This is a genomic window from Stakelama flava (assembly GCF_019351405.1).
Taxonomy (GTDB): domain Bacteria; phylum Pseudomonadota; class Alphaproteobacteria; order Sphingomonadales; family Sphingomonadaceae; genus Sphingomonas; species Sphingomonas flava_A.
Genome location: NZ_JAHWZX010000012.1, coordinates 56,249 through 96,816, shown reverse-complemented (window position 1 = coordinate 96,816; position 40,568 = coordinate 56,249). Strand labels below are relative to the sequence as shown.

General features: G+C 62.2%; 47 protein-coding genes and 1 pseudogene (1 of these 48 cut by a window edge). 26 read left to right on the top strand and 22 right to left on the bottom strand.

What is annotated here, in order from left to right:
- The coding region (locus tag KY084_RS12860; RefSeq protein WP_246587118.1) for an FAD-dependent oxidoreductase at nucleotides 1–131 on the bottom strand (131 nt) is incomplete at its 3' end.
- Nucleotides 132–198: 67 nt separating this feature from the next.
- On the opposite strand from KY084_RS12860, the gene KY084_RS12855 reads away from it, so the two are divergent.
- Nucleotides 199–651, top strand: coding sequence for a MarR family winged helix-turn-helix transcriptional regulator (locus KY084_RS12855; RefSeq protein ID WP_219238870.1), 453 nt, complete (start codon nucleotides 199–201; stop codon nucleotides 649–651).
- Between the two features lie 18 nt (nucleotides 652–669).
- Here the strand turns inward: KY084_RS12855 and KY084_RS12850 are convergent, their stop codons facing one another.
- Nucleotides 670–1,320 (bottom strand): TetR/AcrR family transcriptional regulator, encoded by a 651-nt coding sequence (locus KY084_RS12850; protein WP_219238869.1) that lies wholly within the window; start codon nucleotides 1,318–1,320, stop codon nucleotides 670–672.
- Between the two features lie 97 nt (nucleotides 1,321–1,417).
- Here KY084_RS12850 and KY084_RS12845 point away from each other — a divergent pair, with 97 nt between their 5' ends.
- From KY084_RS12845 to KY084_RS12815, 7 genes and pseudogenes are all read left to right on the top strand, one after another.
- Nucleotides 1,418–2,083 (top strand): O-methyltransferase, encoded by a 666-nt coding sequence (locus tag KY084_RS12845; RefSeq protein WP_219238868.1) that lies wholly within the window; start codon nucleotides 1,418–1,420, stop codon nucleotides 2,081–2,083.
- A gap of 185 nt (nucleotides 2,084–2,268) precedes the next feature.
- A complete protein-coding gene (locus tag KY084_RS12840) occupies nucleotides 2,269–2,706 on the top strand; it encodes a MarR family winged helix-turn-helix transcriptional regulator (RefSeq protein WP_219238867.1) in 438 nt (145 codons plus the stop codon).
- Nucleotides 2,707–2,778: 72 nt separating this feature from the next.
- Nucleotides 2,779–3,288 (top strand): (2Fe-2S)-binding protein, encoded by a 510-nt coding sequence (locus KY084_RS12835; protein WP_219238866.1) that lies wholly within the window; start codon nucleotides 2,779–2,781, stop codon nucleotides 3,286–3,288.
- Nucleotides 3,285–4,274: an FAD binding domain-containing protein gene (locus KY084_RS12830; RefSeq protein ID WP_219238865.1), complete on the top strand. Its 990-nt coding sequence runs from the start codon at nucleotides 3,285–3,287 to the stop codon at nucleotides 4,272–4,274. Before KY084_RS12835 ends, KY084_RS12830 begins: the two co-directional genes overlap by 4 nt.
- Nucleotides 4,271–6,590, top strand: a pseudogene (locus KY084_RS12825) (xanthine dehydrogenase family protein molybdopterin-binding subunit). Before KY084_RS12830 ends, KY084_RS12825 begins: the two are co-directional and overlap by 4 nt.
- A gap of 97 nt (nucleotides 6,591–6,687) precedes the next feature.
- Nucleotides 6,688–7,239 (top strand): helix-turn-helix domain-containing protein, encoded by a 552-nt coding sequence (locus KY084_RS12820; RefSeq protein ID WP_219238864.1) that lies wholly within the window; start codon nucleotides 6,688–6,690, stop codon nucleotides 7,237–7,239.
- 98 nt (nucleotides 7,240–7,337) lie between these two features.
- Nucleotides 7,338–7,595, top strand: coding sequence for a DUF427 domain-containing protein (locus tag KY084_RS12815; protein WP_219238863.1), 258 nt, complete (start codon nucleotides 7,338–7,340; stop codon nucleotides 7,593–7,595).
- A 305-nt stretch (nucleotides 7,596–7,900) separates the two neighbouring features.
- On the opposite strand, the gene KY084_RS12810 is transcribed toward KY084_RS12815, so the two are convergent.
- Together KY084_RS12810 and KY084_RS12805 are read right to left on the bottom strand one after the other, a co-directional pair.
- Nucleotides 7,901–8,707, bottom strand: coding sequence for a glucose 1-dehydrogenase (locus KY084_RS12810; protein ID WP_219238862.1), 807 nt, complete (start codon nucleotides 8,705–8,707; stop codon nucleotides 7,901–7,903).
- Between the two features lie 57 nt (nucleotides 8,708–8,764).
- Entirely contained in the window at nucleotides 8,765–9,856 is a 1,092-nt protein-coding gene (locus KY084_RS12805) for a GNAT family N-acetyltransferase (RefSeq protein WP_219238861.1), read from the bottom strand.
- 446 nt (nucleotides 9,857–10,302) lie between these two features.
- Between KY084_RS12805 and KY084_RS12800 the strand changes: the two genes are divergently transcribed.
- Nucleotides 10,303–10,725: a DUF4345 domain-containing protein gene (locus tag KY084_RS12800; RefSeq protein ID WP_219238860.1), complete on the top strand. Its 423-nt coding sequence runs from the start codon at nucleotides 10,303–10,305 to the stop codon at nucleotides 10,723–10,725.
- Between the two features lie 16 nt (nucleotides 10,726–10,741).
- Here KY084_RS12800 and KY084_RS12795 read toward each other — a convergent pair whose 3' ends face one another.
- Nucleotides 10,742–12,352 carry an amidase gene (locus KY084_RS12795; RefSeq protein ID WP_219238859.1) on the bottom strand — a complete coding sequence of 537 codons (1,611 nt, stop codon included), beginning with the start codon at nucleotides 12,350–12,352 and terminating at the stop codon, nucleotides 10,742–10,744.
- A 501-nt stretch (nucleotides 12,353–12,853) separates the two neighbouring features.
- Between KY084_RS12795 and KY084_RS12790 the strand changes: the two genes are divergently transcribed.
- Nucleotides 12,854–14,749 carry a ribonucleoside-diphosphate reductase subunit alpha gene (locus KY084_RS12790; RefSeq protein WP_219238858.1) on the top strand — a complete coding sequence of 632 codons (1,896 nt, stop codon included), beginning with the start codon at nucleotides 12,854–12,856 and terminating at the stop codon, nucleotides 14,747–14,749.
- Between the two features lie 208 nt (nucleotides 14,750–14,957).
- Here KY084_RS12790 and KY084_RS12785 read toward each other — a convergent pair whose 3' ends face one another.
- Together KY084_RS12785 and KY084_RS12780 are read right to left on the bottom strand one after the other, a co-directional pair.
- Entirely contained in the window at nucleotides 14,958–15,209 is a 252-nt protein-coding gene (locus KY084_RS12785) for a DUF2171 domain-containing protein (RefSeq protein WP_219238857.1), read from the bottom strand.
- Nucleotides 15,210–15,377: 168 nt separating this feature from the next.
- On the bottom strand, nucleotides 15,378–15,602 hold the full coding sequence (locus KY084_RS12780) for a DUF2171 domain-containing protein (RefSeq protein ID WP_219238856.1): 225 nt from the start codon (nucleotides 15,600–15,602) through the stop codon (nucleotides 15,378–15,380).
- A 138-nt stretch (nucleotides 15,603–15,740) separates the two neighbouring features.
- Here KY084_RS12780 and KY084_RS16375 point away from each other — a divergent pair, with 138 nt between their 5' ends.
- The 4 genes from KY084_RS16375 (at nucleotide 15,741) to KY084_RS12760 (ending at nucleotide 18,064) form a co-directional block, all read left to right on the top strand.
- Nucleotides 15,741–15,899: a hypothetical protein gene (locus KY084_RS16375; protein WP_246587110.1), complete on the top strand. Its 159-nt coding sequence runs from the start codon at nucleotides 15,741–15,743 to the stop codon at nucleotides 15,897–15,899.
- 137 nt (nucleotides 15,900–16,036) lie between these two features.
- Nucleotides 16,037–17,092 (top strand): ribonucleotide-diphosphate reductase subunit beta, encoded by a 1,056-nt coding sequence (locus KY084_RS12770; RefSeq protein WP_219238855.1) that lies wholly within the window; start codon nucleotides 16,037–16,039, stop codon nucleotides 17,090–17,092.
- A gap of 72 nt (nucleotides 17,093–17,164) precedes the next feature.
- Nucleotides 17,165–17,560, top strand: a complete 396-nt coding sequence (locus KY084_RS12765) for a globin domain-containing protein (protein ID WP_219238854.1) — start codon at nucleotides 17,165–17,167, stop codon at nucleotides 17,558–17,560.
- Nucleotides 17,561–17,722: 162 nt separating this feature from the next.
- The gene (locus KY084_RS12760; RefSeq protein ID WP_219238853.1) at nucleotides 17,723–18,064 is read left to right on the top strand and encodes a hypothetical protein; all 342 of its coding nucleotides are present in this window, start codon (nucleotides 17,723–17,725) and stop codon (nucleotides 18,062–18,064) included.
- 55 nt (nucleotides 18,065–18,119) lie between these two features.
- On the opposite strand, the gene KY084_RS12755 is transcribed toward KY084_RS12760, so the two are convergent.
- Complete coding sequence (locus tag KY084_RS12755; protein WP_219238852.1) at nucleotides 18,120–18,827, bottom strand: Crp/Fnr family transcriptional regulator; 708 nt, start codon at nucleotides 18,825–18,827, stop codon at nucleotides 18,120–18,122.
- An 80-nt stretch (nucleotides 18,828–18,907) separates the two neighbouring features.
- Here KY084_RS12755 and KY084_RS12750 point away from each other — a divergent pair, with 80 nt between their 5' ends.
- The 3 genes from KY084_RS12750 to KY084_RS12740 all read left to right on the top strand — a co-directional run bounded on the left by KY084_RS12750 (nucleotide 18,908) and on the right by KY084_RS12740 (nucleotide 20,144).
- The gene (locus KY084_RS12750; protein WP_219238851.1) at nucleotides 18,908–19,081 is read left to right on the top strand and encodes a hypothetical protein; all 174 of its coding nucleotides are present in this window, start codon (nucleotides 18,908–18,910) and stop codon (nucleotides 19,079–19,081) included.
- Between the two features lie 99 nt (nucleotides 19,082–19,180).
- Nucleotides 19,181–19,720: a glycoside hydrolase family 108 protein gene (locus tag KY084_RS12745; RefSeq protein WP_219238850.1), complete on the top strand. Its 540-nt coding sequence runs from the start codon at nucleotides 19,181–19,183 to the stop codon at nucleotides 19,718–19,720.
- Between the two features lie 10 nt (nucleotides 19,721–19,730).
- Nucleotides 19,731–20,144 (top strand): holin family protein, encoded by a 414-nt coding sequence (locus tag KY084_RS12740; protein ID WP_219238849.1) that lies wholly within the window; start codon nucleotides 19,731–19,733, stop codon nucleotides 20,142–20,144.
- Between the two features lie 4 nt (nucleotides 20,145–20,148).
- On the opposite strand, the gene KY084_RS12735 is transcribed toward KY084_RS12740, so the two are convergent.
- A complete protein-coding gene (locus tag KY084_RS12735; RefSeq protein ID WP_219238848.1) occupies nucleotides 20,149–20,334 on the bottom strand; it encodes a hypothetical protein in 186 nt (61 codons plus the stop codon).
- 110 nt (nucleotides 20,335–20,444) lie between these two features.
- Between KY084_RS12735 and hslV the strand changes: the two genes are divergently transcribed.
- The 3 genes from hslV to hslU all read left to right on the top strand — a co-directional run bounded on the left by hslV (nucleotide 20,445) and on the right by hslU (nucleotide 23,500).
- Nucleotides 20,445–20,999 carry an ATP-dependent protease subunit HslV gene (gene hslV, locus KY084_RS12730; RefSeq protein ID WP_219238847.1) on the top strand — a complete coding sequence of 185 codons (555 nt, stop codon included), beginning with the start codon at nucleotides 20,445–20,447 and terminating at the stop codon, nucleotides 20,997–20,999.
- On the top strand, nucleotides 20,989–22,122 hold the full coding sequence (locus KY084_RS12725; protein ID WP_343228015.1) for an FAD-dependent oxidoreductase: 1,134 nt from the start codon (nucleotides 20,989–20,991) through the stop codon (nucleotides 22,120–22,122). Before hslV ends, KY084_RS12725 begins: the two co-directional genes overlap by 11 nt.
- Before the next feature lie 79 nt (nucleotides 22,123–22,201).
- Nucleotides 22,202–23,500 carry an ATP-dependent protease ATPase subunit HslU gene (gene hslU / locus KY084_RS12720; protein ID WP_219238845.1) on the top strand — a complete coding sequence of 433 codons (1,299 nt, stop codon included), beginning with the start codon at nucleotides 22,202–22,204 and terminating at the stop codon, nucleotides 23,498–23,500.
- 4 nt (nucleotides 23,501–23,504) lie between these two features.
- Here the strand turns inward: hslU and KY084_RS12715 are convergent, their stop codons facing one another.
- The 9 genes from KY084_RS12715 to KY084_RS12675 all read right to left on the bottom strand — a co-directional run bounded on the left by KY084_RS12715 (nucleotide 23,505) and on the right by KY084_RS12675 (nucleotide 29,325).
- Nucleotides 23,505–23,912, bottom strand: coding sequence for a hypothetical protein (locus tag KY084_RS12715; protein WP_219238844.1), 408 nt, complete (start codon nucleotides 23,910–23,912; stop codon nucleotides 23,505–23,507).
- Nucleotides 23,913–23,947: 35 nt separating this feature from the next.
- Entirely contained in the window at nucleotides 23,948–24,676 is a 729-nt protein-coding gene (gene gloB / locus KY084_RS12710) for a hydroxyacylglutathione hydrolase (RefSeq protein ID WP_219238883.1), read from the bottom strand.
- Between the two features lie 12 nt (nucleotides 24,677–24,688).
- A complete protein-coding gene (locus KY084_RS12705; RefSeq protein ID WP_219238843.1) occupies nucleotides 24,689–25,105 on the bottom strand; it encodes a VOC family protein in 417 nt (138 codons plus the stop codon).
- Nucleotides 25,106–25,170: 65 nt separating this feature from the next.
- Nucleotides 25,171–25,914 (bottom strand): alpha/beta fold hydrolase, encoded by a 744-nt coding sequence (locus KY084_RS12700; protein ID WP_219238842.1) that lies wholly within the window; start codon nucleotides 25,912–25,914, stop codon nucleotides 25,171–25,173.
- 38 nt (nucleotides 25,915–25,952) lie between these two features.
- Nucleotides 25,953–26,843, bottom strand: a complete 891-nt coding sequence (locus KY084_RS12695) for an alpha/beta fold hydrolase (protein WP_246587108.1) — start codon at nucleotides 26,841–26,843, stop codon at nucleotides 25,953–25,955.
- 14 nt (nucleotides 26,844–26,857) lie between these two features.
- A complete protein-coding gene (locus KY084_RS12690) occupies nucleotides 26,858–27,049 on the bottom strand; it encodes a hypothetical protein (protein WP_219238841.1) in 192 nt (63 codons plus the stop codon).
- Nucleotides 27,046–27,258, bottom strand: coding sequence for a helix-turn-helix transcriptional regulator (locus tag KY084_RS12685; RefSeq protein WP_343228014.1), 213 nt, complete (start codon nucleotides 27,256–27,258; stop codon nucleotides 27,046–27,048). Before KY084_RS12685 ends, KY084_RS12690 begins: the two co-directional genes overlap by 4 nt.
- Nucleotides 27,255–27,845, bottom strand: coding sequence for a hypothetical protein (locus KY084_RS12680; RefSeq protein WP_246587107.1), 591 nt, complete (start codon nucleotides 27,843–27,845; stop codon nucleotides 27,255–27,257). Before KY084_RS12680 ends, KY084_RS12685 begins: the two co-directional genes overlap by 4 nt.
- Nucleotides 27,846–27,927: 82 nt before the next feature.
- On the bottom strand, nucleotides 27,928–29,325 hold the full coding sequence (locus KY084_RS12675) for a UDP-N-acetylmuramate--L-alanine ligase (RefSeq protein WP_219238879.1): 1,398 nt from the start codon (nucleotides 29,323–29,325) through the stop codon (nucleotides 27,928–27,930).
- A gap of 199 nt (nucleotides 29,326–29,524) precedes the next feature.
- Here KY084_RS12675 and KY084_RS12670 point away from each other — a divergent pair, with 199 nt between their 5' ends.
- The gene (locus tag KY084_RS12670; RefSeq protein WP_219238840.1) at nucleotides 29,525–30,346 is read left to right on the top strand and encodes an LD-carboxypeptidase; all 822 of its coding nucleotides are present in this window, start codon (nucleotides 29,525–29,527) and stop codon (nucleotides 30,344–30,346) included.
- Between the two features lie 382 nt (nucleotides 30,347–30,728).
- On the opposite strand, the gene KY084_RS12665 is transcribed toward KY084_RS12670, so the two are convergent.
- Nucleotides 30,729–31,589 (bottom strand): hypothetical protein, encoded by an 861-nt coding sequence (locus KY084_RS12665; protein ID WP_219238839.1) that lies wholly within the window; start codon nucleotides 31,587–31,589, stop codon nucleotides 30,729–30,731.
- A gap of 292 nt (nucleotides 31,590–31,881) precedes the next feature.
- Here KY084_RS12665 and KY084_RS12660 point away from each other — a divergent pair, with 292 nt between their 5' ends.
- From KY084_RS12660 to infC, 3 genes are all read left to right on the top strand, one after another.
- Nucleotides 31,882–32,775, top strand: a complete 894-nt coding sequence (locus KY084_RS12660) for a sulfite exporter TauE/SafE family protein (protein ID WP_219238838.1) — start codon at nucleotides 31,882–31,884, stop codon at nucleotides 32,773–32,775.
- Nucleotides 32,776–32,870: 95 nt separating this feature from the next.
- Entirely contained in the window at nucleotides 32,871–34,871 is a 2,001-nt protein-coding gene (gene thrS / locus KY084_RS12655) for a threonine--tRNA ligase (RefSeq protein WP_219238837.1), read from the top strand.
- 129 nt (nucleotides 34,872–35,000) lie between these two features.
- Entirely contained in the window at nucleotides 35,001–35,534 is a 534-nt protein-coding gene (gene infC / locus KY084_RS12650; protein WP_219238836.1) for a translation initiation factor IF-3, read from the top strand.
- Between the two features lie 128 nt (nucleotides 35,535–35,662).
- Here the strand turns inward: infC and KY084_RS12645 are convergent, their stop codons facing one another.
- Together KY084_RS12645 and KY084_RS12640 are read right to left on the bottom strand one after the other, a co-directional pair.
- Nucleotides 35,663–35,965, bottom strand: a complete 303-nt coding sequence (locus KY084_RS12645; protein WP_219238835.1) for a hypothetical protein — start codon at nucleotides 35,963–35,965, stop codon at nucleotides 35,663–35,665.
- 156 nt (nucleotides 35,966–36,121) lie between these two features.
- Nucleotides 36,122–36,517, bottom strand: a complete 396-nt coding sequence (locus KY084_RS12640; protein WP_219238834.1) for a VOC family protein — start codon at nucleotides 36,515–36,517, stop codon at nucleotides 36,122–36,124.
- Nucleotides 36,518–36,606: 89 nt separating this feature from the next.
- Here KY084_RS12640 and KY084_RS12635 point away from each other — a divergent pair, with 89 nt between their 5' ends.
- On the top strand, nucleotides 36,607–38,526 hold the full coding sequence (locus KY084_RS12635; protein ID WP_219238833.1) for a cation:proton antiporter: 1,920 nt from the start codon (nucleotides 36,607–36,609) through the stop codon (nucleotides 38,524–38,526).
- A gap of 40 nt (nucleotides 38,527–38,566) precedes the next feature.
- The gene (locus KY084_RS12630; RefSeq protein ID WP_219238832.1) at nucleotides 38,567–38,983 is read left to right on the top strand and encodes a hypothetical protein; all 417 of its coding nucleotides are present in this window, start codon (nucleotides 38,567–38,569) and stop codon (nucleotides 38,981–38,983) included.
- Nucleotides 38,984–39,406: 423 nt separating this feature from the next.
- On the opposite strand, the gene KY084_RS12625 is transcribed toward KY084_RS12630, so the two are convergent.
- Nucleotides 39,407–40,568: the final stretch of a [protein-PII] uridylyltransferase gene (locus KY084_RS12625; RefSeq protein WP_219238831.1), read on the bottom strand. Its footprint extends 1,592 nt past the window's final position; the window shows 1,162 of its 2,754 coding nt (coding positions 1,593–2,754); the start codon falls outside the window, past its right edge; its stop codon occupies nucleotides 39,407–39,409.

Here is a 40,568-nt window from a genome sequence, read left to right as displayed (position 1 = left end):
CGCGAACCGCCGAACGGCTGGTCGTTCTGCTCGAGGAGCAGGAACGGCACGCCGCGCCGGGCAAGGTCGATCGCCAGCGCAAGACCGGCGGCACCGGCGCCGCTTATCAGGATGTCAAAATCGAAAGACATTGGCAGCTCCGCGAATCAATGTGTAATATGCACATATTGAGCATAAATGAGTGGGGCAAGAAGAAAGGTGAATAATACACACGATTCCGAAATCCTGCGAGGATTGCACGCCGCCATCATCGATCTGGTCGAGGAGATAAACCGGCCGAGCCGTGATGAGCGGCTGGTGGCCGAAGCCGGCATTCCGCTCGACCGCGCGCTGTTTCCTCTGCTCGCAAGCGTTGCCCGCTACGGCCCGGTCGGCGTGGTCGAGGTTGCGGATCGAACGGGGCGCGACCACACGACGATCAGCCGCCAGATGACGAAGCTGGAGGAACTCGGGCTGATCGAACGCCGCGCCTCGGCCACCGACAAGCGCGTTCGCGAGGCGACCGTTAGCGCGAAGGGACAGAAAATGGTTACAGCGCTCGATGCGGCGCGCGAACGATTGGCCAATCGCATCCTGGTTTCGTGGACCGATGCCGAACTCGACGACTTGCGGAGGCTTCTTCGTCGCTTCGCCGACGACCTCATGCGATAAATGCCTGCTTTGAACAGTCTATCCGAGTGCCGACGGCGCTTGAGTGTTCAGCCGTTCGAGATAGGCGCAGAGCATATCAGCCAGCGCCGCCGACCAGGCAGCAATTTCCTGTTTGGTCCTTGGCGTTTCCGAAAAACTGCTGCCGACCTCGCTCAGCGTCATCTTGATCAGATTGCCAGCAAGCATACGCGCGTCTTCGGATGCGCCCGGCAGCGCCTCGCCCAGAAATGCCCGGAAAATCTCGGCATTGTCCCTCTTCGCTTCGATCGCCTCGGGCGCGTCGCGATAGAGTGGCGCCGCATCACTGAGGGCAGTGCGGATCGCGGCCTCCTCGCATTCCGACCGAATGAAGGCATGGACCAACCGGCGTAACCGGGCGATCGGCAGCGTGGTCGCATCCTCCAGGATGCTCCGCAATAGCGTCGAAGTGCGTTGCCACTCGTCGCTCTGCAGGCGGAACAGGATCGCCGCCTTGTTGGGAAAATACTGGTAGAGGGAGCCCACGCTGACGCCAGCGCGCTCCGCGACTCGTGCGGTGGTGAATCGCTGCGCGCCTTCCTTCGTCAAAACCTGAACAGCAGCCTCGAGCACCGCCTCGACGAGCAGGTTGGAACGCGCTTGTTTTGGCTGCTTTCGCGAGGAAACGCGCGTGTTTCGAGCGGCGGTCATACGGGCGTCCTGCCAATGCGAATAGTCAAACCTGACGAACCAGTCGTATTTTCCGGGACGACAGGCAAGTCCCTCGCCTGTCTATCGGAGAACCCGGATGACGACGCTTTCAAGCGCCCCTGTGGCGCCTCTTCTCACGCGACTGTTTGCCGAGGCTGACGCCAACCCGCCGACGCGAAGCCCGGTCTTTGCCGGCACCACTGGCGACGGGCATCAGTTGATGATGCGCAGCAAGACCGAATATCGCGATTTCTATGCCAAGCTGAAGGATTACGCGCTGGCGGTGTCGCCCGAAGTGGGCGGCCTGCTCTACATGCTTGCACGAGCCACCAATGCACGCGCGGTCGTCGAATTCGGTACATCTTTCGGCCTGTCCACGATCTATCTCGCTGCTGCTCTGCGTGACAACGGCGGTGGGCAACTGATCACCAGCGAGTTCGAACCAGCCAAAATCGCCAGAGCCAAGGCCAACCTAGCCGAGGCCAAGCTGGTCGACCTGGTCGAATTCCGCGAAGGCGATGCGCTAAAAACCCTGGCGGTCGACCTTCCTGAAACAATCGACCTCCTGCTCCTCGATGGCGCGAAGGCCCTCTATTCGGATATTCTTGACCGGGTAGAGGATCGCCTGCGGCCGGGCGCAATCCTGATTGCGGACAATGCCGACTATTGCCCGGAATATCTGGAGCGCGTCGGCGATGTCGCAAATGGCTATATGTCGATGCCTTTCACCGACGACGTGGAGCTATCGATCCGTCTCGGCTGACCTCGGGGTGTCAGCGGCCCGGCTCCGCCAACGGAGCCGGGCACACGTGCGTCAAGATTTAATCGTTCGACCAGCGACGGCCCAGCCACGGAAATCATCTCCGACGCCAGGTCGCTGGCCTGAAAAGGGTCAGAACAGCCATCATCACGCTGGTTTGACGCGCGAACACATGCTTTGTTCTGGCCATGGCGAAACCGACCCAGGAACAGATCGACCAGCTCTCGCTGGCATTCGAACGCTTCACGCGGCGCTTCAAGGTGGCTGAGGCAGCAGCGGCGGCCGAGAACGCGCTGAACGCGCTCGATGCGCAAACGCTCGTCTTCATCAGCGAAAATGCGGGCTGCAACGCCGGCGAAATTGCCAGCTATCTCGACGTCGCCCCAACCACGATGTCGTCGGCGATCGAGCGGCTCGTACGCAAGGGCCTGATCGAGCGACGGCGGCCGGAGGAAAACCGCCGGTCCGTGGCACTGACCGCGACCCTCAAGGGCCTGCAGGCAGTCGACGATCATAAGGCTGGCTATCGCAACGCCTGCGAGGCGATGCTGCGGGCGCTCAATAGCAGGGAACAAACGCAGCTTATCCGACTTACGGAGAAGATCGCCGATACGAAAGTTGAATAATACGAAATTCGTACTATTCTGTCGGCATAGTCGGCACGGATTTTGAGCGCCGGCCTCAGCACGGAGGTGTTTATGCCCATATCGATCAACGGTGCCGACCATCCCCTGCCTGACGATCCCCGCGTCTCACTTCTCGACCTGTTGCGCGAGCGGGAGGGCCTGACCGGCACCAAACTGGGCTGCAACCAGGGCGCGTGCGGTGCCTGCACGGTCCTGCTGGACGGAGAACGCGTCTTGTCCTGCCTGACACTTGCCGTGCAGGCGGAGGGGCGCAAAGTAGTCACGGTCGAGGGTCTGGCGGGGCACGACGGAGGTCTCCACCCGCTGCAACAGGCCTTTATCGACCATGACGGCTTCCAGTGCGGCTATTGTACGCCCGGCCAGATCTGCTCCGCCATCGCCATGGCGCAGGAATTGGGGCGCGGCGACCCCAGCCACGTCACCGCCGACCTGTCGCATGGGCCCGACGGCCCAACGCGCGCGGAAATCCGCGAGCGCATGAGCGGCAATCTGTGCCGCTGCGGTGCGCATAACGGGATCGTTGAGGCGATCGAAGAAATGCTGGCGGGAGAAGCCGCATGACCCCGTTTTCCTATCGCAACGCGTCCGATCGCGCGGAAGCGCTGGCGCTTGGCGCAGCCGGTGATGCCCGCTTTTTGGGCGGAGGGACCAACCTCGTCGATCTGCTACGCCAGAATGTCGAAAGCGCCTCGGAACTGGTCGACGTCAGCCGATTCCCCGGCTCAATCCGTGAAACCGATACTGGCGGCTTGCGCGTCGACGCGTCGGTGAAGAACAGTGCGCTGGCCGCGCATCCGCTGGTCCGCAGCCGCTATCCCATGCTGTCGCGCGCCCTGCTGGCCGGCGCCTCGGCGCAAATCCGCAATATGGCGACGGTGGGCGGCAACATTCTGCAGCGCACCCGCTGCGTCTATTTCTACGATGCCGATGGCGCGCAGTGTAACAAGCGCCGGCCGGGCAGCGGTTGCGATGCGATCGGCGGATTCAACCGTTATCACGCCATTCTCGGCGCATCGGAGGACTGCGTGGCGACGCATCCATCGGACATGTGCGTCGCGCTGGTCGCACTCGACGCGGTCGTACACCTTGCTGCGCCCGATGGTGAGCGCACCGTGCCACTGGCCGATATCCATCGGCTTCCCGGCACACAGCCGGAGATCGAGACCGTGCTGCGGCCGGGTGAACTGATCACGGCCATAGAGCTGCCATCGGCCACTGCGGCCGCGACGAATTCCGAATATCGCAAGGTCCGCGACCGATCGAGCTATGCCTTCGCGCTGATCTCGGTGGCGGGTGGATTGGACGTGGTGGATGGCGCGGTTGCCGAGGCGCGCATCGCGCTTGGCGGCGTCGCTGCGAAGCCGTGGCGCGCCAAGCGCGCCGAAGCCGCCCTACGCGGCTTGCCGGCGACGCACGCAAGCTTTCAGGCCGCGGCAGAGGAAGAGCTGGCCGCCGCCCAGCCCCTGGAAGGCAATGCATTCAAGGTCGGCCTTGCCCAGCGCACCATCGTCGCCGTCCTCCAATCGCTGGCGGGAGACCACGCATGAGCAAGCTGCAAAACGCCTTGGTCGGCGGAATTCGGACCGTGCTCGGGCATGTTCCCGCGGCGTGGCTCCCCGGCGCCTCGCCCGATCAGCTGTCGGAAAAGCGAGTGGCGCTGGGCACCCAACAGCCACGTGTCGACGGCCCCGAAAAGGTGCGCGGCGCAGCCCGCTTCGCCGCCGAAGTGCCGATGGACAATCTGCTCCATGCCGCCTTCGTCCATTCCACGATCGCCCGTGGGAAGATCGCCGCGCTGGACGTTGCAGCGGCAGAAGCCGCGCCCGGCGTGGCGCTGGTGATGACGCACCGCAACGCCCCCAGACTGAAGATTCCACCCGCGATCGGCCTCACAAATCTGAAGGCCGCCGGCAACCACACGCTGCCGGTGATGCAGGATGCGGAAATTCGCTGGAACGGCCAGGTCGTGGCGGTCATCCTGGCCGAAACCCGCGAGCAGGCCGATCATGCGGCAACGTTGGTTCGCGTGCGCTATGACGCCGCTTCGTCCCGCACCCGGTTCGAGGAAGGAAAGGCGGATGCCCGCACGCCGGACTCGATCCTGATCGAGCGCAACCGGCTGGAAAAAGGCAATCCCGGCAAGAAGCTGGCCGAAGCCGCCGTCTCGATCGATGCCACCTACGCCACGCCGTGGGAAAGTCACAATCCGATCGAACCGCATGCTGCGACGATCGCCTGGCAAGGCGAGAAGCTGATCGTGCATGACGCGACGCAGATGATCAACGCAACGGCCGGCTCGCTGGCCAAGGTGTTCGGGATCAAGGAGACAGACGTCTTCGTCAGTTCGCCCTTCGTCGGCGGCGGGTTCGGCGCCAAGGGGCTGTGGGACCATCAGATCCTGGGTGCCGCCGCGGCCAGATTGGCCGGCCGGCCGGTGCGCATCAGGCTGTCGCGCGCGAGCATGCACCGCCTGGTCGGCGGCAGGACGCAGACCGAGCAGCGCGTGGCGCTGGGCGCCGACGCCGATGGCAAGCTCAAGGCACTGCTGCACCACGGTTACGCCACGAAGCCGCTTTATAGCAATTGTGACGAAGGGTTCAGCCTGACCGGCCGGTCGCTCTATGCATCTGAAAGCTTCGACATCGTTCAACACTATGTCGATCTCGACCTGCTGGCCAATTCCTTCATGCGCGGCCCCGGCGAAACGCCGGGCACTTTCGCCATCGAGTGCGCGATGGACGAACTGGCGCATGCGCTGAAGATGGACCCGGTCGAACTGCGTCGCCGCAATGTCGCGACCTCCGACCCCGTTAGCGGCGCGCCGCATTCGCAGAGCGACATGATGGCCGCGTACGACATGGGTGCGCAGCGCATTGGCTGGGACCGGCGCTCAGGCGCGCCGCGAACCCGATCCGATGGCGAATGGCTGATCGGCATGGGCTGCGCGAGCGGTACGTTCCCCTTCACGCGCATGCCCGGAACCTCCGCTCGGATCACGCTCGATTCCAGCGGGCACGCGCATGTCGCCAGCGCGGCGCACGAAATGGGCATGGGAACGGCAACGGTGCAGCGCCAGCACGCCGCCGACCGCCTCGGCCTGCCGCTCGACAGCGTATCGGTGACGATCGGCGATTCGACCCTGCCCTTCGCCAGCTTTGCCGGCGGTTCCTCACAAACCGCCTCTCTCGGCGCGGCGATCAGTGCGGCAAGCGCAAAGCTCGCATCCGAATTGCTGCGCCTCGCCGGCAACGACACCCCGCTGGCTGGTCTCAAGCCGGCCGAGGTGGAATTTGCCGAAGGCGGACTGCGCAAAATCGAGGATCCCTCGCGGCACGAAAGCTTCGCCTCGATTCTCAAGCGTGCGGCGCGCGAGGAAGTGCGCGTCACGGGCGAGAGCGCGGCACCGCTCGAAATGCTCAAATTCTCGATGCACAGCACCTCCGCGATCTTCTGCGAGGTGCGGGGTAAGCGACGTGACCGGCGAGATCCGCGTCGACCGGTTGGTTGGCGCCTTTGATTGCGGCCGAATCCTCAATGCCCGGACCGCCACTAGCCAGTTCAAGGGCGGCATGATCATGGGACTGGGCATGGCGCTGACCGAAGAGACGCTGCTTGACGAGCGCAGCGGTCGGATCATGAGCACTTCGCTCGCCGAATACCACGTGCCGGTCCATCTCGACGTGCCCGACATCGATGTGATGTGGACCGACATCCCCGATCCGCGAACGCCGATGGGCGCGCGCGGTATCGGTGAAATCGGCACCACCGGCGTTGCCGCGGCGGTCGTCAATGCCGTTTTCAACGCCACCGGCATCCGCGTCCGCGACCTGCCGATCACGCTCGACAAGCTGAATTTTGGCTAGCTGACACGAGCGAGATAGAGACTCGGATTAGCAATGCTTATGCGCTCGGCGATTCCCGCCTGAATTGCGGTCGACGAACCAGACCTTTGGTGGGGCATTGGCACATGCATCGGAGAAGGAAAGCCTGCGCGAGGGAAAGCGCCGCGAGACGCGTCGGCGGATTATCGAGACCGGGCTCAAGCTTTTTGTTGAGAATGGCTACGAAGCCACCACGTTCGATATGATCGCGCGGGCGGCGGGCATTTCGCGCCGCACGTTCTTCTCCTACTTCAAATCGAAGGACGATGTGTTGCTCGCGCGGGAGCGCAGCGGCTTTCCGCAAGCGTTGCACACCGCCATGCGGAGCAGTCTGCGGATCAGGCGCCGCTCGATGCCGCCCGGGATTGCTTTCTCAAGCTGGCATCGCGCTATGAGACGAAGGAATCCGCCTCTGTCGATCGCCTGCTGCGTTCGACAGAAGCGTTGCGCGCGCCCTGGAGGAATGGAGGACACAGGACTCCGGCCATTCCCCGCGGCATTATCTGCTCCGAAGCTTTGCGCTGCTGGGAAGCGAGATGACGAACGCGTCACGCTCTGCCTCAACGGAGAGATGATCACCGCTGGCCGCCAGGCATCGGGCGGCTCCCCTCAAGCTGCATCGCTTGCGTAAAAGCCCTCGCGCCGGAAACGTCGGCCCGGATATGTCTAACCGCCCGGCTCCAAGGTTCAACCCGACATCCTATATCTCGATCAGCAAGGAGACGCGCCATGACCGAGAAGACAATCAAAATCCCGGGTCCTGACCATCCGATCACGATCGAACGTAATCCACGGCGCGTCCTCGTCACGGCCGGCGGCAAAGAGTTCGCCAACACGGCTGCCGCGCTGACGCTGCGCGAGGCAAATTATCCGGCCGTCCAGTATATTCCGCGCGAAGATGTGGACATGGCTCATCGGCGGCCGGAAACTTGCCGTCTTTTTCCGAAGAAGCTCAACTTCGACCTACCAGCTCGCAAAGCTGGATAGCCGCCTTATACCAAGATTCAGTGATGAGACCCGTGTGTCCAGGCGCGTATGCCGAGCGACATGATCCGCCAGGGCTGCTCGAGCCTGTTCCAGGAGCAAGCCCCCAAAAATCACGATCTCCGAACCTTGGTATTACAGAAACTCCTGAAGGCATGGAACGAGATTCATGCCCTCACCACCTCAAAACGGCGATTGCCGGAGCAAATTTCGGCTCGAAAAATCCCATAAACCCATGTCATATCAATATGATAATTGAACTGCGGCACAAAATCTGGTATTTCCGCTATATCCGAGCGTGAAGCGGACTATCCATTTCCGCGGAAGCCGGGATAGAGCATCATTCCGCCATCGACGTACAGCGTAGTGCCGCTGACGTAATCGGCGGCATCGGATGCGAGCCAGGCGACCGCTTCCGCAACATCCTCCGGCTCTCCGATCCGGCCATAGGGGATCAGTTCGAGCAGTTTTTTCAGGCTCGCCTCATCGCCCCAGACATCCTTGTTGATCGGGGTGCGAATCGCGCCCGGCGCCACGGCATTGACGCGAATCCCCTCTCCAGCCACTTCCTGCGCAAGCGTTTCGACCAGCATGCGCGCGCCGCCCTTCGCCGCGGCGTAATTGATATGCCCGGCCCAGGGAATCGCGTCGTGGACCGATGTCATCGATACGATCGCCCCCTTTGCGCGAAAGGGACGGCCCGCCTCATCCTGTTCGCGAAACCGGCGCACCGCTTCGCGGCAGCACAGAAACTGGCCGGTCAGGTCAAGGTCGATGACCGTCCGCCACTGATCCAGCGTCATCTCGGCGATGCCCGCATCCTTTTGCGCACCCGAATTGGCGACCAGAATATCGACCCGCCCAAACGCCTGCTGAGTCGCATCGAACAGCTTCGCCACCCCGTCTTCGGAAGAAACGTCCGCGCCCACCGTTATCGCGCGGCCGCCATTATCCCGGATTTCGCCCGCCAGTTCTTCGGCGGGTTCGGGATGCGAATGATAGTTGATGGTGACGGCCGTACCGGCGAGGCCAAGCTTTCTGGCGACCGCCATGCCGATTCCCGAGCTGGCGCCGGTGACGATGGCGACGGGACTGTTGTTTTCTGTCTGGGTCATGCCCTGCGTAGCGTTTCGCGCGGGTGGTCGGTTCCGCGCCTGCCCGTCCTGTGACGTTCAGGCCTGACCGCTGCGCATCCACAGCCCGCCGGCAAGTCCGGCGACCAGCGCCGGAGCACCGGGCCGCACGAACAGCCAGTCACGAATAGCGGGTCCCTTTTCGGCACCGATCGTTCGTTTGTACCCGCTGTCCCCCGCGCCCCAGTCGACGCGCTCGACACCGGCTTCAAGCGCCTGCAGCAGATTGCGATAATATATTAGCTTTCCGGGCGAATGTTTTGCGTATTGCGGATCATAGCTGTTGGCGACGGCGTATTTTAGCCTGCCCGCATCAAGGTCGAACGAAAAGGCGGCGGGCTTTCCGTCGACGCGAAGCACCGCGGCGCGCATCATGTCGGCAATCACCGGGTCGTCGGCGGCGGCGCGCCAGAACGCGCCATGACCGGTGCGGGTGAATTTTGCATCGCCGCCATCGGTCTTCGCCGCGATCCAGCTTGCCTCCTCGATCATGGCCAGATCGTCGAACAGCGCTGCCGTCCAGCCGCGTCCGCCGACAAACGACCATTCAAGCGCGCCATGGCTGGCCAGATGTTTTTCATGATAGCGGTTCTTGCGCAGCGTCGAATTGCGCGGCCAGCTTCCGTCCGCACGCGCCACCGCCATATCCAGCATATAGCTGTCGGCAATGAAGCGGGGTATCGCACGCCAGCGCTGCGATGCAGCGGCGTCGCGAAGTCGCGCGAGTACGGGATCATCGTCATAGACCGGGCCGATGCGCAGCAGGTTGATTTCGCTGCTCAGCGCGGCCAGCAGCGCCGCATAGGCATCCTGCCCGGCATCGTCACGCGCGGGAAAACCGCGAAACGGCCAATAGCAGCCCGGGACTTCGGCAAAACGAAGCATCGTCGGACCGAAGTTCGTCATCGGCAGCGCAAGCACCGGTTCGCCTTCGCGTTTCACCACCGCTGTGCGGGCATTCCCACCATAGGCGCAAAGCGCGGCGGCAAACCATGCATAGCGAAGGAAGCGGCGGCTCTCCGGCCCAGCGGCCGCGACCGGATCGATCGCGCCCGACAACCCCTCGCCCATGGCCACGCTGTGCAGCGGCGGCAGGCGTTTGAAATCGGCAAGGGGCATCGGCTTCGTCATTATACCGGCGCTACCAGCTGTGGGTTACCAAGGAATGGATATGTCCGGGCCGTGCGGTTTTCGCGGCGAGGCGTTCTTGCACGCCAACCCCGCGCCGCCGCATAAGGGCGCGGCGAGCGCCATGACCGGGGCAGCCGGAAAACATCATGAACAAAGGGGGCAATCCTGCCGTTGACAGGGACTGATGCGACCGGTTTTTGCCGCCGCACGCGAACATCGATGAATAAGATGTTGTTCGCCGCGGCGAACATCGTCATGCTGGCCGAAATACTGCGCGTTTCGTCCTGGTATGGCGGAATCGGCACATATCGACGGCGGGGCGAAATCGGCCGCCGCCCGCTTCATCCGTTCGCGCCCGCAGCGGGCCGTACGCTTCTACCGGCCGGCGAGTGCGCATGTGCGAGCGCGTTGCCGGGCCGTGACAGACCCTTCGCACGGAGCCGTACATGACGCTCGATACCGAACGCCGTATCCTGCAACTGCTGATTGCGATGGTCGCCCTGTTTTCGCTGTCGGCGGCGGTGGTCAGCATTTTCCGCGGACCCGGCTGGCTCGGCTATCTGGGCAGCGTTCCGACCGATCTGGACAGCCATTTCCGCTATCTGTCGGGCGAACTGCTGGCGATCGCCATCGGCCTGTTCACCTGCATCCCGCGTATCGAAGCACGCGGATACCGGTTTCGTACGCTGGGATTTATCATCGTCGCGGGCGGTCTGGCGCGGTTCGTGTCGCTCTGGCAGGTCGGCCATCCCTCGCAAGGGCATATGGTCGCGATGGCGGTCGAGCTGATCGTCATGCCGCTGCTGCTGGGCTGGCAGGCTTTTCTCGCCAGCCGCTGGCGCGGGATGCGGATGCCGCTGCTGAGTTGACGATCGGTGGCGGGGCCTATTCCCCCGCGCCCTCAACCCCTGTCCCTTCCTTCAAGGTCGACTTGTATCCGGGCGCAACGCGCGCTTTTGTCGCCTGTTCATAGGCATATCCTGCCGCGAACAGCTTCGCCTCGCTGTATTTTGGGCCGATAAACGACAATCCGACCGGCAACCCCTTTACCAGCCCCATCGGCACGGTGAGGTGCGGATAGCCGGATATCGCGGGCAGATCGGCCGCGCTCGGCCCAGAAAACTGGTCACCATATACCGTGTCGGACAGCCAGGGCATGCCATAGGTCGGTTCTACCAGTATCGTCGCATTCGCCTGCTTCAACATCGTATCGATCGCGTTGGTGGCGAGGCGTTTCGATCTGGTGCGCGCATCGGCATAGGCAGGGTCGTCGATACCGCCGGTCTTGTCCGCCATTTCGAATATTTCCTGCCCGAAATAGGGCATTTCGGCCGCTTCATGCGCGTTATCGAAGGCGATGAGGTCAGCCAGCGTCTTCGCCTTCACCGCAGCGGGCGTATTGGCGAGATAGGCCGCCATGTCGCTTTTCAACTCCATCATCAGCACCTGAAATTCGGCATCGCCCATCCCCTTTGTATCGGGCGCCTTCACTTCGACCAGCGTCGCGCCAGCCGCTTCAAGCAGCTTCAACTGTTCGTGAAACCGCGTCATCAGCGCATCCGGTGCGTCGGGGTGGAGCACCGCGATCCTGACGCCCTTCAGCGCATCCTTCGACAGCCCGGAGGCATAGTCCATGCGATGCGCATCGGCGTCCTTCGTTGTGGGATCACCGGGATCGCTACCCACCATCGCGGTGAACAGCAGCGCGGCATCGCGCACGCTTCGCGCCATCGGCCCTGCCGTGTCCTGACTATGACTGATCGGCACAATATGCGTCCGGCTGACCAGCCCGATCGTCGGTTTAAGGCCCACCAGCCCGTTCATCGAGGAGGGGCAGGTTACCGACCCGTCGGTTTCGGTGCCCAGCCCCGCCGCGGCGAAGCTGGCCGCGACCGCGGCGCCGGTGCCGCTCGACGATCCGCATGCGGTACGATCCAGCGCATAGGGATTTTTCACCAGCCCGCCGACGGCGCTCCACCCCGACATCGCATGGATGGAGCGGATGTTCGCCCATTCCGACAGGTTCGTCTTGGCAAGGATGATCGCGCCCGCCGCCTTCAACCGCGCGACGACCGGCGCGTCGCGATTCGTGACATTGTCCTTCAGCGCAAGGCTGCCCGCCGTGGTGGGAAGCGGCCCGGCCAGTTCGATATTGTCCTTGATAACGATGGGAACGCCATGCAGCGGGCCGCGCACCCTGCCCGCCTTTCGTTCGGCATCGCTGCGCTTCGCATCGGCCAGGGCCTGCGGATTGACCGCGATCACGCTGCGCAGTGCCGGCCCCTTGCGATCCATCGCGTTGATCCGGGCAAGATAGGCGCGCACCAGCTGTTCGCTCGTCACTTCACCCGACGTCAGCGCGGCGGAAAGATCGGCAAGCGAGCGTTCCGCCACCTTTGGCAGCGCGACATCGCGCGGCGCGGCGGCGTGGGCCTGCGCCCCCGATTGCACGGAAAATCCCAGCGCCAGCGCGGCAAGGGCAAAGCGGATGGTCATCGAAAAATCTCCCCTCCGGAAAGGAAAGGGCTATCGTGCCGCACACTGCCGCTCAAGAATTTCCGGCGACGCGCTCGCTTTTCATTTCGACAAGGCGGCTCGCGCGCAAAAAACGCCACAGGCACAAAGGCCCCCTTGCGCGCTCCATGGGAATATTTTTTTGTTCACGCCCCGTTCTCTTGCGTGTCGCGGACCCGTTGGAAATCCACGCGTCGCGCCCTTTCGGCATCCGTGAAACGAGTCTTTTTAGCGATGAACCGAGCCGATGAACCATTATTTACCGGCTTGCGTCGAAGCGCGTTTAGGCACAATCTCTAGTGGTCGTTTGCGGGGGCAGACCCTATCGCTGGTAGCACAGTGACCGTGATGCATATTGCGGGACGTCCCTGCATGCGCGTGCGACGGCGCGATTGATCACTTTTTGTTCTCGCGCGACGCCGCCGGGATGATAGCATCGGGGTCCGCCCTCGATTCGAACGGATTTAAGGAACGGGGCCAGTCATGGATTTCAGGGATACGCAGGACGTGAGCGTGAACGATACCGACACCGTCGAAACCACCGCCGCCGAAGCGCCGCGCGAGCGCAATTCGAAAAGCGTCGACCCCACGCTGTACGCGATTGAGGTCGATCATTCGCGCGATGCGCTGCTGACCGATTTCGGCAAGGAGACGCTGAAGGACCGCTATCTGCTGCCCGGCGAAGGCTATCAGGACCTGTTCGTTCGCGTCGCCAGCGCCTATGCCGACAATGCCGAACATGCGCAGCGGCTATATGATTACATCTCCCGATTGTGGTTCATGCCGGCGACGCCCGTCCTGTCGAACGGCGGCACGGGGCGCGGGCTGCCGATCTCCTGCTACCTCAACTCGGTCCCCGACAGCCTGGACGGCATTGTCGACACCTGGAACGAGAATGTGTGGCTGGCTTCGCGCGGCGGCGGCATCGGCACCTATTGGGGCAATGTGCGCGGCATCGGCGAACCGGTGGGCCTGAACGGCAAGACCAGCGGTATCATTCCGTTCGTCCGGGTGATGGATTCGCTCACCCTTGCGATCAGCCAGGGATCGCTGCGCCGCGGATCGGCCGCCTGCTATCTGGACGTCAGCCATCCGGAGATCGAGGAATTTCTGGAAATCCGTAAACCCAGCGGCGATTTCAACCGCAAGGCGCTGAACCTGCATCACGGCGTGCTGCTGACCGACGAATTCATGGAATGCGTTCGCGACGGCGGCGAATGGGTTTTGCGCAGTCCCAAGGACGGGTCGGAGCGCGGCCGCGTCGATGCGCGCGCGCTGTTCCAGAAGCTGGTCGAAACCCGGCTTGCCACGGGCGAACCGTACATCGTCTTCGCCGATCATGTGAACAACAACATGCCCAAGCATCATCGCGACCTGGGGCTGAAGGTTTCCACGTCCAACCTGTGCAGCGAAATCACGCTGCCCACCGGGTACGATCATCTGGGCAACGACCGCACGGCGGTATGCTGCCTGTCGTCGCTCAACCTGGAAACCTGGGACGAATGGTCGAAGGACAAGGGCTTTATCGAGGACGTCATGCGCTTCCTCGACAATGTGCTAAGCGATTATATCGAACGCGCGCCCGAAGAAATGGCGCGCGCGAAATACAGCGCGATGCGCGAACGGTCGGTCGGGCTGGGCGTCATGGGCTTCCATTCCTTCCTGCAGGCGCGCGGCCTGCCGTTCGAAGGCGCGATGGCGAAATCGTGGAACACGCGCATCTTCAAGCATATCAATGCAGCCGCGAATGAAGCGTCGATGCAGCTTGCGGTCGAACGCGGCCCCTGCCCCGACGCCGCCGATGTCGGCGTGATGGAGCGGTTTTCGTGCAAGATGGCGATCGCGCCGACCGCGTCGATCAGCATTATTTGCGGCGGGACGAGCGCGTGCATCGAACCAATCCCGGCGAATATCTATACCCACAAAACGCTTTCGGGCAGCTTCGTGGTGAAGAATCCGTATCTGGAAAAGCTGCTCGACAAAAAGTCAAAAAATTCGGACGCGATCTGGAATTCGATCCTCGAAAAGACGGGTTCGGTGCAGCATCTCGATTTCCTCAGCCCGGAGGAAAAGGATTGTTACAAGACCAGTTTCGAGATCGACCAGCGCTGGATTCTGGAACTTGCCGGCGACCGGTCGCCCTATATCGATCAGGCGCAGTCGCTGAACCTGTTCATCCCCGCCGATTGCGACAAATGGGATTTGCTGATGCTGCATTTCCGCGCATGGGAACTGGGCATCAAATCGCTTTATTATCTGCGGTCGAAATCGGTACAGCGCGCAGGGTTCGCGGGCGGCGTGGAAGCGGACAACACCTCCGAACTCGCCAAATACGAATTGCCCAGCACCGATTATGACGAGTGTCTGGCCTGCCAGTAAATCGGCGGAAGGGACCCGCGCATAAGGCGCGGCGCGTATTTTTCATTGGCGGGCAAAGCGCCCGCGAAAACAGCAAACAGGCCCCCGCCCCTGCGGGAGCGATGTGGAAGTGATGACTGCTGCGAACGACGCACGACAAAATGAAACCCCGGCCCGCATAGCGCGGACCGGGGCATTCGTACGTGCGTCACATGCTTGGCACGCGGGCTTATTCGCTGGTTTCGAACATATCCTGTGCATTCTGGGCAGTAGCGGTAAGGCGAACATTGTCGCCCTCCACCTCAGCGATCAGGCCCGCGGGAATATAGTGATGCTTCGCGCCCTTCCCGTCCTTGGTTGCCGGGCTGTCAGTCTTGGTGAGCTTGATACGGTCGCCATCGACATGATCGACAGTACCCAGATGCACGCCGTCTGCACCGATGACGTTCATATGCTCTTTGATATTGCTGGTATCGGCCATGATATTCCTCCTTGCTTGAGACAAAGAGGAAAACGCGCGACGCCCGCGAATGATGCATATCCCCGGACCGGGGATGACATACCAAGCCGGGGCGGGGGTCCCGTCCACGCAAAAACCCCCACCGGGCGGGGCCGGGCGGGGGTTTTTAATCAGCGTGTGAAACGCGGGTCAGACTTTCATATCCTGCGCGGTCGGTTCATCGACCTTCAGGTAAATCCGGTTATCCTCGACCCGGTCGACCAGTTCCATTTCGATGTAATGATGGCGGCTGTCGCCACTATCAGTCTTAGTCATCTTGATACGGTCGCCTTCAACCTCATCAACCGTTCCGACATGCTGGCCGTTTTTACCGGCGATTTCCATGTGTTCTTTGATGCGCATCTTGTCAAACATGTGGCTTCTCCTTACTATTTACTTCGTGATACACAGGTTCAACGGTCCAATGCACCATGTGTTCCTGATTTTCCCGTTGCGGGTGCGCAACTATTGGCGAGCGCGGCATGAACGCGATTGTGTGCCTTTGCCGTTCGCGTGGACAACAATCCCATGACGTTCGCAACGCTTTCGCCCGCAATCGCGATTATGTTCGGCGTTGCGTTCTTCGCGGCGCTTTTGGCGGTCTGGTTGCTGCTGCAGCTTCGCCGGCCGATCGGCGAAGCGCGCACCTATGCCTACGCATGGTCGCGGTGATGGCGCTCGCGCTTGCCGCGGTGCTCGCCATGTCGGCGAGCGCGATGTGGTCGTGGAACGCCGAGATCGCAGGCCGCGCCTCCTGATCGGATCGCGCAGCCCTTTCCTTCCTTCCGTTTCGAACCCGGAGTAATCCCATGTCCCTTCTCGAAGCCCGCAAAACCTACAAGCCCTTTGAATATCCTTGGGCCTATGACTTCTGGAAGCGCCAGCAACAGGTGCACTGGCTGCCCGAAGAGGTGCCGCTGGGCGAGGATTGCCGCGACTGGGCGCAGAAGCTGACCGAGCATGAACGCAACCTGCTGACGCAGATTTTCCGCTTCTTCACCCAAGCCGATGTCGAGGTGCAGGATTGCTACCATGAGAAATACGGCCGGGTGTTCAAGCCTACCGAAGTAAAGATGATGCTCGCCGCCTTTTCGAACATGGAGACGATCCATATCGCGGCCTACAGCCATCTGCTCGACACGATCGGCATGCCCGAAAGCGAATATGGCGCATTCCTTGAATATTCCGAACTGAAGGACAAGCACGACTATCTTCAGAAATTCGGTGTCGATTCGGACGAGGACATCGCTCGCACGCTTGCGATGTTCGGCGGCTTTACCGAAGGCGTTCAGCTGTTCGCGAGCTTCGCCATGCTGATGAACTTCCCGCGCTTCAACAAGATGAAGGGCATGGGACAGATTGTCAGCTGGTCTGTGCGCGACGAAAGCCTGCACTGCGAAGGCATCACCAACCTGTTCCACGCATTCGTGAAAGAGCGCGACTGCCTGACCAAATCGGTGAAGGAAGACATTCTGGATCAGTGCAGCACGACGATCCGGCTGGAAGATGCGTTTATCGACCTCGCCTTCGAAATGGGACCGGTGAACGGCATGACGCCGAAGGATATCAAGAAATATATCCGCTACATCGCTGACTGGCGGCTGCAACAGCTTGGCCTGAAACCGATGTACCTGATCGACGAACACCCGCTGCCCTGGCTCACGCCGCTGCTCAACGGCGTCGAGCATGCCAATTTCTTTGAAACGCGCGCGACCGAATATTCGAAAGGAGCGACGCGCGGAAACTGGAACGAGGTCTGGGACAGTTTCGACAAGCGCCAGAAAGCCAAGGCGGGCAATGACGATGCCGCCGAGGAAGACGGCAGCGCGGACATGTTCTCCAGCGGGACGCAAGCGGCGGAGTAAATGCGCGGGGCGGTGAAGCGGATTTGACCGACGTCAAACCCCGCTGCCGCCCCGGCTGCTATCGACGCCGCCATGAGCGAAACCCTTTTCACCATGGTGGGCGGCGCGGACGCGGTTCGCGATCTTTCAAATCGATTTTACGCGCGGATCGATCGCGAACCCAAATATCGCGAATTACGGGCGCTGCACGGGCGGGACCTGGCCGCGATCGCCGACAGCCTGAGCGGGTTTCTGACCGGGTGGCTTGGCGGACCGCGCGACTGGTTCGAAAGCGGCAGGGGCTGCATTTTTTCGTTGCACCGGTCCATCCCCATCGATGAAGAAACCGCAGGCCAATGGGTCGATGCGATGCAACGCACGCTGGCGGAGACGTCCGGGATACCCGATTCGCTATCCACGCGGATGGTGGAGACATTGGACCGGATGGCGCGTGCGATGGCGAAAGCATCCTCCGATCCGGCAGGATAACGCCGCCAAACCCCCTCCATCAGGCCGCAATTCGTCGCAGCTTGGGCACGTCCCGCCCCGCCCTACGCGCGCGAGCGCAAGCCGCCCCCATCGGATCGCAACCCGGTCGGCATTCCGCCCGTTCTTGGCCCCGGTTCTTCAACGATCAGTAGGAGCGTACCCATGTCGAAGACCGTTATTGCTTTTGCCGCGGCTGGTGCCGTGCTGGCCGCGACGCCCGTGATGGCGGGCGAACACCTGACCCGTGCAAATCTGTTCACCGACAGCAATTCGCACTATCTCGATTACAAGACGTCGCTGTCCGAAGCGCGTCGCGAACTTCGCAGCGATCTTGCCCGTGCCCATGACGAACAGGACCGCATCGACGCGAAGAGCGAATATGACCGTGAAGTCGCCGATGCGAAGCATGATTTCCGAAAGGAAATGGCCGAACGCGGATTCTATGTCGCGCCGAATGACCTTCGCGAAGGCCATGTGACCGTTGAGGAAATGGCGGCGCGTTAAAGGTTTGGCGATTACGGGCCGCCGGTCGATTATCGGTGGCCCGCTATCCTTTTCATCAGTCGAGAAACAGATAGCTGGGATCGAATTCGGCAAAGTCGGCCAGTCGGTCGAGGTCATGAATAATCACGCGCCTGTCACGAAAGTCGAGCAGACCGTCGGTACGAAGCTGGCGCAGCATCCTGTTGGTATGGACCGGCGTAAGCCCGGTGGCGTCGGCAAGGTCGATCTGCGTGATCGGCAAATCGAATCCGTTTCGATCAGCCATGCCAATGCGTTCAAGCCGGGCACGAAGTTCGCACATCAGATGTGCGATCCGTTTCGCGGCGGTCCGCACGCCGATCGACACCAGCCATTCGCGATTGATGGCGGCATCGATCAAGGTGCTGCGCCATAGCAGTTCGGTCAGATTTGGCGAAACCGTGGTGAGTTCGCGGATCGCCTGATGCGGGAAAAGCGCGATCTCAACATCCGTTGTCGCCGCGACCGAATGTTCCAGCCGTTTGAGCGGGTAGCTGTGCAGATCGACGAAATCGCCGGGAATGTGCAGCGCGAGGATTTGCCGTCGCCCGTCTTCGGTATCCTTGTAGCGGTGCACAAACCCCTTGGTGAGCAAGGTACACTGGGTGAGCGGCATATTTTCACGCACGATCACCTGCCGCGCGGCGACACGCCGTTTATGCGCAACGGCGTTGTTCAAAGCCTTGCGTTCGGCATCTGTCAGCCGCGGTCGCTGATGCGTCATCAGGAAAAGTTCTGTGGTCATGCTCCCCTCTGTGCCCCGCGAACGCCCGGAACACCCGGCCCCGCGCGACGTTTTAACCCCGATACCTGTCGGAGAACAACATGGCGCCCCATAAGCCCCATGACAAACCGGTAAAGGCGGTGGCGGAGTCGGGCGAAGTATTGCTCGACGGGCCGCAAGGCGTGGCCCTTTCGCTGACCCCCGATGCTGCTCGCAAAACCGCCGAAGCGTTGAATCGTGCGGCGGACGAGGCCGACCAGCACCCCAAATGTTGACGAAAGCGCCCCCATTGCCCGGATTTGTGAAAATATTGCTGTCCTACATGTAACCCATATGGTTATATTCTGGTCGTTTCGGCAACGAAGGGATCGGATATGGGTATCGACGAACTGATCGATGAGGTTATCGAGCGCGAAGGCGGCTATATCGACCATCCTGCGGACACCGGCGGCGCGACCCGGTGGGGAATCACGCAGGCAACCGCACGGGCACAGGGATATCTTGGCGATATGCGCACATTGCCGCGTGAAGAGGCGACGGCGATCTATCGCCGGCTTTATTGGCTGAGACCAGGGTTCGACCGCGTGGCGGCACGCGCACCCGATCTGGCTGCGGAACTGTTCGATACCGGCGTCAATATGGGACCGGCCACCGCGACCGGATTTCTTCAACGCGCGCTCAACGCACTTAATCGCGGACAACGCGATTACCCTGACCTCAGCGTCGATTCTCGGATCGGCCCGGTGACGATCGCCGCGCTCGATGCGTTTCTGGCGACGCGCGGCCAGGCGGGGGAAGCGGTGCTGGTAAAGGCCGCCGATGCATTGCAGGGCGAACGCTATCTTGCCTTGGCCGAGCGTCGTCCCGCGAACGAAGCGTTTCTGTACGGCTGGCTGGCCAACCGGATCGGTTAAGGAGAAGCATATGGGCATCCTTGAAGGAATCATCGCGCCGGTTGCCGGATTGATCGACAAGGTCATTCCCGACCCAGAGGCAAGGGCGCAGGCGAAACTGAAACTGATCGAGCTTCAGAACAGTCAGGAACTTGAGCAGGTAAAGGCGCAGCTTTCAGCGATCGTCGCGGAAGCGCAATCGGCCGATCCGTGGACCAGCCGGGCGCGGCCCAGCTTTCTGTACGTCATGTACGCGCTTTTCCTGTGGGCGATACCGATGGGCCTGATCGGCGCGTTCGATCCGGCGCTGGCAAAGGGGATTGAAGAGGGCATGACCGGATATCTGGCGGCGTTGCCCGAACCGCTCTACACGCTCTTCGGCACCGGCTATCTCGGCTATACCGCCGCGCGCCAGTTCGGAAAGATGAAAGGGTCGGACAAATAAAGGGTCAGCGAAGCGCGACCACCGCGAACAATGCCCAAAACCCCAGCCCGACCGGTAGCGCATACAACAGGCCGCGCAGGCCATCGGCATCGCGTTTGCGGGCTTCGGCCTCCGCTTCAACGATTTCGGCCATATCGCCATAGGTCGGCCGCGCTTCGGGATCGCCCCTGTTCATCCAGTGATAGGACATGGTGTCTCTCCAACCGGCGGGCGCAAACCCGCCTGTTTCCATTTTAGAAGATTCGACGCAGCGCCGGTCGGGATTTGCGCGCGGCGATGGTTCGCCCCATATCCGCGCGCATGACCGACAAGAAAATTGCGTGGCACGGCACGACCATTCTTTCCGTGCGCAAATCGGGCAAGGTGGTGATCGCGGGAGACGGCCAGGTTACGGCCGGCCAGACGATCATGAAGCCCAATGCCAGAAAGGTCCGTCCGCTGGGCGATGGCAAGGTGATCGCCGGTTTCGCCGGTGCGACCGCCGATGCCTTTACCCTGTTCGAACGGCTGGAGGCGAAGCTGGAACGCTATTCGGGACAGTTGCTGCGTGCAGCGGTCGAACTGGCAAAGGATTGGCGCACCGATAAATATCTGCGCAATCTGGAGGCAATGCTGATCGTCGCGGACAAGGACATAACATTGGTCGTCACTGGAAATGGCGACGTGCTGGAACCCGAAGCGGGCATTGCGGCGATCGGTTCGGGCGGCAATTACGCGCTGGCCGCCGCGCGCGCGCTGGTCGATTACGAAAAAGATGCGGAGACGATTTGCCGCCGCGCGATGAAGATCGCGGCGGATGTGTGCGTCTATACCAACGATCAGCTCACCATCGAAACGCTGGACAGTGATAGCTGACGCGCCGCCGGGGGCGGTGGATCGCCGGACACTGGTCGGCGTTGTGGGGGCTTCGCTGCTGGCGGGGTGCGCAGCGACCGGTGCGACGAACCGTCCATTGGCGGGAGGTTCGGCCTGTCTGCCGCCGGTCCGGGCGCGGGAAGACCGGCTGATCCGGCAGGTGGTCGGGCTGCGCCCTTTCCGCCCGTCCGGCTTCGTCGTTCGCGAAGCGTCGTTCGGCGACAAGCGGCTGGTGCATAATTACGGCCATGGCGGCGCGGGGATTACGCTGAGTTGGGGGTCATCGCGGCTCGCCACCAATATCGGGCTTCCCGGCCATCGCGGCGCGGTCGCGGTGATCGGCGCGGGCGTCATGGGGCTAACCACCGCGCGGCTGGTTCAGGAAGCGGGCTATCCGGTCACGCTTTATGCCAAGGCGCTGCCGCCCGAAACCACCTCCAACATCGCGGGCGGGCAATGGTATCCCTCGCTTTTGTACCGCAGGTCCCGGCTGACCCCGGCCTTCACCGCGCAGTTGAAGGCGGCCGCCGCTTACGCCTATCAGCGGTTTCAGATCATGGTGGGCGATGACTATGGCGTTCGCTGGATGACCAATTACCAGCTTTCGGATTCGCCCCCGTCGGAAAGCGCGAAGGACGAGCTGCTCGCGTCGATGCTCCCGGAGAACCGCGCCCTGCCCGCCGGCGCTATGGGGTTCGGCAGTCCCTATGTCAGCCAATGGTCGGGGATGCTGATCGAACCGCCGCGTTTTCTGCGCGCGATGCTGCGCGATATTCGCGTCGCGGGCGGCGAGGTGGAAATACGCGACTTCGCCGATCCTTCGCAAATTGCCGACCTGCCTGAACGGCTTATCTTCAACTGCACCGGCCTTGGCGCGCGCGACCTGTTCGGCGATACCGAGCTTCAGCCGATGCGCGGCCAGCTTGCCGTGCTGATGCCGCAGCCGGAAGTCGATTACGCCTATGAGACGGCAGGCGGCGCGTACATGTTTTCGCGCAGCGACGGCGTCCTGCTGGGCGGGACGGCGGATCTTGGCGACTGGTCGCTCGATCCCGATCCCGAAACCACCCGGCGGCTGATCCGCCTGCATGCGGGAATAGCGAACGCCATGCGCTGCGCTTGATCGCGACCGGCATGGTTCCGATATGCCGGGCCACGCCCGAACACCCCTTCCCCATCTTTTCCCTTTTCTTGAGACTGGAATGAACGACACACTTACCCCAAAGGCGATCGTCGCCGCGCTCGATCATCACATTATCGGTCAAAAGGATGCCAAGCGCGCCGTTGCGGTGGCGCTGCGCAACCGCTGGCGGCGGCAAAAGCTGCCCGCCGATCTGCGCGATGAAGTGACGCCGAAGAACATCCTGATGATCGGCCCAACCGGCTGCGGCAAAACCGAAATTTCGCGGCGCCTCGCCAAGCTGGCCGACGCGCCGTTTGTGAAGGTGGAAGCGACCAAATTCACCGAAGTCGGCTATGTCGGCCGCGACGTCGAACAGATCGCCCGCGACCTTGTCGAGGAAGCGATCCGGCTGGAAAAGGAACGACGCCGCCACGCCGTGCAGGAAAAGGCCGAGCAGGCGGCGTTCGACCGGTTGCTCGACGCGCTGACCGGCAAGGATTCGAGCACGGCGACGCGCGAAAGCTTTCGCAAAAGGATCGAGGAAGGGCATCTCGACGATACCGAAATCGAGATCGAAATGGAGGCGCAGTCCCAAATGCCCTTCGAAATTCCCGGCGGCGCGAATGTCGGGATGATCAATCTGTCGGATATGATGGGCAAGGCGTTCGGCGGCGGCCAGATGAAGCGCCGCAAGATGACCGTGCACAACGCCTTCGACAAGCTGGTCGAAGAGGAGGTCGAAAAGCGGCTGGACCAGGAAGAGGTCAGCCGGGTGGCGCTTCAGGACGCCGAAGCCAATGGCATCGTGTTCCTGGATGAGATCGACAAGATCGCCGTCAGTGAATCGCGCAGCGCCTCGGTCAGTCGCGAAGGCGTTCAGCGCGACCTGCTTCCCCTGATCGAGGGAACAACGGTCGCCACCAAATACGGCCCGATGAAAACAGACCATATCCTGTTCATCGCCAGCGGCGCGTTCCATGTGTCCAAGCCCAGCGACCTGCTTCCCGAACTGCAGGGCCGCCTGCCCATCCGGGTCGAGTTGCAGGCGCTGACGCAGGACGATTTCGTGTCGATCCTGACCGACACCCGTGCCTCATTGCCCGAACAGTATAAGGCGCTGATCGGCACCGAAGGCGTGACGCTGAACTTTACCGAAGACGGCATCAAGGCGGTGGCGCGCATCGCCGCCGAGGTAAATTCCGAGATCGAGAATATCGGCGCGCGCCGCCTGCAAACGGTGATGGAAAAGCTGCTTGAGGAAGTGAGCTTCGATGCCGAGGAACGCGGCGAAACCACGCTCACCATCGATGCATCCTATGTCGAGCAGCAACTCGACAGCATCGCGCGCGACACCGACCTGAGCCGCTACGTTCTGTAGCGGTTCATTCGGCCGGCTGTGCGCGGGTGTATTCTGCGAACCGCCCCAGCGTGCAAAAGCCGCTGGGGCCGCCGATGCGCGACACCCATTTGACCCGGTCGCCCTTGCAATAGCGCCCGGCGAATGGATAGCTGATCAGGATATCGTCGCTGCGCGGGGTGATGCAGGCGGGCGAGATTTCACTGACGTAAATCCTGTGTCCAAGCGTCGATCGATACACGATCCCGCCGCGCACGGTTTCGCTGTATTGCACGCGATCGGGATCGATGCATTGCAGCGTGTCGGTGGGTTCATACCCAGTCAGCAGCTGAGTCAGACGATCCGGCCCCGGCTTTTCCGCCGGGGGTGAAGATGCAGCCGCACAGCCCGACAGCGCGGCGGCGGCAAGTGGAATTAAGATGATGCGCGTCATACACGGCCTCCCGATCGGGCGCGGGCGACTCGCGCCTATCCCGTGAAATTATCCTTTGCCGCACGCCGTTCCGCAAGCTGCTGCGCCGATGTAGCGCGCAAAAAGGGATTGGTCGCCTTTTCCAGGCCAATAACGGTGGGGACCGTCGCTTCCCCGTTGGCGCGGCGGGTGTTCACGTCGATCATCCGCTGCTTCACAGCCAGATTTTCCGGTTCGATGACCATCGCGAAACGGCCGTTCGCCTGCGTATATTCGTGCGCACAATATACCTGCGTTTCGTCAGGCAGGTCGCCCAGCCGCTGCATATTGGCGAACATCTGCTCCGCCGATCCTTCGAACAATCTGCCGCAACCCATCGCGAACAGAACGTCGCCGACGAAAATCATGTGATCCCCGGCGAGATGATAGACGATGTGCCCCGAGGTATGCGCGGGCATTTCCAGAACCGAGGCGCTGTGATCGCCCAGCGTTACCGTATCGCCTTCGCCCACCAGACGATCGGCGGTGGGAATCCGCTCCGCCTCCGCCGCCGGTGCGATGACGGTGCATCCGCTCGCCGCCTTGATCGCTTCGTTGCCGCCGGTGTGATCGGGATGCCAGTGCGTGTTCCAGATCGCCGTGATTCTCCAGCCACGCGCCTTCACCTCTTCCAGCACCGGATCGGCGAGCGCGGGGTCGATCACGACCGTCTCATCCGCCGCCGGATCATGGATCAGCCAGATGTAATTGTCGGCAAGCACCGGCAGGCCGACAATCTGAAGCACGACCGACATCGCCTACCACTCCCCACTATTAGGCATGGAGGCCCAGGGTTCCTGCGGCTCCAGATGCCCGTCCTGAAGCAGTTCGATCGAGATGTTGTCGGGCGTGCGCACGAACGCCATATGCCCGTCGCGCGGCGGCCGGTTGATGATGACCCCTGCATCCATCAGCCGCCGGCAGCTTTCATAGATATCGTCGACCTGAAAGGCGAGATGGCCGAAATTGCGCCCGCCCGAATATTCCTCCGGGTCCCAGTTATGGGTGAGTTCGACCTCTGCGATGCCCTCCTGCCCCGGCGCGGCGAGGAAGATCAGCGTGAAGCGCCCTTTCTCCACCTCGGCACGGCGCACTTCCTCCAGCCCCAGCAGGTTGAAGAACGCAATCGTCGCGTCGGGATCGGTTACGCGCAGCATGGTGTGCAGATATTTCATCGTCGGCAGGCCCCTTCTGTTCGTCCGCCAGATAGGGGTGCGACCGCGCGGTTGAAAGGGCCGGGTCAGGCTACCGCAGCGCAGACATCCGCTACCGCGCGAAACAGCAATGCGATATCGCGTTCGCGTGAAAGCCGGTGGTCGCCGTCCTTGACCAGCCACAATTGCACATCCTGGCTGTCGAGCAAGTCGGTGAGCCGGGCCGTGCGTTCCCATGGCACTTCCTTGTCGCGCTGCCCCTGCAACAGGCGCACCGGGCAGGATATCGCGATCCGGCCAAACGTCATCCGGTTCGCTTCGCCCGACGACCAGAATTTGCGTGTCGTGACCATTACTGAATCGTCATATGCGGAAGGTTCTTCCAACCGCCCTTCGGTCAGGATCGTCATTTTCTGGTCGGGCGTGAACCCCCAGTCGGTGAAATCGGGCGCGGGCGCGATACCGACCAGTCCGACGACGCGATCGGGCCGCTGACGCGCGGCGAGCAGCATCAGCCACCCGCCCATCGACGACCCCACCAGCACCACCGGCCCTTCAGCCAGTTCATCGATCACGCTGAGCACATCGGCCAGCCAGTCGGCGAGTGAGCGATCCTCGAACGCCCCCTCGCTCTTCCCGCATCCCGAATAGTCGAAACGGATATAGCCGCGCCCCTGTTCGCGCGCCCAGTCTTCCAGCGCTGTCGCCTTCGTTCCCTCCATGTCGGAGGCATAGCCGGGCAGGAAAATGACGGTGGGTCCAGCGCCATCGGTCCTGTGAAAGGCAAGCCGCGGCGCATTGTCGGGATCGATCGTATCGGGTTCGGTCATGCGCGCGATGCTATCGCCGCGAACGCATGACCGAAAGCCTATTCGGCGAGGAACGCGTCGAGCGCCTTTGCAAAGGCTTGTGGCCGGTCGAGCATGATGAAGTGCCCGCTATCGGCAACCGGAACATAAGTGACATGGGGCGCATCGGCATATTGCGCGCGATAGAATGGATCGGCCCGTTCGGCTGGCATCCGATCGCTGGTCGGATAGACGAGCGTGATCGGCGTCGTCACCTTTGCCATATCGGGGCGCAGATCGGTCGTAACGTCCTCGTACATCGCCTGCGCCGACACGCGCTGATCGGACGCGGCCATCCAGCCTGCAACCTTTGCCTGCGCTTGCGGTGTCACTGCCATCGTCGCGGCGACCTGTTTAGCCGACGCGGCATCGGCGGTCTGCACCTTCATCTGGTCGCGCATCTGCGCCGCCATCGGTTTCAACGTCTCGACCGTCGCGCCGGGCATGATGATCGGCCCGACAAAGGGCAGCGCGTCGACGATCATCACGCGCCCGGCATCGCCCGGATGCGCCTTTGCCAGCATCAGCGTGACGAGGCCGCCCATCGAATGGCCGACGATCGCGGCATGCTCGATCTTTTTGTCGGCGATATATCGATCGAGGTCGGCAACGATGCCGTCCAATATACCGGGCTGCAAATTACCCCTGGGGTCATCCCCGGCAAAGCCGTTGACCTGCACCAGATAGACGCGGTGACCGGAGGCAAGGTGCGGCGCAACGCCGTCCCATACGCCGCGCGGGCTCGACAGGCCGGGGATCAGGATCACCGGATCGCCGCTGCCCATCGCCTGTACCGAGATATGATCCATCTGCGTTGTGGCGGACGCTTCCTGCCCCGCCGACCGGGCAAATGCCGGACCGGCGGCGGCGCCGAGGACGAGGGCGGTGGCAAACAGGGCTTGTTTCAACATGGTCATGGTTCCTTTCAACGGATCGCGCTGGTGACGAGGTGCGCACGGATGCCGGGCAGCGACAGGTCGAATTCGAAATGATTGGCGGCCTTTGCATCCGGCGCGGGCGCGACGGTTTGTATGTCGCGCTGGTGTGCAGCGCTCATCAGCATGACGATAACAGCCGCCAGGACGGCGATACGCGGCGATTTCTGGCAACGGGTCATGGTGCCTCTTCTTCCTGTGCGGGATTGACGAACACCTGCTCAATGGCGAGGCCGAACAGGTCGGCGATCTTGAACGCGAGCGGCAGCGAGGGGTCGTAGCGTCCCTTTTCGATGGCATTTACGCTCTGGCGCGACACTTCCAGCCGGTCGGCCAGGTCCTGCTGGCTCCATTCGCGTTCGGCGCGGAGCACGCGAAGCCGGTTCTTCACGATTTCAGCTCGTTATACAGCGTGCCCAGCGCCAGTCCGGCACACCAGATAATGAATGCCCAGTAAGCCGGGACATGCGGCACCTGATCGAAACTTTCGAGGAACCCCCAGACCGAGCAGACGCTGAGCATGAATCCGGTCGCGATAAGCATCTGACGCACATGGAGCATGCGCAGATATTCGTCCTTTTCGTCCAGAATCAGCCGCCCGATCACGACGATGATGCCGATCATCGGAATGGCGGGGAGCAGCGCCACGGCCATCGCGGCGGCACCGTCGAGTGCGAAATGGCGGGTCAACCAGTTCGCCAGTATCAACGTCACGAGATACCCGATGGCGAGGCCCAGAACGCGGCGCTGATAAGTTTTATTCCCGCCGCAGGGTGCCGCCCCCCGGATGGCGCGCATCCGGCGTTTCTGAACGATCATCCAGCCGAGCGCGGCGAGCGGCACCGCATATATGGCGACCAGCCACCAGCCATGCACGTCATAGGCCTTATGGATTGCCATCCCGCCCAGCAGGCTGAAGATATATACCGTGATGGCCGGCCCGATGCGCGGCATCCGGACCTCTTCCTCGACAACCATGGCAAGCTCCCTTGTTTAAATGACAAGTGAGCTTTACGCCGATTCGCGACGAGATGTCAACCTAGCTTTCCATAACGACAAGCTATCTGTTCAAATCGTCCAGCATCCTTTTCGCCAACAGGCTGAGCGTGTCGTCGCGCGCGCCCATCACCACGATGCGGTCCCCCGGCTTCGCACTCGCCACCAGATGCGCCGCCGCGGCATCGCGGTCGGGGATGTGGCGCGCATCGATCCCCGCGGGGGCAAGGTCGGCGACGATGTCGGCGCTGGTCACGTCGCGTGTCACCGTGCCGCCCTGATAAACCGGATCGGGCAGAACCAGCATGTCGCCGCGCTTCAGCTTCTGCGCGAATATCGCGACCAGTTCGCGGCGCATGACCTTTAACGGGCCATAGCCGTGCGGCTGGAACAGCAGCAGCAGCCGTCCGGGAAATTCGTGCAGCGTATTGATCGTGGCGGCGATCTTTTCGGGGTTATGACCGAAATCGTCGATCACCGCGACGCCGTTCGCCTCCCCCACCCGTTCGAAGCGACGCCGCAACCCGGTGAATGATTCGAGCGCGGGGACGGCGCGCGGCGGCGGGATGCTGGAAGCGAGCGCTGCCCCCAGCGCGGCAAGCGCGTTTTCGACATTGTGCCGACCCGGCACCGACAGGCGGACGGTCTGGCGAAAATCCCCGGCGATATACAGGTCGAACGAAATCGCGAAGGGTTCGGGTTTCAGGTTGCGCGCGGTAAGGTTCGCGTCGCGATCGACCGCAAAGGTCAGCACCATTTCGCGATCAAGACCGGCGGCGATCGCGGCCGATTCGGGGTCGCCTGTATTGATGACGGCGGCATCGGCGCGGCCGACGAAATCGCCGAACAGCGTGCGCAGCTCCTCCATGCTCTTGTGATCGTGGCTGACATTGTTCAGCACCGCGATGGTAGGATTGTAGAGCGCGATCGACCCGTCGCTTTCATCGACTTCGCTGATAAAGGCATCGCCTTCACCGACCAGCGCGCTGGCAAAGGGCGCCTGCGAATCGGCGAAATTGGTCATCACCGCGCCGTTCATCACCGTGGGATCGCGCCCCGCCCGGTCGAATATCCAGCCGATCATGCCGGTGACGGTGGATTTGCCGCTGGTGCCCGCAACGCCGATCCGCCGCACCGAATCGTTGAACAACCGGCTGAGCAATTCAGGGCGGCTCATGCGCGTCGCGCCGACTTCGCACGCCCGGACCATGTCGGGGACGCTGTCCTCCACTGCGGCGGAGGCGACGACGACCTGCTGTGCATCGCTAATTCCGCTGCCGTCTTGCGGGAACAGGCGGATGCCGCGCTTTTCCAGCGCTTCGAACTTGGCCGGAACCCGGCCCGCGTCGAGCGAGCGGTCCGACCCGGCGACCATCGCGCCGCGCCCTGCAAGAATCATGGCGAGCGGCATCATGCCCGAACCGCCAATGCCGACGAAGAAATAGGATTTTCCGGTTTCCATAACGTTCAGGCTATCGGCGGAAACGCAGGCGGGAGCAACCCGGCGCATGGCGATTCGGGCGGCCGACCGGAACCGATGAACGCAAGCGAACGGGAATACGCTTCTGCCCCCTCCACCCAAACGCTTCTCGACTTCGCGCAGCGCGAACGGCAGATGGGGTTGCGCGTTCATGTATGGACGGACTGGGGAAAGGCGAACGATGCGAATTGGCGTGGTGGCACCGGCAAAGCCGATCGACGAACAGGCGGCGGCGGCGACCAGTGCGCTTGCCGCGATCGCTTTCCCAAGCGTCGACCTGACGTTCCACAAGCAATGTTTCGCGGTGAGCGGCCATTTCGCAGGGCCGGACGATATGCGCGCGGCGGCGTTCCTCGACTATGCCAACGATCCGGCGTTCGACGCGATCTGGTTCGCGCGCGGCGGATACGGGTCGAACCGTATCCTGTCGCGCGTCATGCCCGAATTGAACGCAGCGGCGCGGGACAAGATGTATGTCGGCTATTCCGACATGGGGTTCATGCTGGGCGCGCTGTATGCGCGGCGGATCGGGCGGCCGGTGCACGGGCCGATGCCGATCGAGATCGGGCGCAAAGACCAGGGCGTGTGCGTCGCGCGATCGCTCGACTGGATGGTCAATCGGGACCGGGCCGTATTGGAGCCGAATATCGGCGGCCAGCCGGTGGTGGCGATGAATCTGGCGATCCTCACATCAATGATCGGCACGCCGTGGCTGCCCGACCTTGCCGACCATGTGCTGATGATCGAGGAGGTTTCAGAGCCGCTCTATCGCATCGACCGGATGCTGTTCACGCTTGCCAACTCGACGCAGTTAAAGGGGCTGGCGGGCATAAGGCTGGGCCAGATCGTCGATGTGCAGGAAAACGAGCCGCCGTTCGACGAAACGCCGGAGGAAATGATCACGCGCTGGTGCGGCGATATGGGCGTGCCCTATCTGGGCCGCGCCGAGATCGGACACAGCGCCGACAACCGCATCGTCCCGTTCGGGCTGGTAGCGGGGTGAGCGGCGCGGGTTAGTTTGCGGGCGACGGGCGTGGAAGTTTCGGAAGTTTAGGACACGCCCCCCTCCCTTAGCCTCCCCGCACCGCCCGATCGGGCGGGTGACGGAAGAGCACGTGCGGGTCATGACGAAGAGGATGGCGAAACGGGGGCGTGTAGGACCGGGCGGCTCTCCGCGCCGACCACCCACCCGATACCATAATCCGCATTACCGTCATCCCCGCGAAAGCGGGGATCCAGCTATTCGAGCGTTTGCGAGCCACTGGATTCCCGCTTTCGCGGGAATGACGGATAGGCGACGCGTCGAACCGAAAGCAGGCTTTCTTATAGCGCCTCCGTTGCGGACCTTCGATGTATTGCACGGCTAGCCAAAAGCGGACGTTCGCCTAGCTCTCCCCAGCCCAATCGGGGTGCTGCCAATCTTTGCCCACATATGCGCCCCAAGCACGGAGTATGGAGCGAGCAGCGCTCGGAGTATTTGCAACTTGCTTGTCTCTGCTCAGGACACCTTCAAAGAAGGTGCCCACAGCGGCTACCTGCAGATCGATGGCATCGTTCACGCGCTTATCGACTTTCTTGCCACGGCCTGCGCCTTCACCAATCCATGCGAGCGTATGGATAAGAACGCATAGCGAGTAGCGGAAGCCGAACATGCTCATCGCATCTTTGACCTTCATGGGCTTCGAACCTTGCTTCTGCTGGTTGTCGATCATGAAGTTTCGGGTGCTCTCCAGCAGCAGGTCAATCGCCTTGCGCCTCGTCGCATCAGAGACCGTCTGCTGCATTGCAATCGCCCGCCGTTCCTCTCGCGTGAAGACCCCGGCTGCGCTCACCAGCGCATCCTCCCAATCAACGACTTCGTTATGCAGGCGTTCGATCATCGTGCTTGCATAAGCCTCTGCCTCCTTGATCGTTGGCCTAAGATGCTCCGGCGGCGGAATACGCCTCAGGTCAGCCGCAAGTTGCCCCAGCCTTACACTCTCGCCGTAGTCTATCAGCATTATCGCATCGTCCTTGCTTCGAATCTGGTCGTCGAGAATGTCGCCAACAGGCCGCAATGCGAAAACTTGGTTTGGGAACTTGGCCGCAATCGACAACGACTCCCTCGAGGTCGTCAGCGCGTTCTTCTTCTGCATCTCAATGATCGTCCAATCAGAGAACGCGACCGCATGATTCCGGTCCATCGCCAGAAATTCTTCCATCGCTGGCGCTCGCATTAGGTTTTTGTCGAAGACGATAGTGATCATGTTTTCGAAGTGATGCTGGACGCCCAAAATAACAATGCAAGGACTTTGAGGTGATTGCGCTCTGGCCTAGCTTCCGTCAGCGGCGCAATGCGCTTTTCACCCCAATTAAGCCCCAAAACCAGACAAACCGTTTCCCGCCAAATTCGGTCACTCATGCCGCGCGACTATCTTCGCGATAGCGGCCACTTCTTTCCTGCGATAATGATCCGCGTGTCACTTTCCTTCATCACCATAAAGGGCAGTGAATGCCGGGAATGAATCGGCAGGACGGATCGGTGAAGGAACGGGCGGGATGAAGATTGCGGGGGCGATCGGCGCAATTTTGCTCGCGCTTGGCTATGCCGCGATCTGGGTTTTCGCGCCGCTCGATCACGCCCTGCTCGCGCGGTTGTGGTTTCTGCCTGGCATCGGGGTGCTGGGCGCGACGATCGCCAATACGTCGGGGACCGGCGGGGGTGTGGTGTTTGTGCCGGTGTTCAACGCGCTGCGCGATACCGGCGTCATGGCGCTCGACAGGACGCAGGTCGTCGCGGCATCGTTCCTGATCCAGTGTTTCGGGATGAGCATGGGGGCGATTCGCTGGTCGGCGGGGCTGCACCGCCAGCCGGTCGCGACGCGCGACGTATCGCTTGCCGATTTCTGGCGCGTGGTTGGCGTGGTGCTGGCGGGATCGCTGCCGGTGATGCTGGTGACGCAGCGGGTCGCGGCGTTCGATCCGCATGACGTGCTGCTGGCCTTCAAGGCGTTTTCGCTTAGCCTGGGCGCGGGCGTGGTCGCGACGACATGGACGGTCAACCGCACCCGGCCCGCTTTGCGCACGGTGACACGCGGCGACTTCTTCATGCTCGCAGCGATCGGGCTGGTCGGCGGGTTCGTCACCGCCCTGTTTTCGGTCGGCGTGGGCGAGCTGGTCGCGCTGTACCTTTTCATCCGCCATTATCCGGTGGTGCTGTGCGCCGGTGCGGCGGTGGTGATTTCCAGCCTGTCGTGCCTTGCCGGTGCGCCGTTCCACATCGCGAACGGCACGGTGATGTGGGAGGTGGTCGCGCTAGCCGCGCCCGGCGCGCTGATCGGCGGCTATCTTGCCCGCCCGCTGGCGCTATGGCTGGGGGCGGCGCGGCTGAAGACGATCGACGGATGCTGGATCGTTGCATCAAGCCTGTATCTCATCGCGCTCAACGTTTGAGGACTCGCGCTTTTGCGCCCCCTTGCCTATCTCCCCATCGCGGCGGCATAAGCCGCGACCTGTTCCCGCAACGCTAACTGGTGAAACGCTACCCCATGTCCGAGATGTTCAAGATCACGCTGCCCGACGGTTCCGTCCGACAGGTTGCGGCGGGGACTACCCCCGCGGACGTCGCGGCCGCGATCGGGCCGGGGCTGGCCAAGGCGGCGATCGCGGCGCGGGTGGATGGCGAATTGCGCGACATCATGCGCCCGTTCGAAGGCGATACCGAACTGGCGCTGGTGACCTCGCGCGATGAGGCTGACGCGCTGGAACTGGCGCGGCACGATTATGCGCATGTCCTGGCCGAGGCGGTGCAGGCGCTGTGGCCCGGCACGCAGATCACGTTCGGCCCGTCAACCGAGGACGGCTTTTACTATGATGTGAAGGCGCCCGAGGATCGCGCGCCCTTCTCGATGGACGACCTGCCCGCGATCGAAGAGAAAATGCGCGAGATCATCCGCGCCGACAAGCCGCTGCGCCGCGAAGTATGGAGCCGCGAGGACCTGATCGCCAAGTGGAACGCCGATGGCGAGACGTTCAAGGCCGAATGGGCCGCCGAACTGCCCGAGGGTGAGGAACTGACCGTGTACTGGTCGGGCGAGGACTGGCTAGACATGTGCCGGGGGCCGCATCTTGCCTCCACCGGCAAGCTCGATCCTCAGGCGTTCAAGCTGATGCGCGTCGCCGGGGCCTATTGGCGCGGCGATCAGAATAATGCGCAGCTGACGCGGATTTACGGCACCGGCTGGCTGAGCAAGAAGCAGCTCGACGCGCATCTGCACAGGCTGGAGGAAGCGGCCAAGCGCGACCATCGCAAGCTGGGCGCGGAGATGGACCTGTTCCACCTTCAGGCCGAAGCGCACGGGTCGGTATTCTGGCACCCCAAGGGCTATGTTATCTGGCGCGCGCTTGAGGCATATATGCGCCGCGCGATCGATGCGGCGGGCTATGCCGAGATTAAGACGCCACAGGTGATGGACGCGCGCCAATGGGAGCAGTCGGGCCATTGGGGCAAATATCGCGAAAATATGTTCGTGATCCCCGACGAGGTTCCCAATACCGAGGATGACCGGCCGATCGTGTCGGACGAAGCCGACTGGATGGCGCTGAAACCGATGAACTGCCCGGCGCATGTGCTGGTGTTCAAACAGGGCATCAAATCGTACCGCGACCTGCCGCTGCGCCTGTATGAAAACGGCTGCTGCCACCGCAACGAGCCGCATGGCGCGCTGCACGGCCTGATGCGCGTTCGCCAGTTCACGCAGGACGATGCGCATATTTTCTGCCGCGAAGATCAGATCGTCGATGAAGTGCGCAGCTTTTGCGAACTCGCCGACCGGGTCTATCGCGATTTCGGGTTCACCTATGCGATCAAGCTGGCGCTGCGCCCCGAAAAGCGCTTCGGGTCGGATACCGACTGGGACAAAGCAGAGGAAGAGCTTCGCAACGCGGTGAAGGAAGCGGGCCTCGCCACCCCGGAATATGGCTGGGAAGAACTTCCCGGCGAAGGGGCCTTTTATGCGCCCAAGCTGGAATGGCACCTGACCGACGCGATCGGGCGGACCTGGCAGGTCGGCACGATCCAGTCGGACCGCGTGCTGCCCGAACGGCTCGACGCAAGCTATACTGCGGCGGATGGCGAGCGGCACCGTCCCGTCATGCTGCACCGCGCGATTTTCGGCAGCTATGAACGCTTTATCGGCATATTGATCGAACATTTCGCAGGGAAATTGCCGCAATGGCTTGCCCCCGTTCAGGCGGTGGTCGCGACAATCGTGTCCGATGCGGATGAGTATGCGCGAGAGGTCGCGGCCAAATTGCGCGACGCCGGCATCCGGGTGGAGGTCGATCTTCGCAACGAGAAGATCAACTACAAGGTGCGCGAACATTCGGTCGCAAAGGTCCCCAACCTGCTGGTCGTGGGCAAGCGCGAGGCGGAGGAAGGCACGGTGGCCCTGCGCACGCTGGGCGAAGGCGCGAAGCAGCAGGTGATCGCACTGGACGAGCTGCTGGCGCGTCTTGCGGATGCGGCAAAGGCACCCGATATATCGTAAATACGGGCAACCGGGCGGTTCTGTCGCCCGGACGTTCGTGCGGGCTCTACCGAAATCCCGCGCAATGCGTTATACCTGCCCGCAAAGCATTTTGAAATTGCTACAGGAGAAAGCAAAATACGTCCTCCCATGAACCGACGCTCGATGTCGCCGCCGCCGATGAACGGGCCGCGCTACAACGAGTTCATTCAATCGCCCAAGGTTCGCGTGATCGACCATGAGGGCGAAAATCTTGGCGTGATGTTCACGCGCGAGGCGATGGAACAGGCTGCCGAGGTGGGTCTCGATCTGGTCGAGGTATCCCCCAATGCCGACCCGCCCGTAGCCAAGTTTCTGGATGTCGGAAAGTATAAGTACGAAGCCCAGAAAAAGGCCAATCAGGCGCGCAAGACGCAAAAGACGCAGGACATCAAAGAAATCAAGATGCGTCCGAATATCGACGATCATGATTACAACACCAAGATGAAGAACGTTCACAAGTTCATCGGCGACGGTGACAAGGTGAAGGTTACCCTGCGCTTTCGCGGTCGCGAATTGAGCCATGGCGAAATCGGGATGGCGCTGCTGAGGCGCGTGGCGGAAGACACAGCCGAAGAGGCGAAGGTCGAATCCTATCCGCGCATGGAAGGCCGCCAGATGCTGATGGTGCTGTCCCCCAAATAAGCGCCCCCCGCCTTTGCAGGCAACGAAAAGCCTCCCCGGTTTCGATGCCGGGGAGGCTTTTGGTTTCGAAGGGAGAAAGCCCGGAGCCGCCACTCCCGGCGGCGCATATCTGGGTGCGGTGAACGGTATCAGCCGATCAGATTGGCGATCGCGCGAATCTGGTCATCGGTCACCGGCGCACCGCTGGCATCGTGAAGCTGGCCGTCGTCGTTCTGATTCGCGTCGGGATCTGCCGCATCGGCGGCGGGATGATGCGCATGGCCCGGCGTGCCGGTCGCGACGGTAAGCGCGGTCCAGATAACCCCGGCGGCCCATAAGAGCGCCCACCAGCGGCTGCGGAAAATACGCGAAGGACGCATCGGGATCATGCCCTGATTATCGGGCGAAGCGGTAAACAGGACATGAAGCCGTGTAATTAGAGCAGAACCCATGGCGTTATCGTGATCGCGAGCCGACGAAGGCGCGCGCAATCCAGCTATGCGCGTATAAACCGATGGTCGCTGGATCGCCGCGTCGCTGCGCTTCTCGCGATGACGCCATAGTCAGTCATGCTGACTGCACCTTGGCATGACGCCCCCGGATCGCGCTCATCGGTCGGCAGGCGGTTCCCACAATTCGACCGGATTGCCTTCGGGATCGTGGATGCGCGCAAACCGGCCGGTTTCGGGGCTGTCCCATTCGGCCCGCGTTTCGATGGCGACGCCCAGTGCGGCCAGTCGCTCGCACATCCTCGCCAGGTCGGAAACCCGCAGGTTCAGCAGGAACGCTTTGTCGGCCGCGAAATAGTCGCTGTCGGCGGCGAACTGCGCGAACACCACCGGCCCGCCGCGCGTCATCCAGTACCATTCATCGCCCGCGCCGCCCGCCGGTGCGCCATCCGCGCTGCAACCAGCGCCGATGCCCAGCGTTTCGCGATACCATGTCCCCAGCGCGTCCGGATCGCGCGCACGAAAGAACAACCCTCCAATGCCCAGAACCGTCATGGCGAGTAATCCCCGACCGTTGCAGACGCTGTCTCATAGCACAAAGTTCGTTATCGTCCATCGCCCCGCTCTGCTACCGCCGGTGATGCATGATTGATTCGCTTCTCGTAAAGCTGGCGCTGATCGGCATTATCGGCATCGGCGCGCAATGGGTGGCCTGGCGCACCGGGCGTCCGGCGATCGCGCTGATGCTGATCGCGGGCGTCATCGCCGGTCCCGTGCTGGGCATCATCGTGCCCGAACGCGACCTTGGCCCGTTGCAGGAACCGATCATCAAGCTGGCGGTCGCGGTCATCCTGTTCGAAGGCGGGCTCAGCCTCAATTTCCGCGACCTGCGCCATGCGGGCAATCCGGTGCTGCGGCTGGTGCTGATCGGCGTGCCGCTGGGCTGGCTGCTCGGGGCGTGGTCGGCGCACTGGGCGGCGGGGCTGTCATGGGAAGTATCGATGCTGTTCGGCGGCATCCTGGTCGTGACGGGGCCGACGGTCATCGGTCCGATGCTGCGCACGCTGCATCTGCCCAACCGGGTGTCCGACACGCTGCGCTGGGAAGGGATCGTCAACGATCCGATCGGCGCGCTGCTGGCCGTCGCGATCTATGGCTATATCACCTATGAAGGCCCCGACACAGGATTGCTGTCGGTAACGCTCGACGTGCTCGCGGCGACGACAGTGGCGGGCGCGCTGGGCGTTGCACTCGGCTTTGCGATCACTTGGCTGTTCCCGCGCGGCTATGTACCCGAATTTCTGAAATCGCCGGTGCTGCTGATCGTGGTGATCGCAGGCTTCGTGATCGCGGACATCATCAAACATGAAACCGGGCTGGTCACGGTCACGCTGATGGGCGTGGTGATGGCCAATCGGCCGGTGCATTCGACGCGCGTGCTGCGGCGGTTCAAGGAGGATCTGACCGTCCTTCTGATTTCGGGCGTGTTCATCATCCTGTCGGCGTCGCTCGACTGGCAAACCATGTCCGAATTCCGCGCGCGCTTCGTGATCTTCCTGGTGCTGCTGCTGTTCCTCGTCCGGCCGCTCACTGTACTGGTCAGTCTGTTCGGATCGTCCATGCCGTGGCGCGAACGGTTCTTCGTCGCATGGATCGCGCCGCGCGGCATCGTCGCGGTCGCGATCACCGGCCTGTTCGCGATCCGCCTGCAACAATATGGCGTGCCCGACGCCGAAGCGCTGGTGCCGCTCAGCTTCGGCGTGGTGGTGGTGACGATCATGGCGCACGGATTTTCGGCGCGCCAGTTCGCCAGGCGGCTGGGAATCGATCGCGGCAAGGGCGACGGCGTGCTGATCGTCGGCGCGAACGACTGGACCACCGCGTTCGGCGTATATCTGAAAGAGCTGGGCTATCCGGTGACAATCGCCGACAGTTCGACCTTTGCGCTGCGAGGGCCGCGGCGGCAGGACCTGAACGTCTATCGCGGCGACATATTGGACGAAGTCACGCAGGATCACATAGACCTCGGCCAGTTTCAGCAGGCGCTGGTCGCTTCGGACAATGATGCGTATAATTCGCTGATCTGCGCCGATCTCGGCCCTGAGATCGGTTTCGAACTGATGACCCAGACCGCCGCCGCAGATACCAGCCGGGGCGGTGTCTCGCCGCGTGGGCGCGTGCTGCTCGACAGCAAGCGCACGATCGAGGAGCTACAGCGGCTTCAGGCGGAGGGATGGACCTTCGGCAAGACGCGGATCACCGAAAAATTCACCTTCGCCGATTATCGCGACCGGCTTCCGCAGGGCGGCGAACCGATCGCGGTGCGGCACGAGGACGGCGAACTGGAATTCTTCGCCGCCGAACAGAAACCCTATGTCGAGGAAGACGATGTCGTAATCAGCTTCCTTCCCCCCGAACCCGAACATGAAAAAGCCGCCCGCAACGAAGCACGCGCCAGCGAGGCAAAGGCGGCGAAGAGCAAAGCGGACGCAAAAGCCGAAGCCAGGGCGGAAGCCGAAGGGAGCGTAAAGACCGCCGGCCCCAAGGGGGAATTGCCGGGGTGAGGGTTGGCAGGTTGCGGCAGATCGATTGCGAGAAGAGCCAATGAAAGCGCTTTTGCTCTTCTGCCCCCTGCTCTTCGGCGTGACAGGCTGCACCCAGGATGCGCTATGTTCGAACGATGTGCAGCAGGTTGCGCGGGATCCGGGTAGCGATCGCTACGCGGCAACGCTGGTTCGAAACTGTGGCGCCACCACTGACTACGCCACCGTCGTGCGCGTGGGGCGGGCAAGCGAGGCACAGTCCGCGGTAAAGGAAGTATTTGTCGCGGACACTGATCATGGTGCCGCGACACGCGGTGCGCAGGGCGCGATCTGGACCAGCGTGGTCTGGACGGCGCCCGGCAAGCTTTCGATCGCCTATGCAAAGGATGCGCGGGTTTACAGGCAGAAAGACCATGCAAAAGGCGCTACTATCAGTTTCCTGAAAAGCGGGCCGATGGCGGCGCCGCAGGTCGATTGATTCCGCCCTTATCAGCTGACGGCTTGTTGCAATCAGCTCGGCTGACGAGCCAGATATTCATCGTTAGCGCATGTTGTTATAATTGCCTGCGCCTTTGATTCTGCCAGAGCTGCGTGCCCTCAACCGCCATGCCAGCGCAGAAGCATCGGGTTGCGCATACCCCGTATGTGCAAGAATAGTCTGGGAGACGATCCGACCCGAAACTCATCCATAACTGGAGTCTCAAGCTGTTTCGTTTGCGGAGAAAGCGATAGACCCCAGCCTTCGCTGGGGTGACGGTCGTGGTGGCGCTGTCCTACAACCTCCCTTTCTGCGATATCGGCGGCGTTCTTTCTCGGCGTCGAAAGAACCCCTGCCCTACGCGCGCAACCCCGTTTCGCTTCGGCATAACTTTCTTTTACGATTTACGCGAAAAGTGCGAAGTTACGCCGCCTCGCGCTTTTCCTCCTCCTGATCGGCGGCTTCGAGAAGGCGGCGTTCCAGGGAGGCGAGGCGCGTGTTGCTGATGACCTTGTCGCCCAGAAGATCGGTTACGTAAAAGGTATCCACCGCGCGCTCGCCATAGGTGGCGATGTGCGCCGAATGCAGCGTGATCTTCGACTGGAACAGCGCCTGTGCCAGATGATGGAGCAGCGCCGGTTTGTCGCGGGCATTCACTTCTATCACGGTAAAGCGGTTCGAGGCGTTGTTGTCGATGAACACGTTCGATTGAATCTCGAACGCTTCGGCGCGCAGGCGCGGCAGCGATTTGCGTTTCAGCCGCTCGGCCATTTTGGCGCGGTTGGACAGCGCCTCGCGAATCGCATCCTTCAGCCGGTCGAGTTGATTCGGATCGTCGAACGGATTGCCCAGCGGGTCCTGCACCAGGAAATTGTCGAGTGCCTGACCGGTGCGCGAGGTATGGATGCGCGCATCGATGATGTTGCCGCCCGCGGCATGGATCGCGCCCGCGATTCGATAAAAGATACCGGGATGATCGGCGCAGTGCACGGTGATCAACGTCGCGTCCTGATCGGGATAGACCTGCGCCCCGATTGACAGCCGTTCTTCATCGTCGGCCGCATCGATCATCCGCGCATTTTCGGCGATCACGTCCACCGGCTCCGCGATCCAGTAGGTATCGGGCATGTCGGCGGTAAAGGCCGCCATGGCCTCCTCGCCCCAGCCCAGCGCTTCGGCGACATCGTCCTGTTTGGCGGCGATGCGCTCGTCGCGGCCCTTCTGCTTATGGCCCAGCCGAAGCACCTCCTCCGCCGATTCGTAAAGGTTGGTGAGAAGCTGGCGCTTCCACCCGTTCCAGATGCCGGGGCCGACTGCGCGGATATCGACGGTGGTGAGCACCAGCAGCATCATCAGCCGCTGCGGGCTTTGCACCTGTTCGGCGAAATCGAGGATCGTCTTGAAATCGGCAAGGTCGCGCTTGAACGCGGTCGCCGACATCAGCAGGTGATAGCGCACCAGCCAGGCAACGGTTTCGGTTTCGCCGGGAGTCAGGCCCAGACGCGGGCACAGTTTCTGCGCGACCTCCGCCCCCAGCACCGAATGGTCGCCGCCCCTGCCCTTCGCGATGTCGTGCAGCAGCACC

What these genes read in the sequence shown, in the direction of transcription:
- KY084_RS12690 (WP_219238841.1), bottom strand. Translation starts at nt 27,049, where the DNA reads ATGACCCGTTGCCAGAAATCGCCGCGTATCGCCGTCCTGGCGGCTGTT.
- KY084_RS12845 (WP_219238868.1), top strand. Translation starts at nt 1,418, where the DNA reads ATGACGACGCTTTCAAGCGCCCCTGTGGCGCCTCTTCTCACGCGACTG.
- KY084_RS12705 (WP_219238843.1), bottom strand. Translation starts at nt 25,105, where the DNA reads ATGAAATATCTGCACACCATGCTGCGCGTAACCGATCCCGACGCGACG.
- KY084_RS12665 (WP_219238839.1), bottom strand. Translation starts at nt 31,589, where the DNA reads ATGATCACTATCGTCTTCGACAAAAACCTAATGCGAGCGCCAGCGATG.
- KY084_RS12800 (WP_219238860.1), top strand. Translation starts at nt 10,303, where the DNA reads ATGACGCTCGATACCGAACGCCGTATCCTGCAACTGCTGATTGCGATG.
- KY084_RS12840 (WP_219238867.1), top strand. Translation starts at nt 2,269, where the DNA reads ATGGCGAAACCGACCCAGGAACAGATCGACCAGCTCTCGCTGGCATTC.
- KY084_RS12740 (WP_219238849.1), top strand. Translation starts at nt 19,731, where the DNA reads ATGGGCATCCTTGAAGGAATCATCGCGCCGGTTGCCGGATTGATCGAC.
- KY084_RS12830 (WP_219238865.1), top strand. Translation starts at nt 3,285, where the DNA reads ATGACCCCGTTTTCCTATCGCAACGCGTCCGATCGCGCGGAAGCGCTG.
- KY084_RS12795 (WP_219238859.1), bottom strand. Translation starts at nt 12,352, where the DNA reads ATGACCATCCGCTTTGCCCTTGCCGCGCTGGCGCTGGGATTTTCCGTG.
- infC (WP_219238836.1), top strand. Translation starts at nt 35,001, where the DNA reads ATGAACCGACGCTCGATGTCGCCGCCGCCGATGAACGGGCCGCGCTAC.
- hslU (WP_219238845.1), top strand. Translation starts at nt 22,202, where the DNA reads ATGAACGACACACTTACCCCAAAGGCGATCGTCGCCGCGCTCGATCAT.
- KY084_RS12805 (WP_219238861.1), bottom strand. Translation starts at nt 9,856, where the DNA reads ATGACGAAGCCGATGCCCCTTGCCGATTTCAAACGCCTGCCGCCGCTG.
- KY084_RS12780 (WP_219238856.1), bottom strand. Translation starts at nt 15,602, where the DNA reads ATGTTTGACAAGATGCGCATCAAAGAACACATGGAAATCGCCGGTAAA.
- KY084_RS12765 (WP_219238854.1), top strand. Translation starts at nt 17,165, where the DNA reads ATGAGCGAAACCCTTTTCACCATGGTGGGCGGCGCGGACGCGGTTCGC.
- KY084_RS12770 (WP_219238855.1), top strand. Translation starts at nt 16,037, where the DNA reads ATGTCCCTTCTCGAAGCCCGCAAAACCTACAAGCCCTTTGAATATCCT.
- hslV (WP_219238847.1), top strand. Translation starts at nt 20,445, where the DNA reads ATGACCGACAAGAAAATTGCGTGGCACGGCACGACCATTCTTTCCGTG.
- KY084_RS12755 (WP_219238852.1), bottom strand. Translation starts at nt 18,827, where the DNA reads ATGACCACAGAACTTTTCCTGATGACGCATCAGCGACCGCGGCTGACA.
- KY084_RS12850 (WP_219238869.1), bottom strand. Translation starts at nt 1,320, where the DNA reads ATGACCGCCGCTCGAAACACGCGCGTTTCCTCGCGAAAGCAGCCAAAA.
- KY084_RS12640 (WP_219238834.1), bottom strand. Translation starts at nt 36,517, where the DNA reads ATGACGGTTCTGGGCATTGGAGGGTTGTTCTTTCGTGCGCGCGATCCG.
- KY084_RS12815 (WP_219238863.1), top strand. Translation starts at nt 7,338, where the DNA reads ATGACCGAGAAGACAATCAAAATCCCGGGTCCTGACCATCCGATCACG.
- KY084_RS12760 (WP_219238853.1), top strand. Translation starts at nt 17,723, where the DNA reads ATGTCGAAGACCGTTATTGCTTTTGCCGCGGCTGGTGCCGTGCTGGCC.
- KY084_RS12785 (WP_219238857.1), bottom strand. Translation starts at nt 15,209, where the DNA reads ATGGCCGATACCAGCAATATCAAAGAGCATATGAACGTCATCGGTGCA.
- thrS (WP_219238837.1), top strand. Translation starts at nt 32,871, where the DNA reads ATGTCCGAGATGTTCAAGATCACGCTGCCCGACGGTTCCGTCCGACAG.
- KY084_RS12675 (WP_219238879.1), bottom strand. Translation starts at nt 29,325, where the DNA reads ATGGAAACCGGAAAATCCTATTTCTTCGTCGGCATTGGCGGTTCGGGC.
- KY084_RS12680 (WP_246587107.1), bottom strand. Translation starts at nt 27,845, where the DNA reads ATGGTTGTCGAGGAAGAGGTCCGGATGCCGCGCATCGGGCCGGCCATC.
- KY084_RS12790 (WP_219238858.1), top strand. Translation starts at nt 12,854, where the DNA reads ATGGATTTCAGGGATACGCAGGACGTGAGCGTGAACGATACCGACACC.
- KY084_RS12835 (WP_219238866.1), top strand. Translation starts at nt 2,779, where the DNA reads ATGCCCATATCGATCAACGGTGCCGACCATCCCCTGCCTGACGATCCC.
- KY084_RS12645 (WP_219238835.1), bottom strand. Translation starts at nt 35,965, where the DNA reads ATGGGTTCTGCTCTAATTACACGGCTTCATGTCCTGTTTACCGCTTCG.
- KY084_RS12700 (WP_219238842.1), bottom strand. Translation starts at nt 25,914, where the DNA reads ATGACCGAACCCGATACGATCGATCCCGACAATGCGCCGCGGCTTGCC.
- KY084_RS12695 (WP_246587108.1), bottom strand. Translation starts at nt 26,843, where the DNA reads ATGTTGAAACAAGCCCTGTTTGCCACCGCCCTCGTCCTCGGCGCCGCC.
- KY084_RS12810 (WP_219238862.1), bottom strand. Translation starts at nt 8,707, where the DNA reads ATGACCCAGACAGAAAACAACAGTCCCGTCGCCATCGTCACCGGCGCC.
- KY084_RS12735 (WP_219238848.1), bottom strand. Translation starts at nt 20,334, where the DNA reads ATGTCCTATCACTGGATGAACAGGGGCGATCCCGAAGCGCGGCCGACC.
- KY084_RS12670 (WP_219238840.1), top strand. Translation starts at nt 29,525, where the DNA reads ATGCGAATTGGCGTGGTGGCACCGGCAAAGCCGATCGACGAACAGGCG.
- KY084_RS12750 (WP_219238851.1), top strand. Translation starts at nt 18,908, where the DNA reads ATGGCGCCCCATAAGCCCCATGACAAACCGGTAAAGGCGGTGGCGGAG.
- KY084_RS12630 (WP_219238832.1), top strand. Translation starts at nt 38,567, where the DNA reads ATGAAAGCGCTTTTGCTCTTCTGCCCCCTGCTCTTCGGCGTGACAGGC.
- KY084_RS12715 (WP_219238844.1), bottom strand. Translation starts at nt 23,912, where the DNA reads ATGACGCGCATCATCTTAATTCCACTTGCCGCCGCCGCGCTGTCGGGC.
- KY084_RS12745 (WP_219238850.1), top strand. Translation starts at nt 19,181, where the DNA reads ATGGGTATCGACGAACTGATCGATGAGGTTATCGAGCGCGAAGGCGGC.
- KY084_RS12660 (WP_219238838.1), top strand. Translation starts at nt 31,882, where the DNA reads ATGAAGATTGCGGGGGCGATCGGCGCAATTTTGCTCGCGCTTGGCTAT.
- KY084_RS12635 (WP_219238833.1), top strand. Translation starts at nt 36,607, where the DNA reads ATGATTGATTCGCTTCTCGTAAAGCTGGCGCTGATCGGCATTATCGGC.